This window comes from Rodentibacter caecimuris (genome assembly GCF_001019715.1).
Classification (GTDB): domain Bacteria; phylum Pseudomonadota; class Gammaproteobacteria; order Enterobacterales; family Pasteurellaceae; genus Rodentibacter; species Rodentibacter caecimuris.
This window is the reverse complement of record NZ_BBXJ01000001.1, coordinates 173,015-230,685: the sequence shown is the minus strand read 5'-3', so window position 1 is coordinate 230,685 and position 57,671 is coordinate 173,015. Positions and strand designations below refer to the sequence as shown.

Sequence of the window (57,671 nt, the reverse complement as noted above, 5' to 3'; positions counted from 1 at the left end):
GGTTACGGGCTTGAACCAATTCTTCAAATTTACGGTCTGATTCTGCATTTGCTTCAGCATCACGAACCATTTGTTGAATCTTTTCATCACTTAAACCGGAAGACGCTTTAATCGTGATTTGTTGTTCTTTGCCGGTACCTTTATCTTTTGCAGATACATGGATAATACCGTCTGCGTCGATATCGAAGGTCACTTCAATTTGTGGCATACCACGAGGTGCAGGATTAATACCTTCTAGGTTAAATTGACCTAAAGATTTATTCGCTGATGCTTGTTTACGTTCGCCTTGTAACACATGGATAGTTACCGCACTTTGGTTATCTTCCGCCGTTGAGAACACTTGTGATTTCTTCGTTGGAATCGTGGTATTTTTCTCAATTAAGGTCGTCATCACACCACCCATGGTTTCGATACCGAGTGATAATGGGGTAACGTCTAACAATAATACATCGGTAACATCACCGGCTAATACACCGCCTTGCACTGCCGCACCGACCGCAACGGCTTCATCCGGGTTGACGTCTTTACGTGGTGCTTTGCCGAAGAATTTTTCCACTTCTTGTTGAACAAGCGGCATACGGGTTTGACCACCCACTAAAATCACATCATCAATTTCAGATGGAGATTTGCCCGCATCTTTTAATGCAATACGAACAGGCTCAAGCGATTTAGCCACTAAATCTTCAACAAGTGATTCTAATTTCGCACGGGTTAATTTAATGTTTAAGTGTTTAGGGCCTGTTGCATCCGCTGTGATGTAAGGAAGATTTACATCTGTTTGTTGAGCAGAAGAAAGCTCAATTTTCGCTTTTTCAGCAGATTCTTTTAAGCGTTGCATTGCAAGCGGGTCATTACGTAAATCAACGCCTTGCTCTTTTTTGAATTCATCCACTAAATAGTTAATAATACGGTTGTCGAAGTCTTCACCGCCTAAGTGGGTATCACCGTTGGTTGCCAATACTTCGAAAGTTTTCTCGCCGCCGACTTCATCAATTTCAATAATTGACAAGTCAAATGTACCGCCACCTAAGTCATAAACAGCGATAGTTTTGTTACCCGTACCTTTGTCCAAACCGTAAGCTAATGCCGCAGCTGTCGGTTCGTTGATGATACGTTTTACATCTAATCCTGCAATACGACCAGCGTCTTTGGTTGCTTGACGTTGTGCATCGTTAAAGTATGCCGGAACGGTAATAACCGCTTCAGTAACGGATTCGCCTAAGAAATCTTCCGCTGCTTTTTTCATTTTTTTCAATACTTCGGCAGAAATTTGTGGAGGCGCTAATTTTTCACCTTTGACTTCAACCCAAGCATCGCCGTTATCTGCTTTAGTAATGGCAAACGGCATAATATCAATATCGCGTTTTACTTCTTCATCTTCAAAACGACGACCAATTAAACGTTTGATTGCAAACAATGTGTTTTTTGGATTGGTTACCGCTTGACGTTTTGCCGGTTGACCGACTAATGTTTCATTATCATTTGTATAAGCAATAATTGACGGAGTCGTACGATCACCTTCAGCATTTTCAATGACACGAGGTTTGTCGCCATCCATTACAGCCACACAAGAGTTGGTTGTTCCTAAGTCAATACCAATAATTTTTCCCATTTTGTTCTCCTAATTAAATTTTTAATTCAGTGTAATTTATTACGAGTTGTAAGATGTGGATACTTCTTCGTATTTCAAGAGAAAATTTAAAAATTTTTTATTTTTCTTACTTCAAAATACGGTCGTTTCCGTCCTTGCCTTGTAAGATAAGAACGAAGCATAAAACTTCAAGGGGTGATTTGTAAATTTTTGATAAAAAGATGGAGAAGAAGAAAAAGTGCGGTAGAATTTGCACAATTTTTATATTTTATTATCAAAAGGATGCTTATGAAAAAATCAAAAATTGCTATTGGCGTAATTGCTGTACTAGGAGCTGCTTGGGTTGGTGGTACTTGGTTTACCGGTCAAACCGCTGAATCGGAATATAAACGCCAAATTGAATTGAACAATCAAAAATTCCGTGCATTGGGAGGATCGGATTCTTTCAATGTTGAATTTAAAAATAAACAATTTGAGCGTGGTTTTTTCAGTTCTCAAGTTGAAGATGAAATTGTCATTTCGTTAGCGAAAGAAGAAAAACAATGGATAATTCCTTTTTCATCGACACTTTATCATGGACCGTTGCCTCTTAATCAGCTGATAAAATTTAATTTTATGCCGGCAATGTTTGCTGTGGAAGGGACGGTTGGTAAAAACGAAATGACACAGCTATTGTTTGATATCACCAAATCAGACAAACCGATTCAGTATCAAGCCGCAACAAGCTATGCCTTAGCTACAAAAGGCATATTAAAAGTATTAGGTGGTGAGTTTATTGATCCTAAGTCAGCCAAAAATAAATTGGCTTGGTCCGATGTGGATATTGACTTTGATGTCAATAAAGATCTTTCCGGTCAGTATGATGCTTCAGTTTCTAATATAACATTTGATTTGGCGGGTAACGCCGAGGCAGAAAATCATACTGATTCAAACAATTTTGAATCTGAGAAATTTCACTGGAAAGGGATCAAATTTAGTACGACTTTTGCCCCAACGAAATGGTCATATCTTTACACCGGAAAAGGGACGTCTTCTATTGACAGTATAGAGATGACAAGTCTGGATAAAAATGGAACAACGATGTCTGTTGTGGAAAAAGGTGTAAAAAGTACATCTGAGGTGAATTTAGAAGGCGATTTTTTAAGCCTGAAAGCTACAAACAATATAGATGCCCTAATAATTGATAATAAAGATTTGGGTAAGATAGCCTACAATATTGAATTAAATCATTTTGAAGCCAATGCGATTAATGCTTTGTTTGAATCTCTTATTAGTGTATTAAAAGAAGGGAATACAGGGGGAGTAAATCAAATTATTGAAGTATGGGCTAAGCAATATGGTATGGCTATTTTCAATAACCAACCACAAATTAAATTGAACCCGATCTCAATTTCCGATAATCAAGGAAAAGTGGCGTTAGATATGAATATTGCTTTAGCTAAAGACCCTAAGCTTGATGTTATGCACGGTCATTTATATAAACAATTTACGGATTTTGTTGTCGATATTCAGGTGGATAAAGCAACGGCTGAAAACCTTATGACGAAATTCTTCCCGGAAGAAGATAAAGCAAGTATTAAGGCTAAAATTGAGGAAATGGCAGCAGAAGTCGTGAGCAAAGGCATTGCCGTAAATAATGAAAAATCCGTGACGATGAAACTGGTGCTTGAAAATGGGGAGTTGAAATTAAATGGTCAATCTGTGCCGGAAGAACAAGTCGTTAGCGTGATTTTTATGCTGTTAATGGGGGCAGCGATGCAGCATTAAGGTCGATTAAATTCACATTGACGATAGCAAAAGGAGATAAAGATAATTTATCTCCTTTTTGTACTTTAAAGTGCGGTTAACTTTTACTGAGTTTTATCCTAAACGTTCTTTTAAATAATTTTCGTAGTCTGGGATTTCAATTTCTATATTTTGCTCAAAAAGCGGAGATGTGAGTAAAAAATCTGCTGTGGTTTGATTAATGGCGACCGGAATGTTCCACACGGTTGCAATGCGCATTAAGGCTTTCACATCAGGATCATGGGGGGCTGCATTCATTGGATCCCAAAAGAAAATAATAAGATCAATTTTCTTTTCTGCAATAAGTCCGCCTAATTGCTGATCGCCACCCATCGGCCCGCTTAATAAAGGTTGAATTGTTAAGCCCGTTTCTCGTGCCAATAAATGTCCCGTTGTGCCGGTCGCGTAAAGCCGATGGGAACTTAGTGCAATGTTGTGCTTTTCTACCCACCGAATAAGGTTTTGTTTGCAATTATCATGTGCTACAAGGGCGATGTGTTTGTGTTGATTGAGCGTTCTGGTTGTTGATTTCATAAAGAAAGTCCTTGTATTAAAAATTGTAGGAACTCTAGCGTAAAGATTATACAGAAGCAATGATTTTACTCATAGTTTAATGAGTTAATTAAAATGCTCTGAAAAAGTACCGCACTTTAGGTAAATGGGATAAAACAGAAAACGAGAAAAAGTAAGTTCAATGAAAATTTACTATCTTTATTTCAAAAAATCTTCTAAAATTTATGAAATTTGTTAAATGCTTGTAAAAGCCGAAACAAGCATTTCTTATATTCGTGTTTGGCTTTTAGCTGAACTAATTTTCACTTAATTAACAGATAAGGAAAACCTATGTCTGAGATTTTAAAAAATGACGTAGATCCAATCGAAACTCAAGATTGGCTACAATCATTAGATTCTTTGATTCGTGAAGAAGGTGTTGAGCGCGCGCAATATATTATTGAACAAGTAATAGGTCAGGCGCGTACTAACGGTGTATCATTACCAACAGGCGTGACCACAGATTATGTGAATACCATCCCTGTGTCCGAGCAACCGGCTTACCCGGGTAACCATGAAATTGAACGTCGTATTCGTTCTGCAGTACGTTGGAATGCGATTGCAATGGTTTTACGTAGTCAGAAAAAAGATCTCGACTTGGGCGGTCATATTTCAACTTTCCAATCTGCTGCAACCATGTATGAAGTGTGCTACAACCATTTCTTTAAGGCTGCAACAGAGAAAAATGGCGGAGACCTCATTTTCTTCCAAGGCCATGCGGCACCGGGTATGTATGCACGTGCTTTCTTAGAAGGTCGTTTAACGGAAGAGCAATTGGATAATTTCCGCCAAGAAGCATTTGCTGATGGTTTATCCTCATATCCTCACCCGAAATTAATGCCTGAATTCTGGCAATTCTCTACCGTTTCAATGGGATTAGGTCCTGTTAATGCAATCTACCAAGCTCGTTTCTTAAAATATTTAGATAACCGTGGTTTAAAAGATACAAAAGATCAAAAAGTGTATGCCTTCTTAGGTGATGGAGAGATGGATGAAATTGAGTCTAAAGGTGCGCTAACATTTGCCGCGCGTGAAGGCTTAAATAATTTAATTTTCACAATCAGCTGTAACCTTCAACGCTTAGACGGCCCTGTAAATGGTAACGGTAAAATTGTTCAAGAGTTGGAAGGTTTATTCACTGGTGCAGGATGGGAAGTCATTAAAGTGCTATGGGGTAGTGACTGGGATAAATTGTTGGAGAAAGATACTTCCGGTAAATTAACCCAACTCATGATGGAAGTGGTAGATGGTGACTATTTAACATTTAAATCGAAAGATGGTGCTTACGTACGTGAACATTTCTTCGGTCGTTATCCGGAAACTGCGGCATTAGTTGCTGACATGACAGACGATGAAATTTGGGCGTTACGCCGTGGTGCACATGATGCGGAAAAACTTTATGCAGCTTATGCAAAAGCACAAAATGCAACAAAACCGGTTGTTATTTTAGCGCAACAGGTTAAAGGCTATAAAATTCCTGAAGCTGAAAGTAAAAATACAGCCCACCAATCTAAAAAAATGTCTTATGAAAGCCTTAAAGGTTTCCGTGACTACTTCCAGTTACCATTAACCGATGAACAAGTTGAGAATTTAGAATACATTAAATTCCCTGAAGGTTCCGAAGAATACAACTATTTACACGGTCACCGTAAAGCATTAAACGGATATGTGCCTGCACGTAAACCTAAGTTTGATGTGGAATATAAAGTTCCGGCATTAGATGACTTCAAAGCGTTATTAGATGCGCAACCTCGTGGTATCTCAACCACTATGGCATTTACCCGTGTATTAAACACCTTATTAAAAGACAAAAATATCGGTAAAACGATTGTGCCACTCATCGCAGATGAAGCGCGTACTTTCGGTATGGAAGGTTTATTCCGTCAAGTGGGTATTTACAATCCACATGGTCAAAACTATGTTCCTTCAGACCGTGATTTAGTTGCTTACTATCGTGAAGCAACCGATGGTCAAGTTTTACAAGAGGGGATCAATGAATTAGGTGCGACGGCATCTTGGTTAGCCGCAGCAAACTCATATTCGGTAAATAACCAACCAATGATTCCGTTTTTCATTTATTACTCCATGTTCGGTTTCCAACGTGTAGGCGATATGATGTGGCTGGCTGGCGACCAACTTGCACGTGGTTTCATGATTGGTGGTACATCAGGCCGTACAACACTAAACGGTGAAGGGTTACAACACGAAGACGGTCACAGCCATATTCAAGCGGGTGTGATTCCGAACTGTGTAACTTATGATCCGTCATTTGCCTTTGAAGTTGCTGTAATCATTCAAGACGGTATTCAACGTATGTACGGTGAAAAACAAGAAGATGTGTTTTACTACATCACTACATTGAATGAAGTGACAGAACAACCGGCAATGCCTGAAGGTGCTGAAGAAGGTATCCGTAAAGGTTTATATAAATTTGAAACGGTGAAAGGTAAAGGCAAAGGTCATGTTCAATTGTTAGGTTCCGGTGCGATTATGCGTCATGTTCGTGAAGCGGCTCAAATCCTGGCAAATGATTATGGTGTGACTTCAGATGTATTCTCCGCACCGTCATTTAATGAATTGGCTCGTGAAGGTAACGATGCGGCTCGTTGGAATTTATTACACCCAACAGCAGAGCAACGCGTACCTTATGTTGCACAGGTATTGGCAGACTTACCGACAGTGGCATCCACAGACTATGTTAAAGGTTATGCGGATCAAATTCGTGCATTTGTACCGACTAAACATTATCACGTATTAGGTACTGACGGTTTCGGTCGCTCAGACAGCCGTGCGAACTTACGTGAGCACTTTGAAGTCGATGCGCGCTATGTTGTTGTTGCCGCGCTTTCTCAATTGGCAAAAGAAGGTACTGTAACAAATCAAGTTGTTGCGGATGCTATTGAGAAATTCGGTTTGAATGTGGATCGTATCAACCCGCTTTATGCGTAATCGATAGGAACTGCGGTCAAAAATCTTTGCGAATTTGACCGCACTTTATAAGGAACAAAAAATGTCAAAACAAATTCAAATTCCTGATATTGGTAGCGATGAAGTTACTGTAACGGAAGTAATGGTTAAAGTCGGTGATACCATTACAGTAGATCAAAGTATTATTAATGTGGAAGGCGATAAGGCTTCAATGGAAGTACCTGCACCGGAAGCTGGCGTGGTAAAAGAAGTTTTAGTGAAGGTGGGTGATAAAGTTACTACAGGCACACCAATGTTGCTATTGGATTCTGCGGAAGTTGCTGAATCGGCTCCGGCATCAGCACCTGTACAAGATGTTGAAGCAGCGGTAGCAAGCGTAGTCGAAGTCAATGTGCCTGATATTGGTTCTGATGAAGTAAATGTTACTGAAATTATGGTGAAAGTAGGGGATTCAGTTGAAGTGGATCAATCTATCATCAATGTAGAAGGTGATAAAGCTTCTATGGAAGTGCCGGCACCAATCGCAGGTGTGGTAAAAGAAATTTTAATCAATGTGGGGGATAAAGTTTCTACCGGAAAATTAATTATGAAATTTGAAGTGGCAGGTGCAGCACCAGCTGTTTCTGCCCCGGTTCAAGAAACGACACCAGCTGCTGCAGCGGCAACATCGGCAATTAAAGATGTGAACGTGCCGGATATCGGTGGCGATGAAGTGAATGTCACTGAAATTATGGTTGCGGTAGGTGATACAGTTTCCGAAGAGCAATCTTTAATTACGGTTGAAGGCGATAAAGCTTCAATGGAAGTCCCTGCACCGTTTGCAGGTGTAGTAAAAGAAATTTTAGTGAAATCAGGTGATAAAGTTTCTACTGGCTCATTAATTATGCGATTTGAAGTGGCGGGGGCTGCGCCGGTTCAAGCTCAAGCTGCAGTGTCTGCACCACAATCTGCATCAACATCAGCCGCTCAACCGGCTCCGGCAGCCCAAAGTGGCAATGTATCAGGTTTAAGCCAAGAACAAGTTGTAGCAAGTACAGGTTATGCGCACGCTACTCCGGTAATCCGTCGTTTAGCTCGTGAATTTGGCGTGAACTTAGATAAAGTAAAAGGTTCAGGTCGTAAAGGGCGTATTGTTAAAGAAGATATTCAAGCTTATGTGAAGACTGCGGTTAAAGCTTATGAAAGTGGAACGACCGCCTCTGCTGCGGCTGGTACGGGTGTGGCAAATGGCACAGGCTTAGGCTTATTACCATGGCCGAAAGTGGACTTCAGCAAATTTGGTGAAGTAGAAGAAGTGGAGTTAAGCCGTATCAATAAGATTTCCGGTGCAAACTTACACCGTAACTGGGTGATGATTCCACACGTAACTCACTTTGATAAAGCGGATATCACCGATTTAGAAGCGTTCCGTAAAGAACAAAACGTATTAGCTGAAAAACAAAAACTAGGTGTAAAAATCACGCCGGTTGTGTTCATCATGAAAGCTGTGGCGAAAGCATTAGAAGCGTATCCGCGTTTCAATAGCTCTATCACGGAAGATGCACAACGCTTGATCTTGAAAAAATACATTAACATCGGTGTGGCGGTTGATACGCCAAATGGCTTAGTCGTACCTGTGTTCAAAAATGTAAACAAAAAAGGGATTATTGAGCTTTCCCGTGAATTAATGGAAGTGTCGAAAAAAGCACGTGAAGGTAAACTTTCTGCCTCCGATATGCAAGGCGGCTGTTTTACCATTTCCAGCTTAGGCGGTATCGGTACAACGCATTTTGCTCCGATTGTAAATGCGCCGGAAGTCGCTATTTTAGGTGTTTCTAAATCTTCTATGGAACCGGTATGGAATGGTAAAGAATTTACTCCTCGTTTAATTCTCCCAATGTCATTATCTTTCGATCACCGTGTGATTGATGGGGCTGACGGAGCACGTTTCATTAGCTACATTGGTTCTGTATTAGCGGATTTACGTCGCTTAATTATGTAATAAATAACGCCTCTCGTACGATTGAGGGGCGTTTTTTTAAATGTTCCTGATTGCTCAAAAGAGCGGTCAATAATTTCAACGTTTTTACGAGGTAAAAATGAGTAAAGAAATTAAAACCCAAGTCGTTGTACTTGGTGCCGGGCCGGCAGGCTACTCTGCTGCATTCCGTTGTGCGGATCTTGGCTTAGAAACAGTACTTGTTGAACGTTATTCTACGCTTGGTGGTGTGTGTTTGAATGTAGGTTGTATTCCATCTAAAGCCTTATTACACGTTGCTAAAGTCATTGAAGAAGCAAAACATGCTGGAAAAAATGGTGTTTATTTTAGTGAGCCTAAAATTGATTTAGACCAAGTTCGTGCGGGTAAAGATGCGGTTGTTGCAAAATTAACCGGTGGTTTAGCGGGTATGGCGAAACAACGTAAAGTAACTGTGGTAGAGGGTTTAGCCGCTTTTACCGATCCGAATACTTTAGTTGCCCGTGATCGTGACGGTAACCCGACGACGGTAAAATTTGATAATGCGATTATTGCGGCAGGTTCACGTCCAATTGAGTTACCTTTCATTCCACACGAAGATCCGCGTATTTGGAATTCAACCGATGCACTTAAATTAAAAGAAGTACCGAAAAAATTACTCATCATGGGTGGCGGTATTATCGGTTTAGAGATGGGAACGGTTTATCACGCATTGGGTTCAGAGATTGAAGTAGTTGAAATGTTTGACCAAGTTATTCCTGCTGCGGATAAAGATGTTGTCGCTATTTATACCAAACAAATCGAGAAAAAATTTAAGCTAATGCTTGAAACCAAAGTCACCGCTGTTGAAGCTAAAGATGACGGTATTTATGTCTCAATGGAAGGTAAAGCTTGCAATGATACTAAACGTTATGATGCAGTTCTCGTGGCGATCGGTCGTGTGCCTAACGGCAAATTAATTGATGCGGGTAAAGCCGGTGTTGAAGTTGATGAGCGTGGTTTCATTCGAGTGGATAAACAAATGCGTACTAATGTACCGCATATTTTTGCGATCGGTGATATCGTAGGACAACCAATGTTAGCCCATAAAGGGGTTCACGAAGGTCATGTTGCCGCTGAAGTGATTGCGGGACAAAAACATTACTTTGATCCGAAAGTCATTCCATCAATTGCTTATACTGAACCGGAAGTTGCTTGGGTTGGTAAAACCGAAAAAGAATGTAAACAGGAAGGTTTAAATTACGAAGTCGCGAAATTCCCATGGGCAGCATCGGGTCGTGCGATTGCATCCGAATGTTCGGAAGGGATGACAAAACTTATCTTTGATAAAGATACACATCGCATTCTTGGCGGTGCGATCGTTGGTTCAAACGGTGGTGAATTGTTAGGTGAAATTGGTCTTGCTATTGAAATGGGATGTGATGCGGAAGATATCGCATTAACTATCCATGCTCACCCAACATTACACGAATCGGTTGGATTGGCTGCTGAAGTTTTTGAAGGGTCGATTACCGATCTTCCTAATGCAAAAGCAAAGAAAAAATAGTTAGTTTTTCATGATTAAAAGGCAATCTCTATGGATTGCCTTTATTTTTAGAAGCCATAGCATAAATTAGTGTAAAAATTCAATTTTAACTGTCTATTTTCCTTTATATCTGATAGTATCCCGAAAATCTTATTTTTATATCTTTTAATTATTTTCAATTTTTTTAGTATGTTAAAGCGATTTTTAATGCTTACCGGGATTGTTACCCTCGCCACCGCCTGTTCAAGCGGAAGCAATAATGCCTATCATAATAAAATTTCAGAGAGCGATGATGCACAACTCACCGGATTAATTAGTAAATTAGAAAAGGGTGATCGTAGTATTCGTCACACATTAAGAACAAACCGTCCTCATTCCGGTTTAATTGGTGATAAAGCGCTTGCCGGTGTTTATACAGAGTGGGCGGGAACACGCTATAGAATGGGCGGTACGAGTAAGCGTGGTATTGATTGTTCGGCATTTATGCAGACCACCTTTCTGAATGCTTACGGTATTAAACTCCCTCGTTCTACTGCGGAACTGCGTCATTTAGGGCATAAAATTAATAAACATGAATTACAAAAAGGCGATCTTGTTTTCTTCCGTGGTAATAACCATGTGGGGGTTTATATCGGCAATAATCAATTTATGCATGCCAGTTCGAGCCAAGGTGTTACCATTAGCTCTTTAGATGAAAACTATTGGACAAGAACTTATACCCAATCACGTCGCATTATGTAAAGTAAAGTGCGGTCGTTTTTAACCTATTTTTTAAGGCTAAATGAGATGGTAATTTCATTTAGCCTTTTCTTTTATGACGATTTTTATACCTCTTTCGGTCAGGAAATTTCCATTTTTTCCAGCGTTTTATGATAGAATTTGAACTCAAAAATATTGATATTATCTCACTTTATCATTGAGTCCTTTTATGAATAAACAACTTGAACTGATTAAATCTTCTATAAAATCTATTCCTAACTACCCAAAAGAGGGAGTTATCTTTCGCGATATTACCTCATTGCTAGAAGTTCCGGAGGCCTTTAAAGCGAGTATTGATCTGATCGTTGAACAATACCGCAATAAAAATATTACTAAAGTACTAGGTACGGAATCTCGCGGTTTTATTTTTGGTGCACCGGTTGCGATTGCGTTGGCTTTACCTTTTGAATTAGTGCGTAAACCTAAAAAGTTACCCCGTGAAACAATTTCTCAATCTTATCAATTGGAATATGGACAAGACACCTTAGAAATACATGCTGATGCAATTTCTCCGGATGATAATGTATTAATTATTGATGATTTACTTGCAACAGGCGGAACCGTAGAAGCAACGGTTAAACTTGTCGAGCGTTTAGGCGGAAAGGTTAATCATGCGGCATTTGTGATTAATTTGCCTGAACTGGGCGGTGAGAAACGTTTAAATGATTTAGGCGTGGATTGCTATACTTTAGTTAATTTTGAAGGTCATTAACAATACAAACCAATGAGTTATCAAGTTTTAGCCCGAAAATGGCGTCCCCAAACCTTTGATGAGGTAGTCGGACAAGGGCATATTATTACCGCACTTTCTAATGGATTAAAAGAGCAGCGACTTCATCATGCCTACCTGTTTTCGGGTACGCGCGGCGTGGGAAAGACTTCTATTGCCCGCCTTTTCGCTAAAGGCTTAAATTGCATTAAAAACGGTATTACGGATCATCCGTGTGGCGAATGTGAAAATTGCAAAGCCATTGAGCAAGGCTCATTTATTGATCTTATTGAGATTGATGCGGCTTCACGGACAAAAGTGGAAGATACGCGCGAGTTACTGGATAACGTGCAATACAAACCGGTGGTTGGGCGTTTTAAAGTGTATTTAATTGATGAAGTGCATATGCTATCGCGTCATTCTTTTAATGCCCTGCTTAAAACCTTGGAAGAGCCGCCTGAGTATGTAAAATTTTTGCTTGCTACCACGGATCCGCAAAAACTGCCGGTAACAATTTTATCCCGTTGTATGCAATTTCATCTGAAAGCGCTGGATGAACAGCAAATTTCACAACATCTTGCATATATTCTCACCCAAGAAAATATTCCTTTTGAGCCATTGGCTTTAGATAAATTGGCGAAAGCGGCTCAGGGTGGAATTCGCGATAGTTTAAGCTTAACGGATCAAGCTATTGCAATGGGGGATCGCCATGTTACGGTAAACGTGGTGAATGCAATGTTAGGCTTACTTGATGATACTCAAGCCATTGATATTATTTATGCCCTGCATCAGGGAAACGGTGAACGTTTGATGAGAGTGCTTCAAACTGTTTCTGAAAAAGCCGGTGATTGGGATCAATTATTGGCGGAAGTGGCGGAAAAACTTCACCAAATTGCGTTAATGCAGCTATTGCCACAAAATACGGCGAGTGAAAACGAACACCTCACATTTCTTGCAAAATATATCTCACCGGAAGATGTTCAATTTTTCTATCAAGTGATTGTTTCCGGTAGAAAAGAACTGAGTGCTGCACCGAATTATCGTGTAGGCGTGGAAATGACATTATTGAGGGCATTGGCATTTCACCCAAAGTTTCTTACGGCAACACCTAAGGCGAATTTATCTGCCGAGGCGGCACTTTCTGTTGGAAAAGGTGCGGCTGAGAATTCGGGCAATTATATTGATATGCCGGTGTTGTCGCAAAATATTAAATCCAACTATAAGAAAACGAAATCCGTTCAACCTACTTCCTCGAAGCATAAAGAAACAAATTTTGTCGGACTGGCGGCATTAGAAGCCTTAAAACAACTTGATCAAATTGAAACGAGTGAACGACAAGCCCGTCAAAAAGAAATGGATGAGGCGGTGAATAAGGCAATACATCAGGTACAAACACTTGATGAACAAAAAATACAGCGAAAAATGACCGCACTTCCCGTGCGTGAAATGACACCTCCCAAAAAAGTAGTGCAGTCAGGTTCAAAAAACGTGTCGGAGATACCCAAAAATGTTCAAACTATGATGAACATAGTGGAAGATCATTCTGACTTGGAACAGGAAGAGCGGGAAATTATTGAGGCGGAAAATTATCGGTGGGAGTGGAGTAATCCCGAATTGGCAAAAGAGACGCTAACCATTGCACCTTCCGATATTAAACAAGCCATACTGAAAGATATTACTCCGGAGTTGAATTCCCGTATTATTGAAATGACACAAACCCAAGATGAATGGGCTAATATTGTGGAAAGTTCGGGAGTGAGAGGTTTTTCGAAAGAATTGGCATTAAACTGCTTTTTATTGGATAAAACCGAAGAAAAAATCTATCTGGGGCTTCATTCAACAAAAGCGCATTTACGCCAAGAACGTAGTATTCATTTATTGGCAGAAGCACTGAGCCAATTTTATGAAAAATTGATAACCATTGATATTCAATTGGATGATCGGGATAGTGCAACGCCAATGGTTTATCGTAAAAAAATTTATCAAGATTTACGGGAACAAGCCCGTGATGAACTTCAACAGGATAAAAAACTCCTTCTCCTACAAAAAGAATTTGATGCGAAATTAGATATTGAGAGTATTCGTCCTGTTTAGGTTTCATTTTAAAAGTAGCTGTAAAATAGTAAGAAAACAAACCGCACTTTATGGATTTAGGGAATACAAAAGTGAGGTTTTTTGTGGGGAAATTTATTAAATTGGTTTTTTTGATTAATTTAATAGATTTTAATAGTTGAAACCTTTCTATATAATGCGAAGGAAATTTACTTCAACTTAATAAAGAGGAGCATCTCATGACGTCAAAATGTCCATTTTCTCATTCAACACCTTTAACAATGGGAAACGGCGCACCTGTTGCCGATAACCAAAACAGCTTAACAGCCGGCCCTCGAGGACCATTACTTGCGCAAGATTTATGGCTTAATGAAAAATTAGCGGATTTCGTCCGTGAAGTTATTCCTGAGCGTCGTATGCACGCAAAAGGTTCAGGTGCCTTTGGTACGTTCACCGTAACTCATGACATCACCAAATATACCCGTGCTAAAATCTTCAGCGAAGTGGGTAAAAAAACTGAAATGTTCGCACGTTTCACTACTGTAGCAGGTGAACGCGGTGCGGCAGATGCGGAACGTGATATTCGCGGTTTTGCATTAAAATTCTATACGGAAGAAGGTAACTGGGATATGGTGGGTAACAATACACCGGTATTCTTCTTACGTGATCCGCGTAAATTCCCTGATCTAAACAAAGCGGTAAAACGTGATCCTCGTACTAATATGCGTTCAGCGACCAATAACTGGGATTTCTGGACATTGTTACCTGAAGCGTTACACCAAGTAACTATTGTGATGAGTGATCGTGGTATTCCGGCAAGCTATCGTCATATGCACGGTTACGGCTCGCACACTTATAGCTTCTGGAACGAAGCGGGCGAACGTTTTTGGGTGAAATTCCATTTCCATACTCAACAAGGTATCAAAAACTTTACGAATGAAGAAGCGGCAGAGTTAATCGCAAATGATCGTGAAACCCATCAACGTGATTTATATGAAGCGATTGAACGTGGCGATTTCCCGAAATGGAAAATGTTTATCCAAGTTATGCCTGAAGCAGACGCGGAAAAAGTACCTTACCATCCGTTTGATTTAACCAAAGTATGGCCGAAAAAAGATTATCCGTTAATTGAAGTCGGTGAATTCGAACTTAATCGTAATCCTGAAAACTTCTTTGCCGATGTGGAACAATCCGCATTTGCACCGAGCAACTTAGTACCGGGAATCGGTGCAAGTCCGGATAGAATGTTACAAGCCCGTTTGTTCAACTATGCGGATGCACAACGTTATCGTTTAGGCGTGAACTACCGTCAAATTCCGGTTAACCGCCCTCGTTGCCCTGTTCACAGCAACCAACGTGATGGTCAAGGTCGTGTCGATGGTAATTATGGCGGCTTACCGCACTATGAGCCAAACAGCTTTAATCAATGGCAACAACAACCGGATTTCGCAGAGCCGCCACTTCGCATTAACGGTGACGCAGCATTCTGGGATTATCGCCAAGATGATAACGATTATTTCAGCCAACCGCGTGCATTGTTTAACTTAATGAAAGCAGAACAAAAACAAGCTTTATTTAACAATACGGCTGCTGCTATGGGCGATGCGCCTGATTTTATTAAATATCGTCATATCCGTAACTGCCACTGGTGTGATCCGGCATACGGTGAAGGTGTTGCGAAAGCATTAGGTTTAACGGTAGAAGATGCGTTGAAAGCTCGTGATACCGATCCTGCGTTAGGTCAAGGCGGTTTATTATAATAGCTTTGTAACCTTTTTAAGAAAAACAGTTGATGTCAAAACGGCATCAACTGTTTTTTTATTAACGTGCGGTTAGAAAATAAAATTTTTTCTGACCGCACTTTGGTTTTATTTATTGTGCGGATAACATTGGGTAGGCTTTAATAAAATCCGGCAATCGATAGGCTTTGCTAAAAATTAAGGTGTAATTATTACGATCATTGTTTACCGCAACCGTCTCGGGGATTGGCTCGTCCAAACCGAACCGCCAAGGTTGATTGCCTATACGTGTAATCAAATATTCATTGCTGATCTCAATAGGGCCTTCATAGGATTTCCCATCTATTGTGATCATTTTATATTCAATAGGCAGATTGACCGATCCGTAAACTGTTTTCCAAAAGAAATAAGGCGACGCGGTCGGGTTTAAAATAGAGCGATTTGTTCCTGCTTTTTGTGTTAGTTCAACCACTTTGCCGTCAGATAATGCTAAATGATGTTGCCCCGGTTCTAAGATGAGCTTTTGCGTTTGATGAGCAGCAAGAGTGATTTCTTTTTCATCTAGTTTAAACGTCACGCTATGATCGGTCGGATTATCTGCATAAACGATATTTTTATCGTACCATGCCGTTAAATCCTCCGCTTCAAATGGGAAATATTTTGCGATAATCGAAACCACAAAATTTCGTTTACCGTCATCGGCATTGTCAGCTGTTGCTGATGTTTGCACAAAAGCTACGCCGACCAAAGCGACGATAATACTGAGTAACATAATCAGTTTTTTCATAGAATTCTCCTAAAAATAACCGCACTTTATTGCTGATAAGTGCGGTTGAAATAAAGATTATTTTCTTGTGGTGTAATTTCCTTCACAGACCCATTTATAGGTAGTAAGTGCTTCTAATCCCATTGGACCGCGTGCATGGAGTTTCTGGGTGCTGACGGCGACTTCCGCCCCTAAGCCAAATTGTCCGCCATCCGTAAAGCGGGTACTCGCATTCACATAAACCGCAGCGGCATCCACTTGGCTTACAAATTTCTGCGCCACGGTTTGAGAGGCGGTTAAAATACTTTCGGAATGTTGCGTGCCGTATTCACGAATATGGGCAATTGCTGCCTGAATATCCTTTACTATCACCACATTTAAATCAAGAGAGCCCCATTCTTCACGTAATTGTTGCTCGGTGATTTCATCTACCGTTGCTCCGGTTTGTTTTAATATTTCAAGTGCGGTTGATTTTGCGTGATATTTTACGTTTTTCGCTGTAAGTTGAGCCACAAGTTTAGGTAAAAATTCAGCGGCGATAGAATCTTGCACGAGTAGGGTTTCTAGGGTGTTACAAGTGCTTGGACGTTGGGTTTTCGCATTGTCGATAACGAGAACAGCCTGATTTTGATCCGCACTTTCTTCCACAAAAGTATGACAAACGCCCACGCCGCCGATAATCACCGGAATGGTAGCGTGTTGTTTACAAAGCTCGTGTAAGTTTGCCCCACCACGCGGAATAATCATATCCACATAGCGATCAAGTTTTAATAATTGCATGACGAGATCACGATTAGGATCGGTAATCGCTTGCACGGCAAATTTAGGTAACCCAGCTTGCTCAAGGGCGTTTTGCACCACCTTCACTAAAATATTATTGGAAAATTGGGTTTCTTTTCCCCCTCGTAAAATGACGGCATTGCCCGTTTTTAAACAAAGGCTTGCCACATCAATAGTAACATTTGGACGTGCCTCATAAATAGTACCGATTACCCCAATCGGCGTGCGGATACGTTCGATTTTTAAACCGCTATCCAATGTTCCCCCATCAATAATTTTACCCACAGGATCGGCAAGCGAAATCACATGACGTACGTCATTGGCAATGCCTTGTAAGCGTTCCGGAGTGAGTTGAAGACGATCAATCAACGCTTCAGACAGTCCGTTTTGCTTTGCCAGTTCAATATCCTTTGCATTCTCGGTTAAAATACGATCTGCTTGCTGTTCTAATTGTTCGGCAATAATATTTAAGGCATTGTTTTTTTCTGCGGTACTTAATTGTGCTAACACAAAAGCCGCTTCTTTGGCTTGTTTTCCCATCTGTTCTAACATAGTATGTTCCTTTAAAAATACAACAATAATGGTGCGTAGCTTATCCGAAAAACGAGGAAGATTAAATGCTTAATAAATAGGATTTGGAGAAAAACTGTATGTTTTTAACCGGAAAAAATGTGAGATTCGCCAAAAGTGCGGTCGTTTTTTAAATGATTTTTAAAGGAAAACAAATGAAAAAACAAATTTTGATTTTTGTATTAGGTCTACTGATGCTCAGCCGTTTTGCGTTTGCGCATAACTTACAACTTGAACAACCATTACCGGCAGTAAAAGTCGCGGAATATGGCGAGATCCTACTTGTAGGAAAAGAGACCAAATTCCAAACTTGGGCGTCTTCCTCATTAGCGGGGAAAGTTCGGGTGATTCATCATCTGGCAGGAAGAACGGCGGCGAAAGAAAAAAATCAATCAATGATTGATGCCATCAAAGCAGCGCGTTTTTCTTCATCCGACTATCAAACTACGACAATTATCAATGCTGATGATGCTATTGTCGGCACGGGAATGTTTGTGAAAAGTAGTGCGGAAAAGGGTAAAATAGAAAACCCGCACAGCCAAGTGGTACTGGATGATAAAAGTACGGTAAAAAACGCGTGGCATTTAAATGCCAAAGACAGCGCGATTATTGTGTTGGATAAAAAGGGTAAAGTAAAATTTGTGAAAGAAGGCAAGTTGTCTAACGCAGATATTCAGACAGTGATTGCGTTAATAACAGAATTGATGAAGTAATATTTATGCGGAAGTTTAAAACTTCCGCTTTTTTACTTTCTTGAATTATTCGCAAATGACTTCATTAATTGGCTTAGCTCGTCACAATTTTGTTTAAAATTACGACAATGAGAGCAAATCGCCAAATGAAGACGTAATCCCCCCCTCTCTTGCAGAGTTAGCGAACGTTCATGGGAATCTGAAATGATTCTTGTAGCTTGACGGCAACGCATAAAGGCTCCTTATAATTTTCGAGAAAGACAATGTTGCAGTTGTAAGCGTGCACGATAAAGTATAGTGTGTAAATTAGACTTACTTAATCGGGCTTCTTGGCAAATTTCATCTGATGATAATTCTAAAACTTCACGCATCATAAAAACTCGAGCTTGCTGCGCAGGTAGATAAGTTAAGCAGGCTTCAAAAATTAGCCAAAATTCTTCGGCATAAATCTTTTCTTCATACTCTTTTAAATTACTCGGCGCATAGGTTAAATTCCAATGATCGACTTCATCAAAAAATGCATTTGGTGAATCTTCATCTTCTATTTCACTTTCCAAAACAATGCGTCCTTTTTGACGCAAATAATCAATAATTTTATTCTTTAAAATGGCAAACATCCAGGTTTTAAATGCTGCCTTACGTTTAAAATGATCGATATTTTTAAACGCACTTAAAAAGGATTCTTGCACAAGATCTTCTGCAAGTTCATGGCTGTGTAATTGTAATTCGGCAAACTTCAACATTTGTTGCCGAATAGTATTTAATTCCTGTTCGGAAATGTGCTTAGGCATTGTTATTCCTTTCAAAAAATCAGTAAGAAATGAAAAGTTTCTTCGTTTCGTACCAGTGAATGAGCCCCCACAGAATAATTAAAAAAATAGAGATATTCAACCCATTATCTATCTAATCTTTGGCAGTAATCGGTATTTTCTATTAATATTTAATAAATTTGTTACAGATTGAGCGATAATTAGCCATCCTAATCTCTTTTACGACAAATAAAAATACCTGTGTCGGTTGTATGATCTCGAAAACAGGTATTTGTCACATTATGGGAAAGACGTAATTTTAAAAATTTTAACCGCACTTATCCTATATTATTGTTCGGCAAATTGACGAATTTTCTCTGTATTTAGATGGCCGGGTACGGTTTTTTTGATATTTAAATCACCGTCTAAAAATACATTAAAAGGATAACCGCGTGCACGGGCTCGGTCAATGATTTCCCCTTTTTCATCAAGTAACACCGTAATATTTTTGTATTCTAACCCTTTGTACCATTCAATGAAATCTGCCGTTGCTTTCTCTCCTTTATGAGAGGGGGAAACAAGAGTAATGATTTCAAAATTTTGATGTTGTTCGGCACTTAAATCGTCAATTTCCGCCAAGCCGGCTAAGCAGATAGGGCACCATGACGCCCACATTTTCACATACACCGGTTTTCCTTTGTATTGGTCAAGCGTAACAGGTTGATTGTTTAAATCCTTGAGTGGTACGTCTGCCAAGTTGGTTTTTGCGAAAGCCTGAAAGCTAAATATCATTAATAAGATTGAGAGTAATTTTTTCATTTATTTTTTCCTTTTTGTTCAGCCATACAAGCAGTATGGTTTTATTTAATTCAAGCCATATTCCACTGTGTGGCTTGGTTCATAAAGTCGCATAGCGAGACCGCTAGGCTAAGTTATTGGTGATTAATAAAAATCCCATCACAATAATTAAAATTCCACCGCCAATTTTGAATTTGTCTAAGTGCTTATTTAAGCTTTTAGTCCGTTTAAGCAAACTATCGGAGAAGAGTGAAAACAGCATAAAAGGAGTTGCCAAGCCAAGCACATAAACAAACATCATAGAGGCACCGTAAATTGCCGAACCTTCATCACCGGAAAGCGCAAGAACCGAGGCGAGGATTGGGCCAATGCAGGGCGTCCAGCCAAGACTAAAGGTTAAGCCCAGTACGAATGCCTCAAGTGCGGTCGATTTTCCCGATGTTTTGATCGCCACTAATTTAGTACGTTCAAGTAAGTCGATTTTGGCGATCCCAAGTTGGTGGATACCAAGAATAATCACGATGACACCGGCAATCACACGAGTGGTATGACTGAATAAAATGTTCCCCAAAAAGCCAAAGCTAAAGCCAAGGCTCACAAAGGTAAGCGAAAGTCCTAAGATAAATAAAAAGGTATTAAGGACTTTTTTCCCTCCCTTACTGAGAATACCAAAATAAATAGGGATGATCGGAAAAATACAAGGGGAAAGAAAAGAAGCAATCCCAGCTAAAAATACTGTACCGATAAGAAGTTGTTGGTCTAACATAGTTTAATTTCCTGATATTTTAAAGGTGAGTGAACAGCGTTCACATATCCTATTAACATTATTTTTTAATCGTTTTCACTAAATACCCGTATCCGGCTTTTTCCATTTCAGCCAAGGGAATAAATTTGATCGAGGCACTGTTAATGCAATAACGCAAACCGCCTTTATCTTTTGGGCCGTCATCAAAAACGTGTCCCAAATGCGCATTACCACTGCGACTCAATACTTCGGTGCGTTGCATATTAAAGCTGTTGTCGGTTTGATAATGCACCACCTCTTTGGCTATTGGGTGGGTGAAACTCGGCCAACCACAGTCTGATTCAAATTTGTCATTGGATGAAAACATCGGTTCACCGGTGGTGATATCAACATAAATACCCGGTTGGAAATTATCCCAATATTCATTGCTGAAAGAACGCTCAGTATTCTTATTTTGTGTCACCGAATATTGCAATGGTGTTAATTTTGCTTTGAGTGTTTCATCGCTTGGTTTTGGGTAATCTTTTTCATTAATCATCGGTTCGTCTGCCTGTGTAATGTCGATATGACAATAGCCATTCGGATTTTTTTTCAAATAATCTTGGTGATATTCTTCCGCTTCCGTATAGTTTTTCAGCGGTTCTACTTCAATTTGAATTTTATTTTTATACTTCGTTTGAAGTGTGGAAATTGCTTGGTCGATCACTGTTTTATCTGTGGCATCTTGATAGTAAACCCCGGTGCGATATTGACGACCTCTGTCATTGCCTTGTTTGTTCACACTGGTTGGATCGATCACTTTGAAATAGTATTGCAACAATTTATCGAGTGAAATTTGGTTTGCATCGTAAGTGACTTTTACCGCTTCGGCGTGATCGGTAACAGCTAAAAGCGCATAGCTGGTTTTATCGGTATTGCCATTGGCATAACCCGAAACCGCCTCTTTCACGCCATAAATGCGTTCCATATATGCCTCTACACCCCAAAAACAACCACCGGCTAAATAAATTTCACGTATATTTTGTTGAGGTTTAATCATGGCTTTTTGCTCCATATTTTGCGTTGATATGGTTTTTTCGACAGCCAAAATAGATTGGCTTGTGGCACAAAGTGCGGTTAAAAATAGAAAGATTTTTGACAATTTCACTGTCGATTCTCCTTTTTAATATCCAAGTAATATTGTTTTAGACTGGAAAAGCGTTCGTTTCTTACAAATTTTTTCAATCGATAGCTTGAAGAGCGGAGCGGAGTGGAGTAAAAAATAGCTTATTTTTTATTCGCAAACTCTTAGGTGAGGCAGGGAATTTTAGATAACTCCCTGTTTTTTATTTCTCGGTTAATACAAATAGCCTAGCCATAATATTTGGCTGGCTACTTCGATTATTTTGTTTTCTTCGGTAACTTATCTTGTTCTTCCGGTGATAATTCTTGATAGTTAAATACCGGTAGTCCCCATGCAAAACGAATCGCTAAAACCCGTAGTGTAAAGCTCGTGATTAGGGTGATTAATACTGCAACGGTGTGTTCTATTTGGAGTGTACTGAGTGAGTAGTAGGTAAGAGTAGCGAAAAGGGAAACACTGGCATAAAGTTCTTTTTGGAATACCAGGGGAATACGGTTACAGAGTAAATCCCGTAATACACCGCCAAATGCACCAGTGATGCAACCTGCGATACAGACAATCGTGACGCCATGCCCCATATCTATGGCAATTTGGGCACCGATGATAGAAAATACGACTAATCCCATGGCATCCAATACTAAGAAAATGGTGCGGAAGTAACGCATAAAGTGGTTAATAAACGGGGCAACATAAACCGTAATGACTGCCGCACTTGCCACAATTAAAAAATACTCAGGATGTTTGACCCAGCCTAAAGGATAGTGACCTAATAGCACATCGCGTACGGAACCACCTCCGATAGCGGTTACAGAGGCAATAATAATCACCCCGAAAATATCCATTTTTTCTCTGCCGGCTGCCAATGCCCCGGTCATACCCTCGGCGGTAATGCCGATAATATATAAAATACTGAGTAACATTTGAGTTCCTAAAGTGCGGTCAAAATTGTGTCCATTCTACTTTAAAACATCGTGAATTTTTAGCATAATGGCGCATTATTTTTCTATATTTTTCAATTATGTCAGAACAATCCTCCAAATTTTCCGTGCAGCTATTCTCGATACTGACTCTTTGTCTGCTGTTGGTTGTTGAGTTTTTTATCTTTGCGTTAAAATCTCAAACACAGGCAATTCCTCATTTAGGATTAGCGGTGTTGGTGGCACAATTATTTTCTTTATTGGTGTTTTATAAAGGTGAAATTTGTCCCGGACAGCGAGGGCGGTTGGTTAAAGTGAATGTAGCTTTTGCATTCTATTGGATCGTATGGATGGTGGTGAGTCTTTTACCCGATTATCGCCATACCTTTATCAATATAATGAGCCTGTGCGGTTTATCTGTGGTGTATTTCATTTGGAAACAATCAAAAGTTGAGAAAGCCCGCCATAGTTTTTTATTGATGGCAATCTTAATGGCTGGTTTAGGCGGATTGGGCTATTTTATGTTATTTAGCCGGCTACCTTTGGCAGCCTTTGCCGAATATAATCCTATCGCTCAGATTTTATCCGGGGTGATATTGGTGAATTTAGCGTTAGTGATAGCGAAAAACCGTTTGCAAAATTTTATTGCCTTGTTACCTCTATTAATGATTGTTTTACTGGCTTTAAATGCTTTGGCAATATTTATTTTCTTGATCTTTATCGGTTTGCAAAATGGGTTCAATTCGGAGAGTATTTTTGCCTACGCCATTTATTTTATTTGTCATTTTGTGATTGCAGCGATTTTAGTTATTCATAGTTTCCAAAAATGGGCATTAAGCCTGAACACATTATTTATTTTGCTGTTTATCGGCATTTGTTTGCCATTATGGATGGTGTTTGTATAGAAAAAAGTGCGGTTAAATTTGACTGCACCTTTGTTTTTTATTCTATCGCCTTCTTTTTCAAGTAAGCATAAAGCTCATCTTTAATTCGTAGTTTTTCTTTCTTTAAGATTTCAATTTCCGTATGGGTTGCAAGCTGAATGTTTTCTTCTTTATTTTTAATATCTTGATCTAATTCATTATGCTTGTTAAATAGACGCTCAAAGTAAGCATCATTATTTTTAAGTTTAGTGATTAAGTCTCTGAATTCGGGAAACATATTAAGCTCCTATAGTGATAAAAACTATCTTTACTTTACTCTTTTTATAAAAAATTAATAGTGGGGAATGATAAAAGTGTGAACTGGATCAAAAATAAAATCACGGTGTTTAAAAGTGAAAAATGACGCTTTAAAATTTTTTAATTTTTATAAAATCCTTGCTATCTCTTGGCTTTTAACTGGTTTATTTTATCAATCCACGCTAGAATACGAGCACTCTCATTTCAAACAAATACTAAGGAAGTTCAATGATTGATCCGAATCTAATCCGCAATAATTTAGCGGAAGTTGCAGAAAAATTAAAAATTAAACGTAACTTCATTCTTGATACCGAAAAACTTGTGGCGTTGGAAGAACAGCGTAAAACGCTTCAAGTTAAAACCGAAACTTTACAGGCGGAACGTAATACCCGATCGAAAGCTATCGGGGCGGCAAAAGCCCGTGGTGAGGATATCGCCCCGTTACTTGCCGAAGTCGATAATATGGGCAACCAATTAAATGAAGCGAAAACTCAATTAGATGAAGTTTTAGCGGAAATCAATCAAATTGCATTAACTATTCCAAATTTACCGGCAGATGAAGTGCCGCTTGGTAAAGACGATTCGGAAAACCTCGAAATTTTACGTTGGGGAACGCCAAGAATTTTTGATTTTGAAATTAAGGATCATGTTACTTTAGGCGAGCAAATTGACGGTTTGGATTTTGCCGCCGGAGCAAAATTGGCGGGGGCGCGTTTTGCTGTGATGAAAGGGCAAATTGCTAAAATGCATCGTGCTTTAGCCCAATTTATGTTGGATCTTCACTCTGAACAACATGGTTATTTAGAAACCTATGTGCCTTATTTGGTGAATCATGCAACTCTTTACGGTACAGGGCAATTACCAAAATTTGGTGAGGATTTATTTCACACCAATGCCTTAGAAGGTGAGCAGCCTTACGCATTAATTCCAACGGCGGAAGTACCGGTAACGAATTTAGTCCGTGATGTGATTCTTGATGACGCAGAATTGCCGATCAAAATGACCGCACATACGCCATGTTTCCGTTCAGAGGCAGGATCTTACGGACGTGATACAAGAGGATTAATTCGTATGCACCAGTTTGATAAAGTGGAAATGGTGCAAATTGTTGATCCGGATAAATCAATGGAAGCCCTTGAAGAATTAACCGGTCATGCGGAAAAAGTATTGCAATTGCTCAATCTTCCTTATCGTAAAGTATTACTTTGTACCGGTGATATGGGCTTTGGTTCTTGTAAAACCTATGATTTGGAAGTGTGGGTGCCGGCACAGGATACTTATCGTGAGATTTCTTCTTGTTCTAATATGTGGGATTTCCAAGCCCGTCGTATGCAAGCCCGCTGCAAAGCAAAAGGCGATAAGAAAACCCGTTTAGTGCATACGTTAAATGGCTCGGGGTTAGCAGTAGGGCGTACGTTAGTTGCCGTACTTGAAAACTATCAAAATGCCGACGGCTCAGTTACCGTACCGGAAGTTTTGCGTCCGTATATGGGGGGATTAGAGGTTATCGGCAAATAATACCGATATTCAGCTAGTAAAAAGTGCGGTCAATTTTAACCGCACTTTTTGTTTTCTATATACTACAACCGTTTTTTATAATACTGCTACTGCTGCATCATAATTCGGTTCACTTTTAATTTCAGACACCAATTCGCTGTGTAATACATTGTTGTTTTCATCTAACACGATCACAGAGCGGGCGGTTAAACCGGCAATCGGGCCTGTTGCAATATCTATACCTAAGTTCTCATGAACATCTTTATGACGGAAAGTAGAAAGTGTTTGCACATTTTCAATGCCCTCAGCACCACAAAAACGGGCTTGAGCAAAAGGGAGATCCGCTGAAATACATAATACGACGGTATTTTCCAAATTTGCCGCACGTTGGTTGAATACGCGTACCGATGTCGCACAAATGCCGGTATCAATACTTGGGAAAATATTTAATACTTTGCGTTTTCCTGCAAAACTTTCTAAGGTGACATCCGCCAGATCTTTATTGGTTAAGATAAGATTATCGACTTTTTCACCTTTTTGTGGAAAATTGCCTTTAATTTCAATGGGATTTCCCATCATTGTTACTGCTGTCATAAAAAGCTCCTAGTTAGCTTGAGTTAAATTGAGCACGTTAATTAGTGCGGTAAAAAATTTGTCGTTTTCATGAGGTAATCCAATACTAATGCGTAAATGATTCGGCATTCCGTAGCCTGCAATTGGGCGGACAATCACGCCTTCTCGCAATAACGCCTCATAAATTGGCAGAGCAGGCTTTTTGAAGTCAACTGTAATGAAATTGCCTTTTGAGGGAATATAATCCAAGCCGTATTGTTGGCAGAAATATTCATAACGAGCCATTTCAGCACGGTTATTTGCTGCCACTTTTTCAATGAAGGCATCATCGTTCATCACTGCGATCGCTGAGGCAAGCGCTAAACTATTGCAATTAAACGGCTGACGAACACGGTTTAATAAATCGGCAATTTCAGGATTGGACACTGCATAGCCAATCCGTAAACCGGCTAATCCATAGGCTTTCGAGAGTGAACGGGAAACAATGAGATTTGGATATTTTTTCAATAAACCGAAAGAATTGACCCGTTCTTCGGGCAGGGTAAATTCCGTATAGGCTTCGTCTAATATGACCAGTACGTTTTCCGGTACTTTTGCCAAGAACGCATCGATTTCTTGCTCTGTTAGAAAATTCCCCGTCGGATTGTTCGGATTCGCAATAAAAATTAATTTGGTTTTGTCGGAAAGTGCGGTTAAAAATCCCGTTAAATTATGTCCCCAATCCTTTGCCGGAATTTCTTTTGCGGTAGCATTAATCGCCTTTGTAACAAGAGGATAAACGATAAAAGCATATTGTGAATAAATGATTTCGTCCTCTTCACAGGCAAAAGTATGGGCGAAGAGTTCAAGCAAATCGTTTGAACCGTTGCCTAGAGTAATTTGATTCGGCTGAACACCAAATTTTTTTGCAATGGTTTGTTTTAGCTCAAAGCCATTTGCATCGGGATAACGGGTAAGTTGATCTAGCTGTTTGATAATTTCTTGTTTCGCACTTTCGGGAAAACCGAATGGGTTTTCATTAGAGGCAAGTTTAACGATATTAGAAATACCGAGTTCACGTTCAAGCTCTTCAATCGGTTTACCCGCTTGATAAGGTGAGAGGGATTTTACGCCTTGATTGGCGATGTTGATGTATTGCATAATTTTATATTGAATTTATATTGAAACATAAGGGCGTATTAGCACGCCCGTATTTGATGTAAAACAGATTATTGTGCTTAAGATAAATTTTCGGCTTCAAATTTTTGCATAAATTTGATGAGTGCTTCCACGCCTTCTAACGGCATTGCATTATAAATAGAGGCACGCATACCGCCTAATACTTTATGTCCTTTTAGGGCTTGTAAGCCGGCAGCTGTTGCTTCTGCTACGAATTTTGCATCCAATTCCGGGTTACCGGTAACGAAGGTAACATTCATTGTGGAGCGATTTTCTTTTGCCACAACATTTCGATAGAGCTTGCTGGAGTCTATATAATCATAAAGGGTTTTAGCCTTTAGTTCATTTCGCTTGGCAAGCACTTTCAAGCCACCGAGTGCTTTAATATGTTTAAATACTAAAGAGCATAAATACCATGCAAAAGTTGGTGGGGTATTGATCATAGAATCTGCGCCGGATTGTATGGCATAGTTCCAAATAGAAGGCGTTTCTTTGCGTGCATTGCCAATTAAATCTTCACGTACAATCACCAATGTGATCCCAGCTGGGCCGAGATTTTTTTGTGCGCCGGCATAAATTATGCCGAATTTGCTAATATCAATTTCACGAGAAAGAATATTAGAAGACATATCCGCGACAAGTACGGCATTTCCAACCTTTGGTACGTCAAAAATTTCTACGCCGCTAATAGTTTCATTAGGGCAATAATGGACGTAATCATATTGATCGGCGATATCAGAAAAATCAAGGTGGGTAATATGGGTTTTATCAACATTCTCAACAATGCTAATTTCATCAATTTCCGCAAAATTACGGGCTTCTTTTGCCGCAGTAGCAGACCAATGCCCACTGTTTAAGTAAAGTGCTTTGCCTTTTTTACCAATCAAATTCATTGGTAGTGCGGCAAATTGACCCCGTGCACCGCCTTGTAAAAAGAGTACTCGGTAGTTATCAGGAATGTTATACACTTCACGCAAATCTTTTTCCGCTTCAGTGATGAGTTCCATAAAATATTTACCACGGTGACTAACTTCCATCACGGAAACATTTTGTTCCAACCAGTTAGTCAGTTCTGATTGTGCTTGGTGTAATACTTCAGGAAAAATCATTGCCGGACCGGCACTAAAATTGAAGACTTGTGACATCGTATTGCCTCATTTTTAGAAAATAATGCTCCACGTTTTATCACTATAAAATTGGATAATCAACGTTTTTTAGAAAAATCTTTGCTTTTTTTGTATCGGTCGGAAAATTTAAATTTAAGGTTTTGACGAATAGGGAAAAAAAAGCTAAATTACAGCCAATAATTTTGTTGGGAGAGCAACTATGGAAACCGTAAATAAACAATCTTTTCAAGACGTGTTGGAATATGTGCGTATGTATCGTTTAAAAAACAAGCTGAAACGTGATATTGAAGACATCAGCCGTAAAATTCGTGACAATCAAAAACGGGTGTTACTACTTGATAACTTAAATCAATATATTCGTGATGATATGGATATTGCAGATGTACGTGCCATTATTGAAAATATGCGTGATGATTATGAAACACGTATTGATGATTACACTATTCGTAGTGCAGAACTTTCTACGCAACGCCGTGAAATCAGTGGAAAAATGAAAGACCAAAAGAAATCTCACGCCGAATTATTAAAAAAATCAAATAAAATTACGGCATAAAAACGACCGCACTTTTAGCCCAAGTGCGGTTTTTTTTTGTTACGTCGTTGTTATACAAAACGTTAAATCAATTAAAAAATTTTAAAATTCCTATCCGAATTTTATTTAGTGGAGATTTTCATACAGTCGTTATTAAGTTCGAGTTTACTGCTTGGTGAGTTCTATATGAAATAAAACGTTTTTATCATGAGCAAGTCGGGTTAAGGTTAATTAAAGTCGTAAAATGCACTTTAATATGTCGGACATACTGGTAAATTTGCCTGTAATTTAACTCAATGTAAAGAAGTTTAGGGGGGATAATTGACCTTATGGACCTGTGCTTACGTTATCCTTTAACAATAAAACATAGCCCTTATCTACACTTTTAAGAGGAAATTCAATGAAATTAGAAAAAATCTTGCTAGTTGCGTCACTTTTCACTTTTTCAAGCACAAGTATTAACGCATTAACTCATACTAATTCGGCAGATAGCTTGTATAAACAAGCGAAAATTGCTGATGAACAAAAAGATTACAAAAATGCTTTTGATTTATTTAAATCCTTGGCAGAGCTTGGGGATGCTAGGGGACAAAATGGTCTAGGAGTGATGTATTACCAGGGACATGGCGTAAAACAGGATTATCAGCAAGCACTCAAGTGGTATCAAAAAGCAGTAGAACAAGGCGATGCAAAGGCTCAAAATAATTTAGGTGTGATGTATTTCTACGGACAGGTTGTGGAGCAGGATTATCACCAAGCTGTGAAATGGTATCGGAAATCAGCAGAACAAGGATATGAAAGAGCCCAGACTAATTTAGGTATGATGTATGCCAATGGGTTAGGTGTAAAACAGGATTATCATCAAGCAGTGATACTGTATCAAAAGGCGGTAGAAAAAGGACTTGCAGAGGCTCAATCGAATTTAGCATGGATGTATTATTACGGACTCGGTGTGAGGCAGGATTATGATCAAGCGATGAATTGGTACCAAAAAGCAGCAGAGCAAGGGTTTGCAGAAGCTCAAAATAATTTAGCATGGATGTATGAAAACGGACAAAGTGTAAAACAGGATTATCACCAAGCCGTGAAATGGTATAAAAAAGCAGCAGAGCAAGGAGATGTTGATGGGCAATATAATCTTGCTGGGATGTATGCCAATGGATATGGTGTGAAACAGGATTACCACCAAGCAGTGAAGTGGTATAAAAAAGCGGCAGAGCAAGGTGCACAGGATGCGCAATATAATTTGGGAGTGATTTATGAAAACGGATATGGTGTTCGTCAAAATAAATCTCAAGCAAAAGAGTGGTTTGGCAAAGCTTGTGATAATGCTCTGCAGAACGCTTGTGATGAATACCGTAGGCTAAATACAACTCCCTAATATTGAAGGGGGCGACAAATAAAAGTCAACTTTATGCAATGGTTAGATAATGTTGATTTTTTTCATTGAATGATGGGTGAAATATGCGCCTAACTCCGTGATATCCTTTCCATCGGGAAGGGTTAGATTAGGTGCGATCTCCATCAAGGGTAGCACGACAAATTCCCGATTATGCATATCATAGTGAGGCACTGTGAGACGTTCGTTTTGAATAATTTCATTACCATAAAGTAGAATATCCAAATCCAATGTTCGTTCACCCCAGCGGCGCAAACGCACCCTCCCTTGTTCATTTTCGATTTGTTGTAATTCATCTAATAATGATAATGGGGGAAGGGCGGTTTCTATTTTTGCCACTGCATTGACATAATCCGGCTGATCTTGTGGGCCGAGCGGTTTGCTTTGATAAAACGAACTTACCGCAATGAAACGGGTTTGCGGCAAGTTTTCTATCGCTTTTAACGCGCTATTAAGTTGTTTAGAGGGGGTATTTAAATTGCTACCTAGAGCAATATATACGGTTATCATATTATTCTATCGGTCTGGGTTTATGGCGTTTACGGGAACGAAAGTATTTTTTCTTCGGTTTTGGGTGTAAAGATTGTTGTTCTTTTACAAGTTGATTACGCTGATCATGATTACTGAATTGATACTCGTGCCACCACTTAGCAAGCTCAATGGTATCTCCGCCTTCAATTTCTGCGCGCATTGCTAATAGATCAAAAGCGGCGCGAAATTTAGGATGTTCCATCACGCGTGTAGGTGCAGAACCGGTGCGTTTAAGCAATTGTAACTGCAAAAACCAAATATCACGAATCACTGTGGTATGACGGCGCGGTGCAGCTAAGGTTTGACAAAATAAATCCAATATTTCATTGCCGGCAAGGGCATAGGCATCATGGTTATTTAATCCGCCTTCATTTTTTAATATTTCCACTTTTTCACGTAATGGATACCAGAAAAATGCAGCAAATAAAAATGCCGGATTAATACGCAATTTATCAGCGACACGTTCATCCGTTGAGTTGAGCGCAGTAACCATCATGCGTTCGGCAAAACTGTCTTCTTTTTCCGTAAAAAAAGGCAGGAGGCTGGGAAATAGTTGTTCAAACAAGCCGTATTGGCGGAGTAAACGGTAGGTTTTTACGCCATGACCGGTTTGTAATAATTTTAAACTTTCATCAAATAAACGTGCCGGCGGAATATTTTTTAGCAAATAAGCCAATTCTTGAATAGGTTGTTCGCTTGGTTTTTCAAGAAACATATCCAATTTTGCCATAAAACGGATGGCACGTAGCATTCGTACGGGATCTTCTTGATAACGGGTTATCGGCTCGCCAATTAAGCGTAATTTACCTGCCTTTAAATCCTCAATCCCGTTAAAATAATCGCGTAATGTATTATCTTGAGGATTGTAATAAAGGGCATTTATCGTGAAATCACGGCGCTCCGCATCTTGTTCAATGGTGCCGTATACGTTATCACGCAGGAGCATTCCCTCATGGCTTTGTTTTGCTTGGCGTTCATTACGTGCGTCGTTGTGATTGGCACGAAAAGTCGCCACTTCAATAATATCGCGACCAAACATAATATGCGCGAGACGAAAACGGCGACCGACCAATCGACATTGGCGTTGGAAAATATTTTGGATTTGTTCCGGACGGGCATTGGTGGCGACATCAAAATCTTTTGGATGCTTACCCAATAACATATCTCGAATAGAACCGCCAACAATATAGGCTTCAAATCCTTGGCGTTGTAATTTTTCAACCACCGAGAGTGCATTACGGCTAAACATACGTGGATGAATACCAAAGTTTGTCGCCTTAATCACACTTTTATCATAACGATGAGACTGATTGGCTGTTTTTTTATTTACATATTGCCCAGTAGGTTGCTCAACTCGTCTAGAATGAGCTTTTGCTTGGTGTGCATTTTGCGGTAGCACTTTTTTCTTTTTGCCAAACAAATTTTTAATATAAGTAAGAATAATAGACTCCGTTTTTAAAACGCGAAAAGTGCGGTCAAAACAACCGCACTTTTTTTAAATGAATGGTAAATTAACCCGCAACTTGCTTCTCGCGAATTTCTGCAAGGGTTTTACAGTCAATACACAAATCTGCTGTCGGACGGGCTTCTAAACGGCGAATCCCAATTTCTTCACCGCAAGAATCACAGTAGCCGAAATCATCGGTATCCAATTTTTTCAATGTGGCTTCAATTTTTTTCATTAATTTACGTTCGCGATCACGATTACGCAATTCTAGGCTGAATTCCTCTTCTTGAGTCGCGCGATCCGCAGGATCCGGAAAGTTAGCCGCTTCATCTTGCATATGAGCAACCGTACGTGATGCCTCTTCCACGATTTGTTCGTGCCAAGCCGTTAAGATTTTTTTAAAGTGAAGAAGTTGATTTTCATTCATATATTCTTCATCTTTTTTTGGTTGATATGGTTTTACGCCTGCCAGCTCTAATAAGCTTAACGTTGCTTTTGACATATCTCACTCCTAATACAAACAGAATTTAAGCGTGAACTTCACGACTTCCTGTCATTATCATTAATAATTTGCTCTCAATTTTTATTGAGAAACCCACCTTTTTGAGGGCGATATAAATATCAGATGTTGCCCCTTTTAGCAAACAAAATTTCCTCACTAAAATTTTATTTTGCGATCAAGATCTCAAAATTTAGGAGAAAAGATTGTTTGCTAATTTAAAAATACATAGTGTGCGCACATTTCATTCATTACTCTTATTCCCAATGCCTTTAAATTTGTTTACCTTGGCAATAAGTCTGATTTGTGCTTCGTTATCGTTAATATTCCTACCCGATTTTATGCTGATCGGTTGGAAACCGACGTTACTATGTCATTTAATTTTCACTCTGACCGCCTTTTTCTTCTATTGGTTCAAAAAAATATGGCTGTTTCATTGTTGCATCACATTGAATGTTGTTATTTTGGCATTCGGTTATACACATTCTGCTGCGTTGAATTTATTACAACAAGCCAATGAAATCTTGCCTGAAAAACAAAATTTACTTTTACAAATTGAAAGGGTGTTACATCAGCAGGAATACCAAACGGTGATTGCCCGTACGATACTAAATAACAAGGAACAACGAATTTTTCTTAATTGGAAAGCGCAAGCAAAGCCTTTTTTAGGCGAAAAATGGCAAGGCGAAGTTTCTGTCAAACCACTTTCTGCAAGATTAAATTTTGGAGGATTTGATCGCCAACAATGGTATTTTTCTCAAGGTGTGACGGCGACGGGGCATTTAAAAAGTGCGGTCAAAATCGACAGCAATCTTTCATGGCGTGAAAAAAAATTATGGCAGGCATTAAAACAAACTGAAACGCTTTCTTTACAAGGTTTACTGATCGCCTTAGCTTTTGGGGAACGGGCATGGTTGGATCAAACGACATGGCAAATTTATCAACAGACGAATACGGGACATTTAATTGCGATTTCCGGTTTACATATCGGATTAGCTATGGGAATAGGGTTGTTATTGGTCAGATTGGCACAGTTTTTCCTGCCGACAAAGTATATTCACCCTGTTTTCCCGCTGTGGTTAGGGGCTTTGTTTGCCTTATTTTATGCTTATCTGGCTGGCTTTAATGTCCCCACTTTTCGGGCAATTTCCGCTTTGTTTTTAGTTTTAATAATACAATCACAACGCCGTTATTATTCGGCTTTCCGGCTTTTTATCTTAATTATCGCCTTTCTTCTACTGTGTGATCCTCTTATGCCTCTTTCAACGAGTTTTTGGCTTTCGATAGGGGCGGTATTTTGTCTCATTATTTGGTATCGTTACCTACCTCTTTCTTTGTTTCAATGGCGGTTTAACCCTTTTTTACCTAAAGTGCGGTGGATTTTGGGCTTATTTCATTTGCAGTTCGGTTTATTGCTGTTATTTACGCCGTTACAACTTATTTTATTTAATGGAATATCACTGAGCGGTTTTTTCGCCAATTTGCTGGCCGTCCCCTTATATAGTTTTTTTCTTATCCCTGTGATCTTATTTGCCGTGCTAAGCAATGGGGCGCTGTATTCTTGGCAATTGGCAAATAGTTTGGCAGAGGGTATTACGCAACTTATTGCCTTTTTTCAGGGAAACTGGCTGAGTGTCTCATTGAATTTATCACTCATTTTAACCGCCTTTTTCAGCCTGTTTTTTCTTCTGATTATTGTTGGAATCTACCGTGAAAAAAGCCTTTTGCAAAAGGCTTGGAAAATAAAATCAGCGAAATATTTTACATTAGAGACTAATAGAGCATTGCCGACAATTTACAAAAAACAAGCCGTTTGGGGTTCTGTCGGTATTGCCGTTTCATCTTTATTGTTTGTTACGATTCGACAATATCAGAAACCGATTTGGCAGTTGGATACCTTAGATGTGGGGCAAGGTCTGGCAACTTTAATTGTAAAAAATAGTCGGGCGATTTTGTACGATACCGGTTCGGCGTGGCAAGGCGGTTCAATGGCCGAATTGGAAATTTTGCCTTATTTACGGCGAGAAGGAATAACTTTGGATAAACTTATTTTAAGCCACGACGATAACGATCATTCCGGTGGGGCAAAGGTCATTTTAAGAAACTATCCAAATGCAGAATTCATCACTTCGTCTGAAAAAAGCTATGGTGAAATTCATCGGGATTTTTGTATTGCCGGAAAAGAATGGGAATGGCAGGGGATTCATTTTCGTATTCTTTCACCGCAGAAAGTCGTTATACGGGCGGATAATCCGAATTCTTGTGTCATTTTATTAGAAGATGGCAAATATCGTGTCTTGCTTACCGGCGATGCAGAGACGAAAAACGAGCACATTTTTGCCCGCACTTTAGGCAAAATCAATGTGTTACAAGTCGGACATCATGGTAGCAAAACTTCTACAGGCGAGATTTTGGTTTCACACACCAAACCGGATTTTGCGATTATTTCAAGCGGGCGTTGGAATCCTTGGAAATTTCCCCATCCAACCGTTATTGAACGTCTTAAACGACATCAAAGTGCGGTCGAAAATACGGCTGTTTCGGGGCAAATTCGTGTTAGTTTTTATGATAACGGATGGAAAATCTCACGCCAAAAAAATGCTTTTTCGCCTTGGTATGCCCGTCCGATTGGATTCTTACCCGAATAAAAGGTACAATGCGGCGAATTTTTTTGAAGATAATTAATTAATATGCAAGATAAAGATCTTTCCACAGTACAAACGTTTAAGCGTTTGTGGCCAATGATTAAGCCCTTTAAATCCGGGCTGGTAGTTGCGGCAGTCGCCCTTGTGCTAAATGCTTTGGCGGATTCCGGCTTAATTTATTTGTTGAAACCCTTGCTTGACGATGGATTTGGTAAAACCGATCATGCTTTTTTAAAAACGATGGCGTTTGTTGTTGTCGGCATGATTTTTCTACGCGGACTGAGTAGCTTTATTTCCAACTATTGCTTGGCATGGGTTTCCGGCAAGGTTGTGATGACAATGCGTCGCCGCTTATTTAAACATTTAATGTTTATGCCGGTCAGCTTTTTTGATCGTAATCCCTCCGGAAAATTGCTTTCCCGTATTACTTACGATTCCGAAATGATCGCCAATTCCTCTTCTAATTCCCTTGTTACCATTGTGCGTGAAGGGGCTTATATCATTTCCTTACTTGTTGTGATGTTTTATACCAGTTGGGAATTAACGTTGGTGCTTTTCATTATCGGGCCGATTATTGCCCTATTGATTCGTATGGTGTCAAAAATCTTCCGCAAACTCAGTAAAAATCTACAAGATTCAATGGGCGAATTGACATCTACCACCGAACAAATGTTGAAAGGACATAAAGTCGTTTTATCTTTTGGCGGTCAAAATGTGGAAGAAGAGCGTTTTAATCACGTGAGTAATGATATGCGTCGCAAGGGCATGAAAATGGTCACTGCCGATGCGATTTCTGATCCTGTGGTACAAATTATCGCCTCTCTTGCGTTAGCCGCCGTGCTTTATTTAGCCACGACGCCATTAATTGCCGATGATAATCTAAGTGCGGGTTCTTTTACTGTGGTTTTTTCATCTATGTTAGCGATGATGCGCCCGCTTAAATCCTTAACCAATGTAAATTCCCAATTTCAACGTGGAATGGCGGCTTGCCAAACGTTGTTTGCAATTTTGGATTTAGAGGCGGAAAAAGATAACGGTACTTATAAAGCGGAACCGGCAAAAGGCGAATTAGAGTTTAAAAATGTGAGTTTTGCTTATCAGGATAAAGCCGAGCTTGCCTTAAATCATATTTCATTCAAGATTCCTGCCGGAAAAACCGTTGCTTTGGTGGGGCGTTCCGGTTCGGGGAAATCTACTATCGCCAATCTTGTTACCCGTTTTTATGATGTTGAACAAGGCGAGATTTTGCTTGATGGTGTGAATATTCAAGATTATCGCCTATCAAATTTACGTGAAAATTGTGCGGTCGTTTCACAGCAAGTACATCTATTTAATGATACGGTTGCAAATAACATCGCTTATGCGGCAAGTGATAAATATTCACGTGAGGAAATTATCGCTGCGGCAAAAGCAGCTTATGCGTTAGAGTTTATCGAAAAATTACCAAATGGGTTTGATACCATGATTGGGGAAAACGGCGCAAGCCTTTCTGGCGGGCAGCGTCAGCGTTTGGCGATAGCCCGTGCCTTACTTCGTAATTCACCGGTGTTAATTTTAGACGAGGCGACTTCCGCCCTTGATACGGAATCCGAACGAGCGATTCAATCGGCACTTGATGAATTGAAAAAAGATCGGACGGTATTAGTGATTGCGCACCGTTTATCTACGATTGAAAATGCGGATGAAATTCTTGTGGTCGAACATGGGGAAATTCGCGAACGGGGTAGTCATCATGAACTACTTGCTTTGGACGGGGCGTACAAACAGCTGCATAGTATGCAGTTTAGCGGTTAGCTTTGAATGTTAAGGGCTAGAGTAATTTTTGCCGATAACGCAGGTCAAAAATAAAAGCCCAAAGACGCTAAAACGCGGGTTAAAAAACTCGCGTTATTTTATCCGCACTTTTGAGAGGAACATTTATGCCATTTTGGTATTCTCACTCCAAACTTGCTTGGCTTCTTCTACCATTTTCGCTGTTATTTTGGTTAATTAGTCAAACTCGCCGAATGTTGTTTTCTTTAGGTTTCATTGCTGTTTATCGTGCCGCGAAGCCCGTTGTGATTGTCGGAAATCTGTCCGTTGGCGGCAATGGCAAAACGCCGGTTGTAGTGTGGTTGGCAGAAGAGATGAAAAAACGCGGATGGCGTGTCGGTGTGATTTCTCGTGGTTATGGTAGCCACGCTAAAACGTATCCGTTGTTGGTGACAGCAGATACGCCTCCTTTTGAAGGAGGAGACGAACCGGTTCTTATTGCTAAACGTACCGGTGTACCTGTTGTTATTTCGCCAAATCGCCGGCAAGCGATTGAATTACTCTTGAACCAAGCTGATTGCGACATCATTATTTCAGACGATGGGTTACAACATTATAAGTTACAACGGGATGTTGAAATTGTGGTAATGGACGCCGAACGGGGGCTTGGCAATGGGTTTGTATTGCCTGCCGGGCCGTTGCGGGAATTACCCGCCCGATTAAAAAACGTAGATCTGATTATCACTAACGGGGGGAAAAATCAGTATTCCGATGTGGTGATGAGCTTACTTCCTCGCTATGCCATTAATTTAAAAACCAATGAAAAACGCTTGTTAAATGAATTTTCCTCCGGAGCTGCCATTGCGGGAATTGGGCATCCGCAACGATTTTTTACAATGTTGGAAAAATTAGGAATCAAATTACTACAAACTCAAGGTTTTCAGGATCATCAACATTTTGAAGTCGCACAGTTAGAAAAATTCTCACAAAACCAACCGCTCTTTATGACGGAAAAAGATGCGGTAAAATGCCGAGAGTTTGCAAAAGAAAATTGGTGGTATGTGCCGGTAGAGGCGGAAATATCAGAGCTTGAAAAACAAGGCGAAAATTTACCGCACTTTTGGAAGAAAATTGACAAATTGGTGGAACAATACAAAAATGCCTGAGCGAATCAACCCAAAATTGCTTGACGTAATCGCTTGCCCTCGTTGCTTAGCCCGCTTGCAATATGATGCCGAAAATCAACGATTCATTTGTCGCTATGAACATTTAGCTTATCCTATTGAAAACGGCGTGCCGATATTGCTTGCAGAAAAAGCGGAAAAGCTTGCTGATTAACCTTTTCGGCTATGAACTCTTTAGGATTATTAAGATAACAAGGAATATTTTATGTCATTTACTGTCATTATCCCTGCTCGTTTTTCTTCATCCCGCTTACCGGGGAAACCTCTCGCAGAAATTGTCGGAAAACCGATGATTCAACACGTATTTGAAAAAGCCCGACAATCAGGGGCAAGTCGCGTGATTATTGCGACCGATAACGAAAATGTGGAGAAAATTGCACAAGGTTTTGGGGCGGAAGTTTGTATGACATCGGAACATCACAATTCAGGCACAGAGCGTTTAGCCGAGGTGGTGGAAAAACTTGCTATTCCTGATGATGAAATTATTGTGAATATCCAAGGCGATGAACCGCTTATTCCGCCGGTGATTGTTCGCCAAGTGGCGGAAAATTTAGCAAAATTTAACGTGAATATGGCAACCCTTGCAGTGAAAATTCACGAAGCGGAAGAACTGTTTAATCCAAATGTGGTTAAACTGGTGGCGGATAAATCAGGCTATGTGCTGTATTTTTCCCGCTCGGTCATACCTTATGACCGCGACCGATTTATGGGCTTGCAAGATGTCGCGAAGGTAGCATTGACGGATGTATATTTGCGTCATATCGGTATTTATGCTTACCGTGCCGGTTTTATCAAGAAATATGTGCAGTGGGAACCTACCGTGTTGGAAAATTTAGAAAAATTGGAACAGCTACGGGTGCTATGGAATGCGGAGAGAATTCATGTGGAACTGGCGAAGGAAGTGCCTGCTGTGGGCGTAGATACGATGGAAGATTTAGAAAAAGTGCGGTCGATTTTAGCGGCGAATTAAGATGTTTGATGCAAAAAAATTCCTGACCAATGTTTCTCATGAACCCGGCGTTTATCGTATGTATGACGATAAAGATCAGGTTATTTATGTGGGGAAAGCGAAGGATTTAAAAAAGCGTCTATCGAGTTATTTTAGATCCAATCTCAGTAGTAAGAAAACGGAAGCGTTGGTCGCCGCTATTCATCATATTGACACCACGATCACTTCTTCTGAAACGGAAGCGCTGTTATTAGAGCATAATTACATCAAACAGTATCAGCCCCGTTATAATGTGTTGCTGCGTGATGATAAATCCTATCCTTTTATTTTATTGACGAAAGAGCGTCATCCGCGTATTACCGCTTATCGCGGTGCAAAAAAAATTGCCGGTGAATATTTTGGCCCTTATCCCCACGCCGGGGCGGTACGGGAAACCTTATCTTTGATCCAAAAATTATTCCCGGTGCGTCAGTGCGAAAATTCTGTCTATGCCAATCGTTCCCGCCCTTGCTTGCAATATCAAATTGAGCGTTGTTCTGCGCCTTGTGTAGCCGGCTATGTAACCGACGAAGAGTATTCTCAACAAGTGGAATTGGCCCGTTTATTTTTACAAGGCAAAGATCAACAAGTGCTGGATTATTTGATCGGCAAAATGGATCAAGCAAGCCAAAGTTTGGATTTTGAACAAGCGGCACGTTATCGCGATCAAATCCAAGCGGTGCGATCGGTCATCGAAAAACAGTTTGTCTCTAATGAGCGATTGGACGATATGGATATTATGTCGATCGCTTATCAACATGGTTTAGCCTGTGTGCAAGTAATGTTTATCCGCCAAGGAAAAGTATTGGGCAATCGCAGTTATTTCCCGAAAGTACCGGCAAATACGGATCTTTCCGAGTTGACGGAAACTTTTGTTGGGCAATTTTATTTACAGGGACATCAGGGCAGAACTATTCCCAATAGTATTATTGTGGATCGAAAACTCGCTGAAAAAACAGAATTGGAAACACTCCTTACCGAGCAAGCCGGTAGAAAAGTTACGATCCAAGAAAGCGTGAAAGGGGATAAAGGAAAATATTTACAGTTGGCACAAGTGAATGCGAAAGTGGCGCTTGCCAGCCAACTCAAGCAATCCTCACGAATGTCCGAGCGTTATCAAGCCTTATGCGAGTTACTTAACGTGTCGGAAATTAAGCGAATGGAATGTTTTGATATTAGTCATACGATGGGAAATCAAACGGTGGCATCTTGTGTGGTGTTCAATCAAGAAGGCCCGCTAAAATCCGATTATCGGCGATTTAACATTGAGGGCATTACCGGTGGTGATGACTATGCGGCAATGGAACAAGCGCTCAAAAAACGCTATGATCGAGATTTAGAAGAGGAGAAAATCCCTGATGTAATCTTTATTGATGGCGGAAAAGGGCAACTTAATCGGGCGTTAGCTGTATTTCAGCAGTTGAATGTAAAATGGGATAAAAATCGGCCGCACTTAATTGGTGTGGCAAAAGGCGTCGATCGCCGAGCAGGGCAAGAGGTACTGATTATCAGCAAACAAAATCGAGAAATTCATTTACCCGATGATAGTTTAGCGCTGCATTTAATCCAGCATATTCGTGATGAAAGCCATAATCACGCCATTAGCGGACACCGCAAAAAACGCCAAAATGCCTTTACCCACAGCGGTTTGGAAAGTCTTGAGGGAGTTGGGGCGAAACGCCGTCAAGCCCTATTGAAATACCTTGGTGGTTTGCAAGGCGTGAAAAATGCCACCGTCGATGAGATCGCTTCCGTGCCGGGAATTTCAAGAAAATTGGCGGAAACGATCTATGAAACCTTGAGGAATTGATGAAATACTCATTGCTTTTCTTCATAAAGTGATTATGATCCGCTTTTTGAATTTTTATAGGAACAAATTATGTTTGAATGGCTTAGTGATCCCGAGGCTTGGCTTTCTCTTGCGACATTAACCGCACTTGAAATTGTGTTAGGGATCGATAATATTATTTTTATTAGTATTTTAGTAGGACGTTTACCGGCACATCAACGTCAGTCCGGTCGGGTTATCGGTTTATCTTTAGCGATGATCACCCGAATTTTACTTTTGATGTCGCTTGCTTGGATGATGAAATTAACCGAACCGCTGTTTACTTTGTTCAATCAAGAGATTTCAGGGCGGGATTTAATTTTATTCTTGGGCGGCTTGTTCTTGGTTATAAAAAGTATCGGTGAAATTAAAGAAGCACTTCATCCTGAAGATCATCATAAAAATGAAAATGAAAAGAAAGTCAGTTATTTTGGTGTATTGATTCAAATAGCCATATTAGATATTGTGTTTTCCCTTGATTCGGTGATTACTGCCGTCGGTATGGCGGAGCATTTACCGGTGATGATTTTAGCGATCATCTTTGCTGTCGGTGTGATGTTATTTGCCGCAAAACCAATCGGTGATTTTGTGGACACTCACCCAACGTTAAAAATTCTTGCTTTGGCATTTTTAATTTTAGTGGGAATCAGCCTCATTGCAGAAAGCCTTGATATACATATCTCAAAAGGCTATATTTATTTCGCAATGGGTTTTTCCCTAGTAGTAGAAGTGTTGAATATTCGAATGAGAAAATTAATAAAATAGTCAGAAAAGTGCGGTCAGAAATGAGCGCATTTTTTATATAAATTAATATTTTCGTTCTATTCAATTTTCTTATTTATTTTTCTGAAGAATCCAACCATAATACTAGGACATTTTCTAAAGGGACTTACTATGAATATCCAGAACATAATTAAACAACATCATCTTGAATTACTTTTCCAACAAGGTTTATTCGGTATTGAAAAAGAAAGCCAGCGTGTTTACGCAGACGGTTCTATTGTCACCACCGAACATCCGAAAGCCTTTGGTAATCGTAGTTTTCATCCTTATATTCAAACGGATTTTGCTGAAAGCCAACTGGAGCTGGTTACGCCGCCAAGTAAAACATTAGAAAATGCATTACGTTGGCTTTCTGCTATTCATGAAGTGACATTGCGTACGCTTCCCGAAAATGAATATATTTTCCCATTCAGTATGCCGGCAGGGTTGCCACCGGAAAAGCAAATTAAGGTTGCGCAATTGGATAATCCGGAAGATGTGGCATATCGTGAACATTTAGTGAAAAACTACGGCAAATATAAACAAATGGTCAGTGGTATTCACTATAATTTCCAATTGGATCCGGCATTTGTTCAAGCACTTTTTGAAGCTCAAACGAAACAAACAAGTGCGGTGGATTTTCAGAATGATTTATATCTGAAAATTGCGAAAAATTTCCTTCGCTATCAATGGATTCTGCTTTATTTGTTCTCTGCTACGCCAACCGTTGATGAAAATTATTTCCGTGACGGAACACCGCTTCAACCCAATCAATATGTGCGTAGCTTGCGTTCGAGCCCTTTCGGTTATGTGAATGAACCTGAAATCAAAGTTTCTTTTAATAGTTTACAGTCCTACGTTGACAGCCTTGAGCATTGGGTAAATAGCGGCAAGTTGATTGCAGAAAAAGAATTCTATTCTAATGTGCGTTTGCGTGGTGCGGCAAAAGCCCGTGACTTACTCAAAACGGGTATCCAATATCTTGAGTTCCGACTCTTTGATCTCAATCCTTTTGCACCGTATGGCATTACATTGGAAGATGCGAAATTCATCCATTATTTCATTTTATTGATGGCATGGTTGGATCATACGGCTGATCAAGGTGACATCGAATTAGGCAAAACCCGTCTTGCCGAAGTGTCTTGGGAAGATCCTTTATCACCAACGGCTTACGCTGTCGAAGGGGAGTTAGTATTACTTCAAATGCTGAATATGCTTGAAGCACTTCAAGCCGGTGATGAAATTAAAGCTATCGCAAAAGAAAAATTTGCACAATTTGCGAATCCGCGTGACACGCTCTGTGCCAACGTTGTCGTCGCTATTGATCAATTCGGGGGCTATCAGAAATTAGGGGCGGATATTGCGAAAGGCAATAAGAAAAATGTGTTCGAACGTTTCTATGCCTTATCTGGTTTTGACAATATGGAACTTTCGACACAGGCATTAATGTTTGATGCAATTCAAAAAGGGCTGAAGCTCGAGATTTTAGACGAGCGTGATCAATTCCTCAGTTTGCAATACGGTGATCATCTTGAATATGTGAAAAATGGCAATATGACTTCACATGATCGCTATATTTCGCCATTAATTATGGAAAATAAAGTGGTTACCAAAAAAGTGTTGGCAAAAGCCGGTTTTAATGTGCCGCAAAGTGTTGAATTTACGGATGTGAAAAGTGCGGTTGAAAGTTTCCCACTTTTTGAGAACCGTGCAGTGGTGATTAAACCGAAATCTACGAATTTTGGTCTGGGAATTACGATTTTCCAACAAGGTGTACAAAACCGCGATGATTTTGCCAAAGCGGTAGAAATTGCTTTCCGTGAAGATAACGAAATTATGATAGAAGATTATTTAGTCGGTACCGAATATCGTTTCTTTGTACTGGGCGGGCAAACCTTGGCGGTATTATTACGAGTACCGGCGAATGTCGTCGGTGATGGCGAACATACTGTGAAAGAATTGGTCGAAATGAAAAACGATCATCCTTTACGTGGCGACGGCAGCCGTACCCCATTGAAAAAAATTGCTTTGGGTGATATTGAGAAACTTCAATTAAAAGAGCAAGGATGGACGGTCGATTCTATTCCGCCAAGGGATCTTATTGTGCAGTTACGGGCTAATTCAAATATTAGTACCGGCGGCGATTCTATCGATATGACGGAACAAATGCATGAAAGTTATAAACAACTTGCGGTTGGGATTGCCAAAGCGATGGGCGCTGCCGTTTGCGGTGTGGATTTGATTATTCCTGATCTAACCAAACCGGCGGAAAATAATTTGCAATCATGGGGTGTGATTGAAGCAAACTTCAATCCGATGATGATGATGCATATTTTCCCTTATGCCGGCAAATCCCGTCGTGTCACTTTGAATGTGCTGGAAATGTTATTTCCGGAACTGAAAGTGCGTTAAACGTTGTTAAAAAGTGCGGTTAATTTTGACCGCACTTTCCAATAATTGATTAAAATAATCTCCAACTAAATAAAAATTAACCATAAGCAATCTTAATGACAACATTCACTCTCGAACCCCAAGACAATACACGTCTTCAATCACTTTGCGGTGCATTTGACGATCATCTTAAGTTGATTGAAACAGAATTTAATCTCAATATTTCTCGAAATAACTTCACGTTTACCATCAAATCAAATGAAGAAAGCCCTAAACCTCACCACGAAAAACTTGTACAAAGTGCGGCTAAATTAATTCAAGATTTATATCTGGAAACCGCACCTATTAAAGGTAAAGTTACAGAATTAGATTTAGAAGACGTACATATTGCATTACAAGAAAGCCGAATGCTTTCTCAGGCGGATCTCAATCGTACAGAAAGCAAGGTTTACAGCACCACAATTAAAACTAAACGAGGGATGATTAAGCCGCGCGGTGAAAATCAAATTCAATATTTACATAATATTTTAACCCACGATATTAGTTTCGGTATCGGGCCGGCAGGTACGGGGAAAACCTTTTTAGCGGTTGCGGCTGCGGTAGAAGCCTTGGAAAGACAAGAAATCCGCCGTGTGTTATTAACCCGCCCGGCGGTAGAGGCGGGTGAAAAATTAGGCTTTTTACCGGGCGATTTAGGGCAAAAAATAGAGCCTTATTTACGGCCGCTTTATGATGCCCTGTTTGAAATGTTAGGGTTTGAACGTGTGCAAAAATTGATGGAGCGTAATGTGATTGAAATCGCCCCTTTAGCCTATATGCGTGGGCGAACACTCAATGACAGTTTCATTATTTTAGATGAAAGTCAAAATACGACCGTTGAGCAGATGAAAATGTTCCTTACCCGTATCGGCTTTAATTCTAAGGCGGTGATTACCGGCGATATTACTCAAATCGATTTACCTCGTAGCACGAAATCAGGCTTGCGTCATGCTATTGAGGTATTGGAAAACGTCCCTGAGTTGAGTTTCAATTATTTTGATAGTAAAGACATCGTGCGTCATCCGGTCGTGGCAAAAGTAGTACAAGCCTATGAGGCATGGGAAATAAAAGATGAAGCCCGCCGCAAAGCGTTAGCCGAACAACGTAAAGTAGAGCGGGAAAAAGAGCGGTCGGTTTTCACAGAGAATTTAGCAGGATAGTATGGGAAATATATTAATTGATTTACAGATCGCCACTGAAAATACACAAGGTTTACCAACGGAAAGTCAAATTACACAATGGGCAACAGCGGCGGTGCAACCGGAAAGTGATAATGTGGAAATGACGGTGCGTATTGTGGATGAGGCGGAAAGTCACGAACTCAATCTCACTTATCGTGGGAAAGATCGCCCGACAAACGTACTTTCTTTTCCCTTTGATTGTCCCGATGAAGTTGAGCTTCCTTTATTGGGCGATTTGGTTATTTGTTGCCAAGTGGTGGAGAGTGAAGCCATAGAACAAGAAAAACCACTTATGGCACATTGGGCACATATGGTGGTGCACGGCAGTTTGCATTTATTGGGCTATGATCATATTGAAGATGAAGAAGCCGAAGAAATGGAAAGCCTAGAAACACAGATTATGCAAAATTTAGGTTTTGCCGATCCTTATTTATTGGAAAAAGAATAGCAACGGTAGTTTTACTTTTTAGTAGAAATCCCGTTGCCGGTAATTTGGAGTAACAATGTATAAAGCCGTATTCAGTGATTTTGATGGAACGCTACTAACCTCAGATCATAAAATTTCCCCAAGAACCTTAGCTGTCATTCAGCGTATTACCCGAAATGGTATTCCTTTTGTACCTATTTCAGCCCGTTCACCTCTTGGTATTTTGCCTTATGCCAAGCAAATTGAACATTACAATGTCATTGTGGCATTTAGCGGTGCGTTGATTTTAGATCGCCAGTTTAATGCTCTCTATTCCGTCAATATTTCAACGGAAGATATTCAAAAAATTAACCGTGTTTTGTCAGAGTATCCTACATTAGGGGTGAATTACTACACACATAATGATTGTGTGGCTCGTGATGTAAATAATAAATGGGTTGCTTTTGAGAAGAGTGTAACAAAAATTCAAATTGATCCTTACGATGAAAATACGCGCTATTCACCGCATAAAATTCAAATTATCGGTGAAGAGGATGAAATCGTTGACGTTGAAAATCGTTTAAAAACCGAGTTTCCATATTTGAGTATTTGTCGTTCCCACCCAAATTTCTTGGAAGTTATGGAAAAATCAGCGACAAAAGGCAATGCCGTACGCTTTTTAGAAAGTTATTTCAACGTGAAGGAAGAAGAGGCTATTGCCTTTGGCGATAACTTTAATGATCTTGATATGCTGGAAAATGTCGGTTTAGGCGTGGCAATGGGCAATGCCCCTGAAGAGATCAAACAGGTCGCCAAGCGTGTCACTGCAACAAATAATGAAGATGGATTAGCTTTGATTCTGGAGGAAATTTTCCCTGAATAAAAATAGATAAAAAAATGACCGCATTTGCGGCCATTTCAAGTTATAAAACTATTTTAGTTTCTCACCGTTGAATTCTCCGGTTAAACTTTCCAAGAATGAGGAGATATCATCAATATCTTGCTGTTTTGGTTGCTGAACATTGCTTTGATATTTTAGCATAACCCGAACGGCTTCCTTAAGATCAGCTGCCGAAGCATCATGGAAATAAGGGGCGGTTAGAGCAACATTGCGTAGTGTTGGTACTTTAAAACGATGCATATCGTAAGGGTCTTTTGTTTGGGCAAAACGACCTTCATCAGCTTCTGTTAAAGGCGTACCGCGATCTTTAAAGTAATCGCCATAAAGTCCCATATATTCATAGGATTGTCCGCCTAGGGAAACACCGGTATGGCAGGTATCGCATTTATGTTGTTTAAACAACTCATAACCACGAAGTTGTTGTGCATTTAATGCAGTTTGTTCACCTTTTAGATAACGATCGAAATCACTATTTGGGGTGATCAAAGTTTTTTCATACTCTCCGATAGCGTGAGTCAGCGTTTCTTTTGTGATTTGCGGGTATTCTTTTAAAAAGCTTTTCTTGAAATCTTCATCCGTTTCAAATCGTGCGACGATTTCATCCCAAGAATTCGATCCCATCTCAAGAGGATTTGTTGGAGGGCCTTTCGCTTGATCGGCTAAATCCGCTGCACGACCATCCCAGAATTGAACAAAGTTGAAGGCGGCATTAAACACTGTTGGTGCATTAATCGGGCCTTTTTTTCCGTCAATACCGGTTGAGGTGGCAAGACGATCGACACCACCTTTATCCAATTGGTGACACGTGTGGCATTGAATACTTCCATCGCCCGATAAACGTCCGTCAAAGAAAATACTATGACCGAGAGCAACTTTTGCGGCATCTGTCGGGATACTATCCGGAATTGGCTGGACGAGACGATTTACATCAGCATTAGGCGTTCCTTGCGGTAATAACATTTGGCGTTTTTCACGAATCCAATTGAGTAAAAATGCTTTTTCTTGATCATCAGGTTTAGAGCCCCAGTGCAAATGGGTGAATTCAGGTAATGGCATTTCATTATTTTCAATCACGCGCTGCAATTTTGCTAAATCTGCTTGTGATAATTTGCTTGGATCTTTTGCACCTTCAAGTAAACGATCCATACGGAATGCGCGAAGCCCCAGTTCAATATCACTTTGCATTTTATTGCTTATAACAGGTAGTGCTGAATAGAACGGGAGATCGGCATTTGGGCTATGGCAATATTGACATCCATTGTTGAGCAGGGTTTCTGCGACTTTTTGTTGGTCGCCGGAATAGTGATTTTCCACTAATAATTTTGTGGCTTGCCCTTTATCAAATTGATGAAGATAACCCACCACACCTAAATAACCAATAACACTTAAGGCACCAGCGCCAAGTACCCACTTTTTCATATAATCCTCCGGTAGAGATAAATAAATTCCACTAATTATCACTGATAAAAAGGTGACGTTTTTTGATAAAAATCAAAAAATTTGATTTGCCAAAACTATAAATTTGATTGTTTGAAATAAAGATATATCTATTTTATAGGGAGCAAACGAAAAAACTAACCGCACCTTTTGTTATGCAAAAAGTGCGGTTAGTTTTTTTAATGTTTTTTAGTTTTTAAAATTACTGCCTAAGTAAGGGCGAATTTTATTTAACATTTCTTTTAGTACTCGAGGTGGAGCCGCAACAATATTCCCGCTACGTAAATAGCTATTGCCCGCTTCAAAATCACAAACCAAACCACCGGCTTCACGTACAATTAAATCACCTGCGGCACAATCCCATGCTTTTATGCCCATTTCAAAATAGCCGTCAACGCGGTTTGATGCGACATAGCATAAATCTAAGGCAGCAGATCCGGTGCGACGGAAATCCGCAGCATCTTCAATGAGTGCATTCATCATTGCAAACTGGGTTGGCATAAGTTTTGGTTGTTTGAATGGAAAACCGGTAGCAACAATCGCGCCTTGAAGTTCGCGTTTTGCATCAACACGTAAGCGTACGTCATTTAATTTTGCACCTTCACCGCGTACCGCAGTAAATAATTCGTTGCGGATAGGATCGTAAACCACGCCTACTTCCGTACGATTTTTTACACGGATAGCGATAGATACGGCAAAGTGTGGTAAGCCGTTCATGAAATTGCGAGTGCCATCTAGTGGATCGACAATCCATTGAACATCGCTGTCCTTCCCTTCAATAGCACCGCTCTCTTCAGTGATAACGGTGTGTTCGGGATAAGATTTACGGATAATTTCGATAATTTCTGCTTCCGCAGCTTTATCTATGTTTGTAACGTAGTCATTGATACCTTTTTGTAACGTTTCGATATCATCACGGCGTTCATAATTTTTAGCAATGACATTGCCCGCTCTTCGTGCCGCGCGAATAGCGATATTCAACATTGGATTCATAATTTCACCAGATTTTAAAGAACCAAAAATTTGCGTGCCATTATAGCGGCATTTGTAAAAATAACCAGCTGAAAATCATAAAATGGCACTTTTTTCTTATCCTTTTCATAATCTTGCGATCATGATCGAAAAAGTGATTCAGCGTTGTTGTGTCGATGAGAAAATACCTTAAAGTGCGGTGAAAATGAGGAAAATTTTTATGCACAAAGGTTTAACATTAGTGGAATTATTAATTGGTTTGGCAATTATCAGTATTGCATTAAGTTTCAGCCTCCCGCTCTGGCAAACCGATAATCCCAAGACAATTTTAGCAAAAGAGCAGCATCGCCTTTATTTATTTTTGCGACAGATTCAGGGGCGGGCGGAAAATTCTTCTGAAATTTGGTTTATTTTGGCAAATCGTCATCCTACGACAAAGCAATGGTGTATGACGGCTCAGGTCAAAAATGACAAACGCTGCGATTGTTTTGCTCCGACAAGCTGTCCAAAAGAGGTTTATGCGCATTTTTACTATCCATATTTCGATCAGAAAACGATGATTATTAGCCCCAAAATTTATCCTACGGAAATGGCTCGTTTTAATGGCATACGCAATACGATAGATTCCAACTGTTTTTTATTACAAGCAGGTGATGAGAGCACATTATTTTCCTTTTTTAATGTGGGGAGTTTAAAGTTGAAACCTAATCAGTCCGCCAGTGCGTGTACGAGATGAAACCATGAAAAAAGGGCAAACATTACTCGCATTAATGATTGCATTGGCAATTTCATCCGCACTTTTATTGGTCGTTTCACAGTTTTATACTGATATACAAATTCAGAATCGACAGCTTTTATTGAAATTAAAATTGCAGGCAGAATTACAACGAACGGTTCAGCTTATAGGAAAAGATCTTCGTCGTGCAGGGTTTCGGGCATTAAATAATAAGTTGATTGAAACCAATATCGGTTTGTTTGAGCTGGATGAAAAAGGCGCAGCGTTACTTATTTCACAAGCAAATAATGCACCCCAAAATAGCTGTGTCTTGTTCTTTTATGATCTCAACGCAAACGGATGTGTTGGCGAAAAATATACTAAAAATACCTGTTTGAATAGGCATCAAAATGTGGCAAAGGGTGTCGAAAAAGAACTTTTCGGTTATAAATTGAATAACAAAATGGTTGAAACGAAACAAACTTACAAAAGCGCAATCAATGCCAAGTGTCAATCAAACGAATGCCAAAAAGCACTTCAACAAACAGCCTGTAATGCCGGGGGCGGTTGGACTGATTTACTTGATGAAAATGAATACGAAATCACTCATTTGCAATTTAATTTTATTGCAGAAAGAAAAGGCATTGAAATTCAGCTTGCCGGTAATTTAAAAGGGAATTCTACAATTCAGTATGAAACATCAATGGTTGTGGCATTGTGGAATCAGTAATGAAACAACAGGGAAGAAAGGGCGTTGTTACGCTCGCCATTTTGATTTTTCTTGCCGGTTTGTTGGCGGTGATATTACTTTTTGACGATAGCACTTTGAGTTTTTTTCGTGCGCAGCAAATGCAGCGTAAAAACTATGTAGAACAAACCTTAACGTTACAAAAAATGACGTTATTGGATCAGCAGAATGCCTGTTCAACACTTCCTTTGGATAATTCGGATCTTGTTCGGCAAGTTTTTATAAATATTGAGGGGGCAGAAGATTCGATTCAGTATTCTCTATGGTGTCGGCGTGCCGCCATATTTAAGAAGTCGCCGACAAAAGGGGATAATCAAGGTTTGTTGGCAAGCTTGATTCATTTAGAAAATCTTGATGAATTTCGACCGCTCTTTTCAATGCCTGCTAACCCATTAGTATCGAATAAAATGCCGCAACTATATTGGTTTAATGGGAAACAAACGGAATGGGAAGTAAATGGCACAGTACAAGGCATTTTAGTAGCAGAAGGGGATTTAATATTACGGGGTAAAGGGCGGGTGAGCGGAGCGGTGATTACAGGCGGGCGGCTAACATTAGAAGGCGTTAGTCTTGCCTATGGTAAAAAGATCATCGAACCTTTGGTGCAACAATACAGTAAATGGCAATTAGCGGAGAAAAGTTGGAGTGATTTTAAAGCCTCAAATGAATAAAGGGATGTCGCTGACTTCCGTGATGTTTACGATTATGCTGTTTAGTATATTGTTTCTGGTATTTAATCGCTGGACGGCAAATCAGCGTAAAAGTGCGGCAGAAATTTATCATGATTTTCAAGCGTTGCAGATCGCCGAAAATCAAGCACAACGACAATTTTTAGGTTTACCTTGTGAACAACAAGTGAAACAAAATAATCTACAATTTCAAATACAATGCTCGGGTAACCAAGTAGTTGTTCGCTCTTCTCAAGGTGAATTTTCCCTGAAAAATGAGTAAAAAACAGGTAGAATGACACTCCGTTTTGGCTTATTTTTGATAGGTTGTGCCGTGTTTATCGTTTACTATTCCAATCAACTTGAAAAACAGAAAGAGATTCTTGCCGAATTGTTTAACACAATGCCAAAGGAAGATCCTTTTCAGCAAGATATTATTCTGGTGCAAAGTCCCGGTATGGCGCAATGGTTACAGATGGAATTAGCCAAGAAAAACGGCATTTCCGCCAATTTAACCTTTCCAATGCCGGCGACGTTTATTTGGCAACTTTACAAAGATAATTTACCTTTCGTTTCTTTACAGAATCCTTTTGATAAAGACAGTATGATGTGGCGTTTAATGGGATTAATACCTCATTTTTTAGATCGGGAAGAATTCGAGCCTTTACGTCATTATTTATCCTCTTCGCCTTATTCGGAACAATACAAACTCTATCAATTAAGTAGCAAAATTGCCGATTTATTTGACCAATATTTGGTTTATCGTCCCGAGTGGATTTTTGCTTGGGAAAGAGAGGAAGATGAGAAAATTGCCGCACAAATCAAAAGGCAACAAGCTCATTTAAATGATGTGTTGTTGCAACAAATTCAAGGAAATGTGACTTGGCAGGGTATATTGTGGCGGGCATTGGTTGCAAAGGTAAAAACGGATACCGGTGAGCAAGCCACACACCGCGCGGCTTTGCACGAGAAATTTCTCACCTTATTAAACGATAAAAATCAACCCAAAAAACTGCCTAATCGTCTCTTTATTTTTGGTATCTCAGCGTTGCCAACGGCTTATTTATCCATTTTACAGGCAATGTCATTAGAGGTAGATATTCATCTGTTTTTTAATAATCCAAGTCAGGAATATTGGGGGGATATTCGTGATTTACGGATGGATTATCTTAGCAATCGTGTACGTCGTCATTATCAAAAACAACAGGAAATTCAACCGCTCTTTTCCAATAGTCAGATTTCTGCATTGACAGACAATAATCTTGAAACTACCTATTATGAGGAAAAACTGCAAAACGGCAATCCGCTGCTTGCCGCTTGGGGGAAGATGGGGCGTGATTTTCTTTACACATTGCTTAAGGATGAAGAACGCATTCCCACCTATGCACTGAATGCTTATGAGGAAATTCCGAATAGGACGTTACTCGGGCAATTACAATCCCATATTTTGCATTTAACCAATCAACCTTTAAACATTGCAAAAAACGACCGTAGTTTAAGCATACACGCTCGTCACAGCGCAATGCGTGAGGTGGAAGTATTGCATGATTATTTACTGGATTTGTTTAATCAAAATCCATTGCTTACTCCAAAAGATATTGTGGTTATGGTGGCGGACATTAATCATTACACCCCTTATATTCAATCCGTTTTTGGTAATAAAAATGGTGATGTGCCGCTGATTCCTTTTTCCATTTCCGATAACAAATTATCGGAAAGTGATGCTTTGGTTTCTTGTTATCTCTCGTTATTACATTTAAAAGAAAGCACCTTTAGTGCGGAACAAATACTCGCTTTATTGGATATTCCCGCCGTACATCAGCGTTTTAACATTTCGCTTTCCGATTTACCCCTAATCCGTGAATGGGTGGCTGATGCGGGAATCCGTTTTGGTTTACAAAAAAATCAAGACGGGACAAATTTTAATTCTTGGCAAGCAGGCTTAGAACGTATGCTATTAGGCTATGCGATGCGTGAAGAGCACGGTATTTGGCAAGACAGCCTCGGGTTTGACAGTAGCTATGGTTTAAAGGGCGTGTTAGCCGGATATTTGTCGCATTTTTTCACCGTGCTTTCCGCTTGGTATGAAATGCTTCAAGAAGCCCATTCCATGAAAAAATGGCAACAAATATTAAGCGCACTTTTGCAGGATTTTTTTGTACAAAATGAAGAAAACCATGACAGCCTCCTTTATATTCAGGAAAAAATTAATGAGGTGACGGAGCAATTAGAGGAGCTTCATTTTAATACTTTATTGCAATCGGATGTAATCGCCGATGTGATGAGGATAAAGTTGGAGGATACGCCGAATAGCCTGAAATTTTTAGCCGGTAAAGTCAATTTCTGTACACTATTGCCAATGCGTGCCGTTCCGTTCAGAGTGGTTTGCTTATTGGGGATGAACGAGGCTGATTACCCTCGCAGACAAACGCCAAACAGTTTTGATCTAATGCAATATCATCATCAAAAAGGTGATCGGGTGCGGCGTGATGACGATCGTTATTTATTCCTTGAAGCCTTGCTTGCCGCACGGGATTATTGCTACATCAGTTATATTGGTCGTTCAATTATTGATAACCAAAGCAAAGAGCCCTCCATACTGGTTAGCCAATTATTGGATTATATTAATCAGGGGCAAACGAACGAGGGAAAATTGTCTATTCAACAACATACGATGACGGCATTTAGCCCGAGTAATTTTAAAAATAGCGATAATTTTAACCGCTCTTTCGCCGCTAAATGGTTGCCCATAGCCAAGATGACAGGGCATAAATCACAAAAAGAATTTGTTACGCTGATGGAAAATACGGAATCCATAACGGAAATCGAGTTGGATCGCTTTGTAGGTTTTGTGGAAAATCCGGTGAAATTTTTCTTTGAAAAACAGCTTGGGGTGTATTTTCGTGATGAAGACGATCGTATTGCCGACAGCGAAAATTTCACCTTAACCGGATTGGATAAATATGCGCTTAATAATCATCTGCTGTATCTTGATGAAAGTGAGTTCGACCGATATTTTGCCCAAGCTAATGTGAAAGGGGTATTACCTCGTGCGCAATTTGGTCAAGTCGCGGCGGAAACCTTGTGTGAGACCGTATTGGAATTTAAACATAAAATCACGGATCTGGATAAACCGCACAATGCCTCTGTCGATTTCACATTGAATGTTCCTTGGCAAGGCAAAACACAAGCAATCCGCCTATTTGGTTATATGCAAAATCTTTTCGGTGAAACAAATCAAGTGATTGAATGGCGTTTTGCGAACTATAAAGAGCGTTATTGTATTCGCCCTTGGATTTATTATTTGATCCAATCTGTCACGCAGGAAAATACTCTGCCGGCAAAATTAATTACACAAGATCAAACCATTGAATTACCGCAAGTGGAGCGGGAGAGCGCATTAACCCAGTTGCAAATTTACGCACAGGCGTATTTGCAAAGTCAGTTGGAAATCCAGCTTGTTCCAACGATTGACAAAATCACCGAATTTATTGAAAAAGATGAAAGTGCGGTCAATGTTGAGGTTGTTTTGGCGAAATTAAGAAAATTAACCGAAGATGAAAAGCAAAGAAATTATACAAAGAAAGCCGATCCTTATTGGTCTCGTGTATTGGCTCAAACGACAAAATTTGATCAGCAGGAAAACCTGATGGTATTAGTAAAACAAACGACAGATTGGTTTGGCGTGTTATTTGCAAAAGACGCTAAGAAGTCAAGTAATAAAAAATAAAGTAAATCGTCAACACGGACTTTTTTTGCTAAGATAAGTGCCCGTTTTTGAGAGGATCTCCTATGCGTTGCCCATTTTGTTCTACTGAAGAAACTAAAGTCATTGATAGTCGGTTAGTATCCGATGGTTATCAAGTCCGCCGCCGCCGTGAGTGCGGTCATTGTCACGAACGTTTTACTACCTTTGAAACCGCTGAGTTGGTTATACCGAAAATTATTAAAAACGATGGCTCGCGGGAGCCTTTTAATGAAGACAAACTTCGCAGTGGTATTCAGCATGCTTTGGAAAAACGCCCTGTCAGTTCAGATGATGTAGAAAAAGCGATTAGCCACATTATTTTGCAGCTACGTGCGACAGGTGAGCGTGAAGTGCCTAGCCAACTCGTCGGCAAATTGGCAATGAATGAATTAAAAGAAATGGATAAGGTCGCATATATTCGTTTTGCTTCGGTGTATTTGAGCTTTGATAATATTAATCAATTTACCAAAGAAATTGAAAGTTTGAAGGATTAATGATGTCTGATAAATTTACCGTTCAAGACACGCAATTTATGCAACGGGCTTTGGATTTAGCGGCAAAAGGAATTTACACGACAACGCCAAATCCTGCGGTGGGTTGCGTATTAGTGAAAAATGGTGAGATTGTCGGGGAAGGTTTTCATTTTAAGACGGGGCAACCTCATGCGGAACGGGTTGCGTTGGCGCAAGCAGGTGAAAAGGCAAAAGGGGCAATCGCTTATGTTACCTTGGAGCCTTGTTCCCATTATGGTCGCACGCCGCCTTGCGCATTGGGTTTAATTGAAGCAGGTGTTGTGAAAGTTGTCGCGGCAATGGAAGATCCAAATCCGCAGGTGGCGGGTAGAGGACTGAAAATGCTTGCCGAAGCCGGTATTAAAAGTGCGGTCAATTTACTAAAAGATTCTGCGGAAAAGTTGAATAACGGTTTTTTAAAACGTATGCGGGAAGGAACGCCTTTTGTACAGCTTAAATTAGCGATGAGCCTTGACGGTAAAACGGCTATGGCAAGCGGAGAAAGTAAATGGATTACCGGTTCCGCCTCACGTGCCGATGTGCAGAAAATGCGGGCAAAATCATCCGCACTTTTATCCACTTCCGCTACTGTTTTAGCTGATGATCCCAGCCTAAATGTGCGGTGGGAGGATTTTCCTGTTGATCTCAAACAAGAATATGCGAAAGAAACCGTGCGTCAGCCTGTGCGTATTATTTTAGATTCACAACATCGCATTCAGCCAAGCCATAAATTATTTGAAACCGTGTCACCGGTGTGGTTGGTTTCAAGTGAAGCGCGTGATCTTGCGGGTTTTCCCGAGTTTTGTGAGCAAATTGTCTTGCCTCAAGATAATCTCTTATCGGAATTAATGGTTGAATTAGGAAAACGTCAAATTAATAGTCTTTGGGTCGAAGCGGGAAAAAATTTGGCCGGTAGTTTGATTGAGCAAAAATTGGTGGATGAACTGATTCTCTATATTGCCCCAAAATTATTGGGCGAACAAGCTCGTGGTTTATGTAACTTGCCTCATTTGACACAATTAGCTGAGGCTCCTCTATGGCAACTTAACGAATTTCAACAAATTGGTGATGACATAAAATTAACTTATACGCCAAAAGGATCTTAAATGCTTAAAAAACTTGTTTATTCCGCTCTTTGGGGATTAGCTGCTGCCGGCATAATTCTCTTTGCTGTGCCAAGAATAAATAGCAGCAATATTTTTACCTCTGATGACATTGTTTCTTTCAAAAATGCGGTGCGTATCGCATCGCCTGCGGTAGTCAATGTGTACAATCGCTCTTTCTCATCAGCCAGTATTAACGATAATGATCAACTGCAAGTGAATAATTTGGGATCGGGTGTTATTATGAGTAAAGACGGCTATATTCTCACCAATAAACACGTGATCCAAAATGCCGATCAGATTGTGGTGGCATTACAGAATGGTAATATTTATGAAGCAAACCTGATCGGTTCCGATAATTTAACGGATCTTGCGGTGTTGAAAATTCATGCCGATAATCTTTCTACTATTCCACAAAATGCGAATCGCCAAGTTCATGTCGGGGATGTCGCTCTGGCGATTGGCAATCCTTATAATCTTGGACAAAGCGTTTCTCAGGGAATTATTAGTGCCGTAGGACGAAGTGCGGTGGGGGATTCTCTTGGCAGACAAAATTTTATTCAAACGGATGCTTCAATTAATCGTGGTAATTCAGGTGGTGCGTTAATTAATTCAGCCGGTGAGCTGGTTGGAATCAGCACCTTGAGTATCGGTAAAACGTCAACGGAAATTGCCGAAGGTCTAAATTTCGCCATTCCGATGGATATTGCAAATGATGTTTTGCATAAAATTATCCGCGACGGACGTGTCATTCGAGGTTATTTTGGCGTACAAAGCGAGATTAATTCCAGTGCGGAACAAGGAATTTTGATTACGGGCGTTACACCGAATAGTCCCGCCTCAAAAGCCGGTATTCAAGTAGGCGATGTTATCTTAAAACTGAATAATCAAGAGGGCATTTCAACCCGTGAAATGATGCAAATTATTTCCAATACCAAACCGAATACAAGAGTAACGGTAACAGTAATGCGTTTAGGACGAGTGTTTGATTTGTCTGTGATGGTGGAAGA

The 57,671-nt window shown here is 40.0% G+C and carries 51 protein-coding genes (2 of these 51 running past the window's edge); 32 read left to right on the top strand and 19 right to left on the bottom strand.

What is annotated here, in order from left to right:
• A protein-coding gene (gene dnaK, locus PNEUHYL_RS01085; protein ID WP_059365424.1) for a molecular chaperone DnaK crosses the window boundary here: on the bottom strand, positions 1–1,612 show its 5' portion. It extends 284 nt beyond the left edge of the window; only the first 1,612 of its 1,896 coding nucleotides appear in the window; the start codon lies at positions 1,610–1,612; its stop codon lies beyond the left edge, outside the window.
• Between the two features lie 267 nt (positions 1,613–1,879).
• Between dnaK and PNEUHYL_RS01080 the strand changes: the two genes are divergently transcribed.
• Positions 1,880–3,358 (top strand): YdgA family protein, encoded by a 1,479-nt coding sequence (locus PNEUHYL_RS01080; protein WP_059365423.1) that lies wholly within the window; start codon positions 1,880–1,882, stop codon positions 3,356–3,358.
• A gap of 93 nt (positions 3,359–3,451) precedes the next feature.
• Here the strand turns inward: PNEUHYL_RS01080 and mgsA are convergent, their stop codons facing one another.
• Positions 3,452–3,910 carry a methylglyoxal synthase gene (mgsA, locus tag PNEUHYL_RS01075; RefSeq protein ID WP_059365422.1) on the bottom strand — a complete coding sequence of 153 codons (459 nt, stop codon included), beginning with the start codon at positions 3,908–3,910 and terminating at the stop codon, positions 3,452–3,454.
• Between the two features lie 309 nt (positions 3,911–4,219).
• Here mgsA and aceE point away from each other — a divergent pair, with 309 nt between their 5' ends.
• The 7 genes from aceE to PNEUHYL_RS01040 all read left to right on the top strand — a co-directional run bounded on the left by aceE (position 4,220) and on the right by PNEUHYL_RS01040 (position 15,618).
• Entirely contained in the window at positions 4,220–6,877 is a 2,658-nt protein-coding gene (aceE, locus tag PNEUHYL_RS01070; protein ID WP_059365421.1) for a pyruvate dehydrogenase (acetyl-transferring), homodimeric type, read from the top strand.
• A 61-nt stretch (positions 6,878–6,938) separates the two neighbouring features.
• Entirely contained in the window at positions 6,939–8,837 is a 1,899-nt protein-coding gene (gene aceF / locus PNEUHYL_RS01065; RefSeq protein WP_059365420.1) for a pyruvate dehydrogenase complex dihydrolipoyllysine-residue acetyltransferase, read from the top strand.
• 97 nt (positions 8,838–8,934) lie between these two features.
• A complete protein-coding gene (gene lpdA, locus PNEUHYL_RS01060; protein ID WP_059365419.1) occupies positions 8,935–10,359 on the top strand; it encodes a dihydrolipoyl dehydrogenase in 1,425 nt (474 codons plus the stop codon).
• A gap of 168 nt (positions 10,360–10,527) precedes the next feature.
• Entirely contained in the window at positions 10,528–11,079 is a 552-nt protein-coding gene (locus PNEUHYL_RS01055; RefSeq protein WP_059365418.1) for an NlpC/P60 family protein, read from the top strand.
• A gap of 187 nt (positions 11,080–11,266) precedes the next feature.
• Positions 11,267–11,809, top strand: a complete 543-nt coding sequence (gene apt / locus PNEUHYL_RS01050) for an adenine phosphoribosyltransferase (protein WP_059365417.1) — start codon at positions 11,267–11,269, stop codon at positions 11,807–11,809.
• 12 nt (positions 11,810–11,821) lie between these two features.
• The gene (gene dnaX / locus PNEUHYL_RS01045) at positions 11,822–13,900 is read left to right on the top strand and encodes a DNA polymerase III subunit gamma/tau (protein WP_059365416.1); all 2,079 of its coding nucleotides are present in this window, start codon (positions 11,822–11,824) and stop codon (positions 13,898–13,900) included.
• Positions 13,901–14,097: 197 nt separating this feature from the next.
• Positions 14,098–15,618 (top strand): catalase, encoded by a 1,521-nt coding sequence (locus PNEUHYL_RS01040; protein ID WP_059365415.1) that lies wholly within the window; start codon positions 14,098–14,100, stop codon positions 15,616–15,618.
• A gap of 112 nt (positions 15,619–15,730) precedes the next feature.
• On the opposite strand, the gene PNEUHYL_RS01035 is transcribed toward PNEUHYL_RS01040, so the two are convergent.
• On the bottom strand, positions 15,731–16,384 hold the full coding sequence (locus PNEUHYL_RS01035) for a hypothetical protein (RefSeq protein ID WP_059365414.1): 654 nt from the start codon (positions 16,382–16,384) through the stop codon (positions 15,731–15,733).
• Positions 16,385–16,441: 57 nt separating this feature from the next.
• Positions 16,442–17,695, bottom strand: a complete 1,254-nt coding sequence (proA, locus tag PNEUHYL_RS01030; protein ID WP_059365413.1) for a glutamate-5-semialdehyde dehydrogenase — start codon at positions 17,693–17,695, stop codon at positions 16,442–16,444.
• A gap of 173 nt (positions 17,696–17,868) precedes the next feature.
• Here proA and PNEUHYL_RS01025 point away from each other — a divergent pair, with 173 nt between their 5' ends.
• Positions 17,869–18,426, top strand: a complete 558-nt coding sequence (locus PNEUHYL_RS01025; protein ID WP_059365412.1) for a YtfJ family protein — start codon at positions 17,869–17,871, stop codon at positions 18,424–18,426.
• A 32-nt stretch (positions 18,427–18,458) separates the two neighbouring features.
• On the opposite strand, the gene PNEUHYL_RS01020 is transcribed toward PNEUHYL_RS01025, so the two are convergent.
• The 6 genes from PNEUHYL_RS01020 to PNEUHYL_RS00995 all read right to left on the bottom strand — a co-directional run bounded on the left by PNEUHYL_RS01020 (position 18,459) and on the right by PNEUHYL_RS00995 (position 22,740).
• Positions 18,459–18,638, bottom strand: coding sequence for a zf-HC2 domain-containing protein (locus PNEUHYL_RS01020; RefSeq protein WP_077582341.1), 180 nt, complete (start codon positions 18,636–18,638; stop codon positions 18,459–18,461).
• Between the two features lie 9 nt (positions 18,639–18,647).
• Positions 18,648–19,196 carry a sigma-70 family RNA polymerase sigma factor gene (locus PNEUHYL_RS01015; protein ID WP_059365411.1) on the bottom strand — a complete coding sequence of 183 codons (549 nt, stop codon included), beginning with the start codon at positions 19,194–19,196 and terminating at the stop codon, positions 18,648–18,650.
• 306 nt (positions 19,197–19,502) lie between these two features.
• Entirely contained in the window at positions 19,503–19,973 is a 471-nt protein-coding gene (locus tag PNEUHYL_RS01010) for a redoxin family protein (RefSeq protein WP_059365410.1), read from the bottom strand.
• A gap of 103 nt (positions 19,974–20,076) precedes the next feature.
• A complete protein-coding gene (locus PNEUHYL_RS01005) occupies positions 20,077–20,718 on the bottom strand; it encodes a cytochrome c biogenesis protein CcdA (protein WP_059365409.1) in 642 nt (213 codons plus the stop codon).
• 58 nt (positions 20,719–20,776) lie between these two features.
• On the bottom strand, positions 20,777–21,784 hold the full coding sequence (gene msrB / locus PNEUHYL_RS01000; protein WP_418066646.1) for a peptide-methionine (R)-S-oxide reductase MsrB: 1,008 nt from the start codon (positions 21,782–21,784) through the stop codon (positions 20,777–20,779).
• 293 nt (positions 21,785–22,077) lie between these two features.
• Entirely contained in the window at positions 22,078–22,740 is a 663-nt protein-coding gene (locus tag PNEUHYL_RS00995; RefSeq protein WP_059365407.1) for a trimeric intracellular cation channel family protein, read from the bottom strand.
• A gap of 98 nt (positions 22,741–22,838) precedes the next feature.
• Here PNEUHYL_RS00995 and PNEUHYL_RS00990 point away from each other — a divergent pair, with 98 nt between their 5' ends.
• Positions 22,839–23,642 carry a hypothetical protein gene (locus tag PNEUHYL_RS00990; RefSeq protein ID WP_059365406.1) on the top strand — a complete coding sequence of 268 codons (804 nt, stop codon included), beginning with the start codon at positions 22,839–22,841 and terminating at the stop codon, positions 23,640–23,642.
• Between the two features lie 37 nt (positions 23,643–23,679).
• On the opposite strand, the gene PNEUHYL_RS00985 is transcribed toward PNEUHYL_RS00990, so the two are convergent.
• A complete protein-coding gene (locus tag PNEUHYL_RS00985; protein WP_059365405.1) occupies positions 23,680–23,898 on the bottom strand; it encodes an HP1242/YdcH family protein in 219 nt (72 codons plus the stop codon).
• 248 nt (positions 23,899–24,146) lie between these two features.
• On the opposite strand from PNEUHYL_RS00985, the gene serS reads away from it, so the two are divergent.
• Positions 24,147–25,436: a serine--tRNA ligase gene (gene serS, locus PNEUHYL_RS00980; protein ID WP_059365404.1), complete on the top strand. Its 1,290-nt coding sequence runs from the start codon at positions 24,147–24,149 to the stop codon at positions 25,434–25,436.
• Positions 25,437–25,511: 75 nt separating this feature from the next.
• On the opposite strand, the gene tpx is transcribed toward serS, so the two are convergent.
• From tpx to serC, 3 genes are all read right to left on the bottom strand, one after another.
• Positions 25,512–26,009 carry a thiol peroxidase gene (gene tpx, locus PNEUHYL_RS00975; protein ID WP_059365403.1) on the bottom strand — a complete coding sequence of 166 codons (498 nt, stop codon included), beginning with the start codon at positions 26,007–26,009 and terminating at the stop codon, positions 25,512–25,514.
• 9 nt (positions 26,010–26,018) lie between these two features.
• The gene (gene hisC, locus PNEUHYL_RS00970) at positions 26,019–27,128 is read right to left on the bottom strand and encodes a histidinol-phosphate transaminase (protein WP_059365402.1); all 1,110 of its coding nucleotides are present in this window, start codon (positions 27,126–27,128) and stop codon (positions 26,019–26,021) included.
• 77 nt (positions 27,129–27,205) lie between these two features.
• Positions 27,206–28,291 carry a 3-phosphoserine/phosphohydroxythreonine transaminase gene (serC, locus tag PNEUHYL_RS00965; RefSeq protein WP_059365401.1) on the bottom strand — a complete coding sequence of 362 codons (1,086 nt, stop codon included), beginning with the start codon at positions 28,289–28,291 and terminating at the stop codon, positions 27,206–27,208.
• Between the two features lie 181 nt (positions 28,292–28,472).
• On the opposite strand from serC, the gene PNEUHYL_RS00960 reads away from it, so the two are divergent.
• Both PNEUHYL_RS00960 and PNEUHYL_RS00955 read left to right on the top strand, forming a co-directional pair.
• Entirely contained in the window at positions 28,473–28,826 is a 354-nt protein-coding gene (locus PNEUHYL_RS00960) for a DUF496 family protein (RefSeq protein WP_059365400.1), read from the top strand.
• Positions 28,827–29,205: 379 nt separating this feature from the next.
• Positions 29,206–30,186 (top strand): SEL1-like repeat protein, encoded by a 981-nt coding sequence (locus tag PNEUHYL_RS00955; RefSeq protein WP_059365399.1) that lies wholly within the window; start codon positions 29,206–29,208, stop codon positions 30,184–30,186.
• Positions 30,187–30,228: 42 nt separating this feature from the next.
• On the opposite strand, the gene folK is transcribed toward PNEUHYL_RS00955, so the two are convergent.
• From folK to dksA, 3 genes are all read right to left on the bottom strand, one after another.
• Positions 30,229–30,714, bottom strand: a complete 486-nt coding sequence (folK, locus tag PNEUHYL_RS00950; protein WP_059365398.1) for a 2-amino-4-hydroxy-6-hydroxymethyldihydropteridine diphosphokinase — start codon at positions 30,712–30,714, stop codon at positions 30,229–30,231.
• Between the two features lies 1 nt (position 30,715).
• Positions 30,716–32,155, bottom strand: coding sequence for a polynucleotide adenylyltransferase PcnB (gene pcnB / locus PNEUHYL_RS00945; RefSeq protein WP_059365397.1), 1,440 nt, complete (start codon positions 32,153–32,155; stop codon positions 30,716–30,718).
• A 91-nt stretch (positions 32,156–32,246) separates the two neighbouring features.
• Entirely contained in the window at positions 32,247–32,684 is a 438-nt protein-coding gene (dksA, locus tag PNEUHYL_RS00940) for an RNA polymerase-binding protein DksA (protein ID WP_059365396.1), read from the bottom strand.
• 263 nt (positions 32,685–32,947) lie between these two features.
• Here dksA and PNEUHYL_RS00935 point away from each other — a divergent pair, with 263 nt between their 5' ends.
• The 11 genes from PNEUHYL_RS00935 (at position 32,948) to PNEUHYL_RS00885 (ending at position 46,740) form a co-directional block, all read left to right on the top strand.
• Positions 32,948–35,329, top strand: a complete 2,382-nt coding sequence (locus PNEUHYL_RS00935; protein ID WP_059368790.1) for a DNA internalization-related competence protein ComEC/Rec2 — start codon at positions 32,948–32,950, stop codon at positions 35,327–35,329.
• Positions 35,330–35,371: 42 nt separating this feature from the next.
• Complete coding sequence (gene msbA, locus PNEUHYL_RS00930) at positions 35,372–37,120, top strand: lipid A ABC transporter ATP-binding protein/permease MsbA (protein WP_059365395.1); 1,749 nt, start codon at positions 35,372–35,374, stop codon at positions 37,118–37,120.
• A gap of 125 nt (positions 37,121–37,245) precedes the next feature.
• Positions 37,246–38,244 (top strand): tetraacyldisaccharide 4'-kinase, encoded by a 999-nt coding sequence (lpxK, locus tag PNEUHYL_RS00925; RefSeq protein ID WP_059365394.1) that lies wholly within the window; start codon positions 37,246–37,248, stop codon positions 38,242–38,244.
• Positions 38,237–38,416 (top strand): Trm112 family protein, encoded by a 180-nt coding sequence (locus PNEUHYL_RS00920; RefSeq protein WP_059365393.1) that lies wholly within the window; start codon positions 38,237–38,239, stop codon positions 38,414–38,416. The genes lpxK and PNEUHYL_RS00920 overlap by 8 nt, the downstream gene beginning before the upstream one ends.
• A gap of 51 nt (positions 38,417–38,467) precedes the next feature.
• On the top strand, positions 38,468–39,232 hold the full coding sequence (kdsB, locus tag PNEUHYL_RS00915) for a 3-deoxy-manno-octulosonate cytidylyltransferase (protein ID WP_059365392.1): 765 nt from the start codon (positions 38,468–38,470) through the stop codon (positions 39,230–39,232).
• A 1-nt stretch (position 39,233) separates the two neighbouring features.
• Complete coding sequence (gene uvrC / locus PNEUHYL_RS00910) at positions 39,234–41,060, top strand: excinuclease ABC subunit UvrC (RefSeq protein WP_059365391.1); 1,827 nt, start codon at positions 39,234–39,236, stop codon at positions 41,058–41,060.
• Between the two features lie 69 nt (positions 41,061–41,129).
• Positions 41,130–41,843 (top strand): TerC family protein, encoded by a 714-nt coding sequence (locus tag PNEUHYL_RS00905; RefSeq protein ID WP_059365390.1) that lies wholly within the window; start codon positions 41,130–41,132, stop codon positions 41,841–41,843.
• Positions 41,844–41,972: 129 nt separating this feature from the next.
• Complete coding sequence (gshAB, locus tag PNEUHYL_RS00900; RefSeq protein WP_059365389.1) at positions 41,973–44,252, top strand: bifunctional glutamate--cysteine ligase GshA/glutathione synthetase GshB; 2,280 nt, start codon at positions 41,973–41,975, stop codon at positions 44,250–44,252.
• Positions 44,253–44,347: 95 nt separating this feature from the next.
• Positions 44,348–45,430 carry a PhoH family protein gene (locus tag PNEUHYL_RS00895; RefSeq protein ID WP_059365388.1) on the top strand — a complete coding sequence of 361 codons (1,083 nt, stop codon included), beginning with the start codon at positions 44,348–44,350 and terminating at the stop codon, positions 45,428–45,430.
• A gap of 1 nt (position 45,431) precedes the next feature.
• Positions 45,432–45,899, top strand: coding sequence for an rRNA maturation RNase YbeY (gene ybeY, locus PNEUHYL_RS00890; RefSeq protein ID WP_059365387.1), 468 nt, complete (start codon positions 45,432–45,434; stop codon positions 45,897–45,899).
• Positions 45,900–45,954: 55 nt separating this feature from the next.
• Complete coding sequence (locus PNEUHYL_RS00885) at positions 45,955–46,740, top strand: Cof-type HAD-IIB family hydrolase (RefSeq protein ID WP_059365386.1); 786 nt, start codon at positions 45,955–45,957, stop codon at positions 46,738–46,740.
• 48 nt (positions 46,741–46,788) lie between these two features.
• Here the strand turns inward: PNEUHYL_RS00885 and PNEUHYL_RS00880 are convergent, their stop codons facing one another.
• Positions 46,789–48,177 carry a cytochrome-c peroxidase gene (locus tag PNEUHYL_RS00880; protein WP_059365385.1) on the bottom strand — a complete coding sequence of 463 codons (1,389 nt, stop codon included), beginning with the start codon at positions 48,175–48,177 and terminating at the stop codon, positions 46,789–46,791.
• A 207-nt stretch (positions 48,178–48,384) separates the two neighbouring features.
• Positions 48,385–49,188 (bottom strand): inositol-1-monophosphatase, encoded by an 804-nt coding sequence (suhB, locus tag PNEUHYL_RS00875; RefSeq protein WP_059365384.1) that lies wholly within the window; start codon positions 49,186–49,188, stop codon positions 48,385–48,387.
• Positions 49,189–49,387: 199 nt separating this feature from the next.
• On the opposite strand from suhB, the gene PNEUHYL_RS00870 reads away from it, so the two are divergent.
• The 8 genes from PNEUHYL_RS00870 to degS all read left to right on the top strand — a co-directional run.
• Positions 49,388–49,903 (top strand): type II secretion system protein, encoded by a 516-nt coding sequence (locus PNEUHYL_RS00870; protein WP_059365383.1) that lies wholly within the window; start codon positions 49,388–49,390, stop codon positions 49,901–49,903.
• 4 nt (positions 49,904–49,907) lie between these two features.
• Entirely contained in the window at positions 49,908–50,612 is a 705-nt protein-coding gene (locus PNEUHYL_RS00865) for a PulJ/GspJ family protein (protein ID WP_059365382.1), read from the top strand.
• The gene (locus PNEUHYL_RS00860; protein WP_059365381.1) at positions 50,612–51,301 is read left to right on the top strand and encodes a DUF2572 family protein; all 690 of its coding nucleotides are present in this window, start codon (positions 50,612–50,614) and stop codon (positions 51,299–51,301) included. The genes PNEUHYL_RS00865 and PNEUHYL_RS00860 overlap by 1 nt, the downstream gene beginning before the upstream one ends.
• Positions 51,294–51,581: a DUF5374 domain-containing protein gene (locus tag PNEUHYL_RS00855; protein WP_059365380.1), complete on the top strand. Its 288-nt coding sequence runs from the start codon at positions 51,294–51,296 to the stop codon at positions 51,579–51,581. Before PNEUHYL_RS00860 ends, PNEUHYL_RS00855 begins: the two co-directional genes overlap by 8 nt.
• A 51-nt stretch (positions 51,582–51,632) precedes the next feature.
• The gene (gene recC, locus PNEUHYL_RS00850) at positions 51,633–55,028 is read left to right on the top strand and encodes an exodeoxyribonuclease V subunit gamma (protein ID WP_059368789.1); all 3,396 of its coding nucleotides are present in this window, start codon (positions 51,633–51,635) and stop codon (positions 55,026–55,028) included.
• Positions 55,029–55,090: 62 nt separating this feature from the next.
• The gene (gene nrdR, locus PNEUHYL_RS00845; RefSeq protein ID WP_059365379.1) at positions 55,091–55,540 is read left to right on the top strand and encodes a transcriptional regulator NrdR; all 450 of its coding nucleotides are present in this window, start codon (positions 55,091–55,093) and stop codon (positions 55,538–55,540) included.
• 2 nt (positions 55,541–55,542) lie between these two features.
• Complete coding sequence (ribD, locus tag PNEUHYL_RS00840) at positions 55,543–56,664, top strand: bifunctional diaminohydroxyphosphoribosylaminopyrimidine deaminase/5-amino-6-(5-phosphoribosylamino)uracil reductase RibD (protein ID WP_059365378.1); 1,122 nt, start codon at positions 55,543–55,545, stop codon at positions 56,662–56,664.
• Positions 56,665–57,671, top strand: partial view of an outer membrane-stress sensor serine endopeptidase DegS gene (gene degS / locus PNEUHYL_RS00835; RefSeq protein ID WP_059365377.1) — the 5' portion only. The gene runs 16 nt beyond the window's last position; the window shows 1,007 of its 1,023 coding nt (coding positions 1–1,007); its start codon is at positions 56,665–56,667; the stop codon falls past the right edge of the window.

Bases quoted from the DNA above. Each gene is read 5' to 3' on its own strand.
- hisC (WP_059365402.1), bottom strand. From the start codon at position 27,128: ATGCAATACATCAACATCGCCAATCAAGGCGTAAAATCCCTCTCACCT.
- aceE (WP_059365421.1), top strand. From the start codon at position 4,220: ATGTCTGAGATTTTAAAAAATGACGTAGATCCAATCGAAACTCAAGAT.
- PNEUHYL_RS01010 (WP_059365410.1), bottom strand. From the start codon at position 19,973: ATGAAAAAATTACTCTCAATCTTATTAATGATATTTAGCTTTCAGGCT.
- PNEUHYL_RS00935 (WP_059368790.1), top strand. From the start codon at position 32,948: ATGCCTTTAAATTTGTTTACCTTGGCAATAAGTCTGATTTGTGCTTCG.
- apt (WP_059365417.1), top strand. From the start codon at position 11,267: ATGAATAAACAACTTGAACTGATTAAATCTTCTATAAAATCTATTCCT.
- PNEUHYL_RS01025 (WP_059365412.1), top strand. From the start codon at position 17,869: ATGAAAAAACAAATTTTGATTTTTGTATTAGGTCTACTGATGCTCAGC.
- PNEUHYL_RS00905 (WP_059365390.1), top strand. From the start codon at position 41,130: ATGTTTGAATGGCTTAGTGATCCCGAGGCTTGGCTTTCTCTTGCGACA.
- PNEUHYL_RS01080 (WP_059365423.1), top strand. From the start codon at position 1,880: ATGAAAAAATCAAAAATTGCTATTGGCGTAATTGCTGTACTAGGAGCT.
- proA (WP_059365413.1), bottom strand. From the start codon at position 17,695: ATGTTAGAACAGATGGGAAAACAAGCCAAAGAAGCGGCTTTTGTGTTA.
- suhB (WP_059365384.1), bottom strand. From the start codon at position 49,188: ATGAATCCAATGTTGAATATCGCTATTCGCGCGGCACGAAGAGCGGGC.
- serS (WP_059365404.1), top strand. From the start codon at position 24,147: ATGATTGATCCGAATCTAATCCGCAATAATTTAGCGGAAGTTGCAGAA.
- PNEUHYL_RS00985 (WP_059365405.1), bottom strand. From the start codon at position 23,898: ATGTTTCCCGAATTCAGAGACTTAATCACTAAACTTAAAAATAATGAT.
- PNEUHYL_RS00855 (WP_059365380.1), top strand. From the start codon at position 51,294: ATGAATAAAGGGATGTCGCTGACTTCCGTGATGTTTACGATTATGCTG.
- aceF (WP_059365420.1), top strand. From the start codon at position 6,939: ATGTCAAAACAAATTCAAATTCCTGATATTGGTAGCGATGAAGTTACT.
- uvrC (WP_059365391.1), top strand. From the start codon at position 39,234: ATGTTTGATGCAAAAAAATTCCTGACCAATGTTTCTCATGAACCCGGC.
- PNEUHYL_RS01005 (WP_059365409.1), bottom strand. From the start codon at position 20,718: ATGTTAGACCAACAACTTCTTATCGGTACAGTATTTTTAGCTGGGATT.
- PNEUHYL_RS00995 (WP_059365407.1), bottom strand. From the start codon at position 22,740: ATGTTACTCAGTATTTTATATATTATCGGCATTACCGCCGAGGGTATG.
- tpx (WP_059365403.1), bottom strand. From the start codon at position 26,009: ATGACAGCAGTAACAATGATGGGAAATCCCATTGAAATTAAAGGCAAT.
- gshAB (WP_059365389.1), top strand. From the start codon at position 41,973: ATGAATATCCAGAACATAATTAAACAACATCATCTTGAATTACTTTTC.
- nrdR (WP_059365379.1), top strand. From the start codon at position 55,091: ATGCGTTGCCCATTTTGTTCTACTGAAGAAACTAAAGTCATTGATAGT.
- folK (WP_059365398.1), bottom strand. From the start codon at position 30,714: ATGATAACCGTATATATTGCTCTAGGTAGCAATTTAAATACCCCCTCT.
- PNEUHYL_RS00860 (WP_059365381.1), top strand. From the start codon at position 50,612: ATGAAACAACAGGGAAGAAAGGGCGTTGTTACGCTCGCCATTTTGATT.
- PNEUHYL_RS00955 (WP_059365399.1), top strand. From the start codon at position 29,206: ATGAAATTAGAAAAAATCTTGCTAGTTGCGTCACTTTTCACTTTTTCA.
- kdsB (WP_059365392.1), top strand. From the start codon at position 38,468: ATGTCATTTACTGTCATTATCCCTGCTCGTTTTTCTTCATCCCGCTTA.
- msbA (WP_059365395.1), top strand. From the start codon at position 35,372: ATGCAAGATAAAGATCTTTCCACAGTACAAACGTTTAAGCGTTTGTGG.
- mgsA (WP_059365422.1), bottom strand. From the start codon at position 3,910: ATGAAATCAACAACCAGAACGCTCAATCAACACAAACACATCGCCCTT.
- PNEUHYL_RS01040 (WP_059365415.1), top strand. From the start codon at position 14,098: ATGACGTCAAAATGTCCATTTTCTCATTCAACACCTTTAACAATGGGA.
- ribD (WP_059365378.1), top strand. From the start codon at position 55,543: ATGTCTGATAAATTTACCGTTCAAGACACGCAATTTATGCAACGGGCT.
- ybeY (WP_059365387.1), top strand. From the start codon at position 45,432: ATGGGAAATATATTAATTGATTTACAGATCGCCACTGAAAATACACAA.
- lpxK (WP_059365394.1), top strand. From the start codon at position 37,246: ATGCCATTTTGGTATTCTCACTCCAAACTTGCTTGGCTTCTTCTACCA.
- PNEUHYL_RS00990 (WP_059365406.1), top strand. From the start codon at position 22,839: ATGTCAGAACAATCCTCCAAATTTTCCGTGCAGCTATTCTCGATACTG.
- dksA (WP_059365396.1), bottom strand. From the start codon at position 32,684: ATGTCAAAAGCAACGTTAAGCTTATTAGAGCTGGCAGGCGTAAAACCA.
- PNEUHYL_RS00885 (WP_059365386.1), top strand. From the start codon at position 45,955: ATGTATAAAGCCGTATTCAGTGATTTTGATGGAACGCTACTAACCTCA.
- dnaX (WP_059365416.1), top strand. From the start codon at position 11,822: ATGAGTTATCAAGTTTTAGCCCGAAAATGGCGTCCCCAAACCTTTGAT.
- serC (WP_059365401.1), bottom strand. From the start codon at position 28,291: ATGTCACAAGTCTTCAATTTTAGTGCCGGTCCGGCAATGATTTTTCCT.
- PNEUHYL_RS01035 (WP_059365414.1), bottom strand. From the start codon at position 16,384: ATGAAAAAACTGATTATGTTACTCAGTATTATCGTCGCTTTGGTCGGC.
- PNEUHYL_RS01020 (WP_077582341.1), bottom strand. From the start codon at position 18,638: ATGCGTTGCCGTCAAGCTACAAGAATCATTTCAGATTCCCATGAACGT.
- PNEUHYL_RS00920 (WP_059365393.1), top strand. From the start codon at position 38,237: ATGCCTGAGCGAATCAACCCAAAATTGCTTGACGTAATCGCTTGCCCT.
- PNEUHYL_RS01055 (WP_059365418.1), top strand. From the start codon at position 10,528: ATGTTAAAGCGATTTTTAATGCTTACCGGGATTGTTACCCTCGCCACC.
- lpdA (WP_059365419.1), top strand. From the start codon at position 8,935: ATGAGTAAAGAAATTAAAACCCAAGTCGTTGTACTTGGTGCCGGGCCG.
- PNEUHYL_RS01015 (WP_059365411.1), bottom strand. From the start codon at position 19,196: ATGCCTAAGCACATTTCCGAACAGGAATTAAATACTATTCGGCAACAA.
- PNEUHYL_RS00865 (WP_059365382.1), top strand. From the start codon at position 49,908: ATGAAAAAAGGGCAAACATTACTCGCATTAATGATTGCATTGGCAATT.
- PNEUHYL_RS00880 (WP_059365385.1), bottom strand. From the start codon at position 48,177: ATGAAAAAGTGGGTACTTGGCGCTGGTGCCTTAAGTGTTATTGGTTAT.
- PNEUHYL_RS00870 (WP_059365383.1), top strand. From the start codon at position 49,388: ATGCACAAAGGTTTAACATTAGTGGAATTATTAATTGGTTTGGCAATT.
- PNEUHYL_RS00960 (WP_059365400.1), top strand. From the start codon at position 28,473: ATGGAAACCGTAAATAAACAATCTTTTCAAGACGTGTTGGAATATGTG.
- PNEUHYL_RS00895 (WP_059365388.1), top strand. From the start codon at position 44,348: ATGACAACATTCACTCTCGAACCCCAAGACAATACACGTCTTCAATCA.